Raw genomic sequence first — 57,671 nt, 5'->3', positions numbered from 1 at the left:
GGCGCCGGGCCCGCTCGATCCGGATGCAGGGATCATCTATTTCGGGCCGAACCTGCCTGGCTGGCGCAATGTGCCACTCCGGGCGATGCTCGCCGAGCGGCTAGGCCGGCGCATCGTGATCGGGAACGACGGCAACGGCGCAGCTCTGGGCAAGGTGATGTTCGGCGCGGCGCGCGGCTGCCGTCATCTCATCCACGTGATGATCGGCACCGGGTTCGGGAGCGGCATCATCTCCCACGGCCAGCTCATCGAGGGGTACCGGGGGCTGGGAGCCGAGGTCGGGCACCTCTCAGTGAACCCCGATGGCCCACGGTGTCACTGCGGCGGGATCGGCTGCCTGGAAGCTTACGTCAGTGGCTGGGCTCTTGCCCGGGATGGCGAGGCCCTGGCCCACTCTGGGCGGTCAGAGGCACTTCGCCGGGCGGCTGCTGGAGGGCCCGTGACGGCTGAGCTGGTAACAGCGGTCGCCCAGGCCGGCGATGCGGCAGCGCGCAGTATCTTCGAGAATGCGGGGCGCGCTCTGGCGGTCGGCTTGGCCGGACTGGTCAACGTCTTCAACCCGGAGCTGATCGTCATCGGCGGGGGAGTGGCTCAGGCGGGTGACCTGCTCCTTGACCCGCTCAAGCGCTGGCTGCCACACTACGCCATCACGTACATCGTCGATCAGGTGCGCATTCTGCCGTCGGCGCTCGGAACCGATGCCGGGATCTACGGCGCGGCAGCTCGAGCCTTCCTCGTCACCGGCGAATCTCCCCCTGGGGTCGTGCGGCTCGACTGAACGTCGCGTGTCGGCCTCAGGAGGTGGCCGCGGCAGCCGGGAGATGCGAAAGGGGGCGCGGGTGAGGCCACCGCCGATGCCTGACCGCCCACCGACAGTGCCAGGCCACCGGCTGACCCGGCGCCGGCTGCTCGGCTGGATCGGAGCGTTCGCTGCCGTCTCTGGCAGCGCTCTCCTCGTCTACCGGGAACGGCAACGGGTTTCTTCCCCAGCGCCCACTGCAGAGCAGCCCGTCGTGTCGCCGTCCCCGAGGGTCACCACGCCGGCTGCTCCACCCCCATCTCCCACGGCAACCCCCTCGCCGTCTCCTACTCTTTCCCCACCTGTTGTGTTCTACCAGGGTGGATTTCTCGAAGACCCGCTGAGCCACGACTTCAACGCAAACGCCGGCTGTGGCGGCGACCCCGAGTTGTTCGGCGGCCTCGTTGCCCTCACCCCGGACTATGAACCCGTGCCGGACTGGGCAGAGTCCTGGCAATCGAGCGGCGATAGCCGGCGCTGGGTGTTCACCCTGCGCCGTAATCGCTCAGGCTGGTCGAACGGCGACCCGGTACGAGCCCAGGACTTCGTCTGGTCGTGGCAGCGGATGCTAGCGCCGGAGACCGGGGCTCCACAGGCCTCGCTGCTCTTCGACGTCGTCAATGCGCGGGCCGTCAACCAGCAGGGGGCTGACCCGGCCTCGCTCGGCGTGCGCGCGCTGGACGACTGGACGCTCGAGATCGAGCTCGAGCACCCGAGGAGCTACTTCCCGATCCTGCTCGGTCTACCTGGCCTGCTTCCAGCGCACCGCCCGTCCGTCGAGACGTGGGGCGATCGCTGGACCGAAGCCGGACACTGCGTGTCCAACGGACCCTTCCAGCTCGCGAGCTGGGAGCATGGCCGCGCCTTCACGCTCAGCAGGAACCCGAACTACTGGAATCGCGACCTGCGGATCGATCGCTGCGTCACGCCGATCTTGCCTGCCCAGGAGGGATTGGTTGCCTACTTTCGCGGCGATCTCGACCTGGTCTCCGTCGCTGCCGGTTCGCTGAGCTCGGTCGCGCTCGACCCGGTGCTCGGCCCGCAGCTTGTCCGGCCGACCGAGCCGGCCATCTGGATCCTCGTACCGAATACGCAGCGGCCGCCGTTCGACCAGCTCGCAGTGCGCCGCGCGCTCGGACGGGCGATCGACCGGCAGCGCCTGTGGCAACTGGTCTACGGCGCAGTGACACCAGCCTTCTCCCTGATCCCGCCCGGGATCGCCGGCCACCTGGACGAGAGCGACGAGATCCTGGCCGGCCAGCGGTTCGACCCTGACGCGGCGCGACGGCTGCTGGGTTCGACACCGTACACAGACCCCGCAGCCTGGCCGCCCGTGACACTGTCGGCTCGTGAGGGGATGGGCACGCCGGAGCGGACACTGGTCGAGGACATCGTCGGCCAGCTCGCTGGAAACCTCGGCATGCCGCTGACGCTTCGCGAGGTGCCCAGCCAAGAGTGGGAGACAGTGCTGGAACGAGGTGACTTCCAGCTTCTCTGGCTCCGCTGGGACTTCCCCTACCCTGATCCCAGCGCAGCCTATGCCGTCTTGTTCGCCAGCGAGCGCCGGCAGATCCAGGGGCTGGGCTGGGCAGATCCGAACTTCGATGCCTTGATCCGCCTCGGCGATCGGGAGACCGATCGCCTGCGTCGATTGGCGATCTACCGCCAGTGCGAGCGCATCCTGCAGGAGCAGGGGATCTACGTACCGGTCGGCTATCCAGCGGCAGCCCTTCTCGTCAAGCCCTGGGTTCGCGCTATACCGCGCAACCGCCAGGGCGACCCAGTGGGCCCGAACCGACTCTTCAGCCGGTTCAAGTGGTACGTGTGGCTCGGCGATCGCCAGGGCGGATAGCGGGGCAGCTCGATCGCCCGCGGACCCGTTGTTTTCAAGCCATGCACGGGGTGATACGATGGGGAGGCAACGGCACCAGGGCGGTGCGCGAAGAGCTGGCGAAGCCGCCGCAGTGGAACGGTAGTGCATCGAGGAGGGTCACGTGAGCAGCGGGCACCCGACATACCTGTGGTGGAACGGCCGGCAAGTCCGGTGGGAAGAGGCGACCGTCCACGTCACCGAGCTCGGCTGGTCGACGGTCGGCGCAGTCTTCGAGGGGATCCGGGCCTACTGGAACGAGGAGGCCGGCGAGGCCTACGTGTTCCGGCTGCGCGAGCATCTCGAGCGGCTCTCGCGCTCGATGAAGCTGGTGCGACTGGAGCAGAAGCACTCGATCGACGAGCTGACTGCGGCGATCCTGCAACTCCTGCGCGACAACGACTGCCGGGAAGATACCTACATCAACCCAGTGGCGTATCGCGGCGCGGGGCCGCGGAGCTTCAGCGGTTTCAGCTCCGATTCACAGATGTTCATCGCCACCCGCCCGATGCCGTCGCACCTGCTAACGGGCAAGACCGTCAAAGCCCGGGTGAGTTCCTGGCGACGCATCTCCGACGATGTGATGCCGCCGCGCGTCAAGAACATCTCGAACTACCGCAACAGCCAGCTCGCCTCGATGGAAGCGGCGCTGGACGGATACGACGTGGCCATCCTGCTCAACACGCAGGGAAAGGTCGCCGAGGGGCCGGGAGCTTGCCTGATGCTGGTGCGTGACGGCAAGCTGATCACGCCCGACCTGACGAGCAGCATCCTCGAAAGCATCACCCGGGACGCGCTGATCCAGCTCGCGCGCGACGAGCTCGGGCTAGTAGTAGAAGAACGGACGGTCGACCGCACCGAGCTCTACATTGCTGACGAGGTCTTCCTCTGCGGCACTGCTGCCGAGATCACACCGATCGTCGAGATCGACCACTACCAGGTCGGCGAGGGAACGATCGGCCCGATCACGCGGCGGCTCGAGCAGCTCTTCCATGACGTGCTGCGTGGGAAGGATCCGCGCCGGGCCGAATGGCGAACCCCGGTTGGACTAGCCCAACTGGCACGCGCCTGACCTCGCCGCAGGGACGCAATCGAGCCGGGCCCGGTCTGGTTGCGCGCTACGACCGGGCCTGATGTTCTGTGTTCGGCGCTCTCGACGCCGCAGCCGCTCACCCGGCGGACGAACCGCTCAGTATTGCCTCCACCGCAGCCAGCGTGGTCACCGGATCCGACAGGTCTGGCAGCACCGCGTCAGCCCCCTCTGCCTCGAGCTCGCGGACGCTGTAGCGACCGGTCGCCACGGCAAGCACTCTGGCCCCAGCAGCACGCGCGGCAGCGATGTCGCGCGGCGTGTCGCCGATGAGGACGACGCGGTGGACGAGAAAGCGCACGCCGTAGTGACGCTCGGCCTCAGCGCACGCCAGCCATACCAGCTCGCCGCGCGTGTGCGCCTGGTCTCCATAGGCCCCGACTGGGAACAGCCCGTCCACGCCGGCAGCCGCCAGCTTCGCCCGCGCCACGGTCCGGGCGTTGCCGGTCAACACGCCCAGCGCGTAGCCCGCATCGGCGAGCGCGAGGGCCGACTCGACTGCTCCTGCGAGCACCCAAGTCACCCGATCGCCCGCCAGTACGCGCCCAGAGTAGTGCTCCCCCATCCGGCGCATCACCAGGGGGAGCTTCGCCTCGACCTCGACAGGGGTAATGCCCTCTCGCTCCAGGGCCAGCCGGGCGATCTCGCTGTCGAGCATCCCGGCCAGCGGCACCCCGTCCAGGTCGATCGGCCGTCCGAAGACTTCGGTCATTGCCTCGACGAAGGCCCGGGCATGCTCGCGATCGCCAGCGCGCAGCAGAGTACCGTCGATGTCGAAGAGGACGAGGCCACGCATCATCCCGCCGCCACCCTGTCGGCGCTCCTGGCATGGCAGAAGCGGGTCACGATCTCGAACAGCGCCCGAACCGCGAACTCGAGCGTCGAGATCGAGATGCGCTCGTCGTGCGCGTGTGCCAAATCGAACTCCTCAGGGTGGTCGCGCATCGGCATGAACCCGTAGACCTTGATCCCCGGGAGACTCTTGGCATCGGTGCCTCCCGGCACCAGGTACGGCACCACCTCGCTCCCTGGGTCCAGTTCCTGCATAACCGTTCGGATCGTGTCGAACAGCGGCGAAGCAGGATCCGCCTCCAGCGCGATGCTCCGGCTGGTAAGCTCGACTTCGACGAGATCGCCGAGGAGAGCCTGAACTTCGGCGACGAACGACTCCGGGCTCTGACCGGGAAGGATCCGGCCGTCGACGTCGACCGTGACCTCCGAGGGGATCACGTTGATCCGATGCCCGCCCTGGATGATCGTCGGTACCGCGGTGTTGCGGGTCATCGCGTAGAGCATCCGCCGCTCGGGCTCGTTGAGCGGCAGCCTCGCCAAGTTATCCCAGGTCGGTTCACGCATGACTGACTCGACCTGCCGCTCGAGCTCACCACCGACCTTCTGCCCGATCGCCCGCAGCATCCGCTCGACCGTTCGGGTCATCACCGTGGGGAAGGTGTGGCCGGTCAGCGCCACCACCGCCTGGGCAGCACGGCGCATCGCCGTATCGGGCAACGGCATCGAGGCGTGTCCGGGTTCCCCGCGAGCGGTCAGTCGCATGCGGGCGCCGCCCTTCTCGCCGGTCTGGCAGAGGTAGAAGCGGTGGCCGGCTACCTCGAGCGCTGCGCCACCCCCCTCGTTGATCGCGTACTCGGCGTCGATCAGCTCGCGCCGGTTCTGCCACATCCAGCCGGCGCCGTAGCGGCCACCCGCCTCCTCGTCAGCGAAGGTCGCCATGATCAGGTCGCGGTCGAGGGTCAGCCCTAGCCGCTTCACCAGCAGCATGACCATCAGCTCGCAGGCGACGAGGCATTTCGTGTCGACCGCGCCGCGTCCCCACACCTTCCCGTCGACGATCTCGCCCCCGAAGGGATCGTGTGTCCACTTCTCCGGCTCGACGCTCACGACATCGCTGTGCGCCATCAAGAGCAAGGGGCGCGCCCGGCCCTCGCCACGGATCCTTGCCACCAGGTTGCCCCGGCCCGGCGCGCTCTCGACGACCTGAGCCTCGATGCCTTCCTGCTGGAGCGCGGACGCCAGGTAGGCCGCCGCTTGCGTCTCGTTCCCCGGCGGGTTCACCGTGTTGAAGCGGATGAGCGCCTGCAGGTGGTGCGTCACCTCGTCGCGGATCTGCTGCCAGGAGATCGACATAGCTCCCCACCTTCTCGAAAGCGAACGTACCCGCTCGTATCCTACCGCGTTCCAGGATCGGGGCGAGAGCGCCCCAGAGATCCGGGGATTGCCCTGTCCTACGACGTCCCGCTACGCCACCGAGCCAGGTTAGCCAGCGGGCTCGGTGGCAGGCGGAGCAGCAGTACGGCCAAGACAATCAAGCCGCCGCCGATCGCTTGGGGCCAGCCCAGCCGCTCGCCAAGGACCAGCGCTGCGAACAGCACGGCAAAGACCGGCTCCATCGTGCCCAGGATCGAGGCCAGCGTCGGCCCGACCCTCAGGGTACCGGCCAGGAAGAGCTGCACCGGCATCACAGTCGAGACCGTGACGATCAGGAGCAACAGAAGCCAGCCCGCAGGCGCGAAGGAGACATCGAGCGACCCGGTCGCCACCCCGAAGCTGGCAAACGCCACCGCCATGAACGTCATGATCCAGGCACTGGCGACCGCGACGGCCGCGCCGCGCAGCAGCCGGCTGCTCAGCACGATGTACGCGGCGTAGACCACGCCTGACGCCAGCGCGAAGACCATCCCCCGGGCATCGACGACGTCGATGGAGAGCCCGAGGACGACCGCGCAGCCGAGCACAGCCAGCGCCAGCGCCAGCGCTCGTTGGAGCGTCAGCGGCTCTCTCAGGAAGATGAACGCGAGGAGCGCCACCACCACCGGGTAGGTGTAGAACAGCACAGCGGCCGCCGTGGCCGGCGCGTAGCGCAGGCTGGAGAAGAAGAGCGCGGTATTGCCGATAAAGCACGCTGCCAGCAGCAGGAAAGCGAAGACGTGCCGGCCCGGCCCTCTCGCTTGCCGTCGGATGGCCAGCGTGCCCCAGATGGCCAGCGCCGCCAAGCCGAAGCGGAAACTGAGCAGGGTGGGCACGTTCAACCCGGCCGCGTAGGCCAGCTTGGTCAGGGTCGGCAGCGCGCCGAAGCCGACCGTCGAGAGCAGCACGGCCAGGCTGCCCCAGAGCTGTTCCCCGTGCGCGCTGCTCGCCTCATCCGCGTGCCGGCGCGCACCGGAGAGCGGGCGGGTGCCCACGCCTTTCTCTCTCCTCAGTCACGAACCCTTCCACAGGTACCGCTGTAGCACGGCAGATCCATGCATGTTCCTCGTCATCGGCCACGAGCAGGAAGCTCGGCTACCGCCACGGGTACTGAGGTGGAGGAGTGCATCAAGTGGCCGAACCTTCCCCTTTCCCTTTTACCCTGCCGCGCCGGCCTCGTCGACGTCCAGAGCGAACGGCGCGACATCGGCCACATTGCCCGCGGCGCAGGCCGCGGGATGGCCGCGGGCCTGAAGGAATCGTATCCGCTCGGCGGCAGGCTAGCGACGCCCGGAGAGCGTCATGCCCCGGTCCGCCGAGATTTCGATACAATAGCAGAAGTTGAGACCGAGAGGACGATCCGTGACACTGAGCACCGATGACCTGCACGAGCTGATTCGCCTGCTGGAGGAGCACCCGGAGTGGCGCGCCGAGCTGCGGCGCATTGTGCTGACCGAGGAGCTGCTCGCCTTGCCCGGCCTGACGCGGGAGCTGGCCGGCATCGTTCGCGAGATGGCACGGCTGCAGCAGCAGGCGTTGGAGCGCCTGGAGCGTGTGGAGATAACCCAGGCGCGCCTCGCCGAGGCCCTGACGACGCTCGCCGAAGCCCAGCGCCGCACCGAGGAGCGGCTCGACGCGTTGACAGTCCGCGTCGACGCGCTGGCCGCGCGGCTCGACGCGCTGGCAGTCCGGATGGACGAGCTCGCCGAAGCCCAACGGCACACCGAGGAGCGGCTGCAGCAGCTCACCGCGCGCGTGGATGCGCTGGCCGCCCGGGTCGACGAGCTCGCCGAAGCCCAGCGCCGCACAGAGGAACGGCTCGACTCACTGGCAGCCCGGGTGGACGCTCTGGCCGAAGCCCAGCGCCGCACCGAGGAGCGACTGGAACAACTAGCCGCGCAGGTCAGCGTGCTGGCGGATGCGGTGCAGCGGATGGCCGACGACCTCGGCAGGCTCAAGGGCTGGAGCCTGGAGGAGCGCGCGAGGCGGAAGGCGCACGCCCTCTTCCGAAGGCTTATCCGTCGTCCGCGCCTCGTCTCCGAGGAGCAATTCGCGCAGTTGGTCGACGACGCGCAGGATCAGGGCACCTTGTCTCCGGAGGAGGCGGATCGACTGATCGAGGCCGACGTCGTCGTCAGAGGGCAGCAGCCCGACGACCGGAGCGAGGTATACCTGATCGCCGAGGTCTCTTGGGGCATCGGCGTGAGAGACGTGCAGCGGGCTCGGGACCGGGCGGCGCTGGCGCGGCGTATCGGCCTGACTGCCCAGCCGGTAGTCGTCGGCACCTGGGTGACGCCTGAAGCCGAGCGGCTCATTCAGCACGATGGGACGCTCGTGCTCCTGATCCGGCCAGACGACTGGGCTGCCTAGAGTTCCGCGGACTCGAAAACGGGGAGTGACGAGGTAAGTACGGACGAGCGAGGGGTACTCTAGCCTGGAGCAGGAAGATCCCTTGGAAAGTCTGCCCGGTGGTGGGATGCACCGGCCACAGGATCACTTCCGGCCAAACGGCTGGCATCAGTGGTGAACGGATATCGCGGCGTTGCCTTCAGATCTTACCTCCACAGTCGATGCCGAAGTTCGGCGATGCGCTGTGCGTCCGGTTTGAATCGCGCCATCTCCATACCGCTCACCACCACGTCGAACAGCCCGCGCGTAGGGCTGACTCGGCTGACCCATTGGTCCAGCACGTCGTAGAGCGTAAGGTGGGGAAAGCCGAGCCGCTGCGAGACGCTGCAGGCTTGCTTATCCGAGGAGAGGAAAACTGCATCCGGGTGGTAGCGCTCTACCAGGGTCAGCGCTGCCGCTTCCCCGCGGCCGATCCCATAGAGATTCCTCAGATCTTCACGGCGGGGCAGTTCCTCTAGTAGAAGCGGATCGATAATGAGGCTTCCCTGGTTCAAATGCTGAACGATCTGGGTCGCATTGCAGAGCCATGTACGGTAGCGGTTGAGCGCGTGTGCCTGCTCCTGGAGCTGCCGGCGGGCATAGCGCAAGCCGCGTGCCAGTTCGCTGAGAGAGTCGTCCGGGTCCCCGAGCGGTACAGCGTCCTCATCCCGGTTATAGACCTCGGCCGGGCACCGCATAACCTGGATCCCTAGGGCCTGAAGTAGTATGTCCAAGCCATCGCGGTGAGCGAAGGACATCACGCGCAGCACCACCGTATCGAGAATGAACTCAGGCATAAATCTCCAACGCCTCGGTTGCAGGAGCGGCCTGAGCCTCCGCGAGCTGTTCGAGCCGCTCCTCCAGCTCGATATCGCTCACCCCGAGGAGCTCCGCGGCTCGGCTCACCGAAATCTGCCCCTCCAGAGCTCCACGGTAGGCCAGATCCAGGTAGATGCGAGGCACACGCTCCTCGAGCGGGAGCGGTTGGTCACCGAACTCGTACGGTGCAACCGGATATCCCAGGCTCTTTGCTAGCGCCACCGGCTTGACCGAGCGAAGCCGCTCTTCCGGCACGCCGAGGCCCCGTACCTCTCTCAGGCGACGGAGCATCATCAGGTAGCTGACACCGAAATAGCGTGCGAGGTGGACAACCTCCTCGGGACGCTCGACCTTCTGAATTCGCCGGTCACGCAGCCACTCGTGCAGCGCCTCGGTCGGCACCAAGAAGTGAGAGGCGAAGCGATCAGCGAATCGTTCAAGCGGGTCCTGATCCGAACTCCGGCAGAGGATAGCAGGGCGATCATAGTGAAAGAGTCCGTGGGCAAGCTCGTGCGCCAGGGTGAACGGGCGGCGAGCGATGTGGTGATCCTCGTTCACCGCCACAATCGGACCGAGTTGTGGGTGTATGAAGAAAAGTCCCGAGAGATCGTCTGGCTGCTGACCAAGCGGAACCATGAACACATGGTATCCCTGTCGCTCCAGAAAGCTGCGCACATCGGGTAACGGTGCGTGGCCCACATCGAAGTATCGACGTGCCTTCTCAGCCCAATCAACGACATCGTGCTCACTGAAACCCTCATGGTGGAGCGGCTCAAACGGCGAATGGAATGTGCTCGGGGACAACGTTCCGGTAATGCGGTACAGGTACTCCAGATCTCGGACGCGCTCGATCAGCCTGCCGATTCCTGCCTTACCCTGGATGGAAAGGGTAGGTGTCTTCGCGCGCAGGGACTCTTCCCAATCGTGCCGAATGGTCTTTCCATGGAAGAAGAATGCTAGCGGCACACCATAGAGCCGGGACAGCCGCTCGAGCGTGAGCGCATCGATCCGACGCTTGCCGGATTCGTACTGGCTCAACGCCGCTCCCGTGATGCCGAGTTGAGTCGCTGCTTCCAGTTGCGTCATCCGCGCATACTCGCGAGCACGGCGCAACTGCAGTCCCAGCCGCCCGTAATCCATTACGCGATCTCCATTAACGTAGCGTTACTGCATGTCACCTCACTTGCGAATCTTAACGAGACCAGGATATCATGTCAAGGCAAGAGCGACCAGCCGAAACCGCAGAAGGTACGGAGGCTAATCCGGTGGCGAGGAATACGGGCAAGAACTTCCGCCGTGGCTCGGTACGAAAGCGAAGCCAGGTCTTCAATCCGGCGACGGGGACCTGGACAAAGCGGGACACTCAGACTGGGGAATTCCTCGGCCAAAAGTCCGACGGGAAGCCCTTCAAGGGGATCCGCAAGGAGCGCGGAAAGTAGCCACCTCACTGCAAGGCGCGTCTTCATTGTCGCCACGCTGTCTCGCTCTGGGCCAATCCGAGAGCGGCGATTCTTCGCCCGTACAATGCTCCGGCTAGGGCATTTCCGGCCACAGCCTGCCTCAGCAGGCAAGCCCGCGATCAACCCTCGTGCCGATGATTGAGGCTCCGTCACGATCTAAGCCTCTTCCACAACTGACCCTGGCAGGCACCGCCGGCGACCCCATCCTGTGGTCACCCAAAGGTACCGCCTCACGAGTCCCCCATCGTCGCATCTGGGATCAGGCCAGATAGCCCATCGTAGCGAGAGGCTCGCCCCTCAATACTCGCAGTAGCTGCAGGGGCAAACCCGTCGCGAGGCGGGGGCGCAAAGCCATGGGTCTCTCGGACGATGGGAGATCGCCAGGTTGCCAGCTCTACGAGGACTGAGCCTCCGGTGGCCCAGCCTCCCGGGTATGCCACCGCAGCGAGCGAAGGTGGCAGTAACCGGTGAGGTGAGTGAAGTGACGATCTACCGCCGTTGGCTCGTCCTCTTCGTCGGGATCATCGTGGCGACCCTGCTCGTGCCAGGCCCCGCGAGCGCGGCGTCTCCCACTGGCTACGAGGTCGCTCCGGTCTTCCAGCGCTTCTACGCAGGCTACGGCGGCCTTTCGACCTTCGGGCACGCCATCAGCCCCCCCGTGATCGAGGACGGGCGCCTCGTCCAGTATTTCGAGCGCCAGCGCTTCGAATATCACCCGGAATATGCGGGTACTGAGCACGAGGTGCTGCTCGGCTTGCTCGGCCGGGAGGTCGCCGAGCAGGAGGGGCACTCGTTCTCAGCCGTCGCTCCACTGGATGGCCAGCACTACATCCCGGAGACTGGCCACAACATCGCCCCGCAGTTCCTCAGTTACTGGGAGTCGCGAGGCGGGGTTCGCATCTTCGGCTACCCGATCACCGAGGCCGTCTGGGAGGGCGGCGTGCTGATCCAGTACTTCGAGCGTGCTCGCTTCGAGTACCACCCAGAGTTCGCCGGCACTGCGAACGAGGTGCTGCTCGGCCTGCTCGGCCAGGTGGTCTGGCAGCAGCGCGCGCGAGACGTGCAGTACAGCGCAGTCTCGCTGTCCCAGCAGCTCGCGATCCTACTGAATGAGGCGCGCCAGCAGGCAGGCCTCGCCCCGCTCCAGTACGACCCGATGCTTACCCAGATCGCTCAGCTCCGCAGCGATGATATGGCGAAGCGGAGCTACTTCTCCCACACATCGCCCGAGGGCACCACGGTGTTCGACCTGCTGGGACAGTGGGGCGTCCCCTGGAGCTACGCCGGCGAGACGATCCAGCGCAACAACTATCCGCTCGAGGAGACAGCGGCGGAGGCTGCCCGGTCCTTGCTGGCCAGCCCGGCTCACCACGCGGTGATTCTCGATGGGCGGTTCAGCCGCTTCGGCGTGGCCGAGCAGGTGAGCGCCGACGGGATCCACTACTACACCGTGGTCCTCGTGCAGCCGTGACGAGGGACAGGACCTATGCTGGCAAGTGGCGCCGGGGCCACTTGATTGCGACGGTTTGCCTGCGCGGCTCTACTGGACCATAATCTGAGAGATGTGACTATTCTCGGTCACCGCACGGTGGGGCACGAGCGCGCTCGCTGCTGATCAGCATCGTGACGCCGGACCGGCATCGAAGACGGAGCAGCGATCGTCGCCGCACCGGCGCCAAGCACTGCTGGCCGTGACGACATCCCCTCCCAACCCCCGGAGTTAGAGGAGTGAACCATGCTCTCCGAAACTGAGGCCGTTCTCCGCCTCGTGCTCGCTACCCTCCTCGGTGGCGCGCTGGGGTTCGAGCGCGAGCTCAGCGACAAGCCGGCGGGACTTCGCACGCATATGCTGGTGGCCGAGGGCGCCGCGCTGTTTATGGTTGGCTCGATGCTGCTGGCTCAGGACTTCAGCCAGCCCACCGCTGGCGGGTTGATCGACCCCTCGCGCATCGGCTCGACCATCGTGACCGGGGTGGGCTTCCTCGGCGGTGGCATGATCCTGCGCGCTCGCGATCGTGTCTACGGGCTCACCACGGCTGCCGGTATCTGGGTCGCCGCTGCGATCGGCATGCTGGTGGGAGCCGGCTACTACCTGATCGCAATCGTCGGCACGCTGATCGGCATCGTCACGGTTGTCCTCTTCCGTCGACTCGAGGAGCGGCTCAGCGTGGCGAAGGAATCGGGCCAGCAGGCGATGGGCCGGGCCAGCGACGACGATTGAGCCTGCATCAGCGTTGCCTCAGCCACATCATCAGCTCCGGCTCGCGCGCCACGAGGTCTCCTCCGCACTCGGAGGGTTGACCTGGTTTCGTGCTGCGACAAGTAGTTCGCTCTGGCCGCTCGGCCAGGGGAAGCTCACTGTGCGAACTCATAGCCAGGCAGGGGAGCAGGTAAGATCATGCAGGGGAGATGATAACCGCCGGGAGGCGACTGTGATTCGGATCAAGCGCGTCTACGAGCCACCTGCGGCCGAAGACGGGCAGCGTTTCCTCGTCGAGCGGCTCTGGCCGCGTGGCCTGCGCAAGGACGCAATGCTGCTCGACGGCTGGCTGCGCGAGGTCGCGCCGAGCGATGGGCTCCGCCGCTGGTTCGACCACGACCCGGCGAAATGGGATGAGTTCCGGCGGCGCTACGCGGCGGAGCTGGACGAGCGGCCGGAGTCGTGGCGCCCGTTACTGGAAGCGGCCCGGCAGGGACCGATCACCCTGCTCTTCAGCGCGCGGGATACCGAGCACAACAACGCTGTGGCGCTGAAGGCATACCTCGAATCGAAGCTCGCGTCGGATCAGTCTGGGAGAGGTTGAATCGTAAAGGTTATTCGAGCAGCTCCTCGGGGAGGGCGCGGCCCTCGCGCTCCAGCCAGCGGCGCAGCCGGGCCCGCCGCTCGGCCTCGCTCAGCTTGGGGCGGCAGTACTGCCCTGCCAGTCGCCGCTGGCGCACCGCCTCGTAGAGCGAGACGGCGCAGGCCACCGAGATGTTCAGGCTCCGTACCATCCCCATCATCGGGACCACGACGTTGCCGTCGGCAGCCGCCAGCGCCTCCTCCGAGACCCCCCGCTGCTCGTTTCCGAAGACGAACGCGGTCGGCCGGGTCAGATCGAGCTCGTAGAGGTCATGGCTGTTCGCCGGATCCCCCAGGTACGTAGCGTAGACCGTCATGCCCTGGCTCCGTAGCGCCCGGTAGCACGCCTCGATGCTCGGGTGCACGACGATATCGAGCCACCGCAGCGCGCTGCCAGAGACGTTCTCGCTCAGCTCCGGAAACTCCTCGACGGTGTACACCAGATGAACGGCCAGCACCCCGGCGGCATCGCAGGAGCGGAGTACGGCACTGACGTTGTGCGGGTCGTGCACGTTCTCCAGCACCACAGCCAGGTCAGGCTGACGCCGAGCCAGCACCTCCCGCATGCGCTGGAGTCGCCGCTCAGTGATCGGTCGTCCTGGCTTCCGTTCAGTCATCGCGCCTCCCTGTCCTCCTGGCCTTCTCCGCAGAGCGCCGCCGGCCCCTTAGAGGGTACTCCAGGGTCGACGCTACACTTCATGCAGCGAGAGGTAGGGGCCATGCCCGCAGCACGGACAGGCGGCAACCCCGAACTGGTCGAGCTGATCCGCGCCGAGATCGAGCAGCGCGGGCCGATGACCTTCGCCCGCTTCATGGAGCTGGCCCTCTACCACCCGGAGCACGGCTACTACCGCACGGCCCTCCGGGCTGGGCGGGGCGGCGACTTTCTCACCGCGCCGGAGGCTCACCCGCTCTTCGGCTGGACGCTCGCCCGGCAGCTCGACGAGCTCTGGCGCCTGCTCGACCGCCCTGTGCCGTTTACCCTGCGCGAGTACGGCCCCGGCGCTGGCACGCTCGCCCTCACCCTCCTGGAGGGCCTGGCACGCGTCCGCTCGCCGCTGGTCGATGCGCTCCGCTACCAGCCGGAAGAGCGCAGCCCTGCCGCCCTAGCTGCCCTCTCCGATCGCCTTGCGGCCGCCGGCTTCCAGCACCTCCTGGAAGAGCCGGAGGCTGGGACTCCTTTCACTGGAGCGGTGCTGGCGAACGAATTCCTCGACGCTTTGCCGTTTCACCGGGTCGCCCGGCGAGGCAACCAGCTCTTGGAGCTCTACGTGGGCTGGGGCGAAGAAGGCTTCGTCGAGATCCCAGGCCCACTCTCAACGCCGGCCCTCGCCGCCTCCCTCGAAGCGAGCGGCGCGCGGCTCGCTGAGGGTCAGGTCACTGAGGTCAACCTGGAGATGGAGCGCTGGGCCGCGGAGGTGGCCCGTGCCCTCGAGCGCGGCTACGTCCTGGTCTTCGACTATGGCTATCCGGCCGCCGAGCGCTATGACCCGGATCGCTTTCCGCGCGGCACGCTCAAGACCTATCAGAGCCACACCGCCGGCGACGACCCGTTCCGGGCAGTCGGCGAGCAGGACATCACCGCCCACGTCGACTTTACCGCGCTGGAGCGCGCAGCTCGCCAGCACGGCCTAGCAGTGCTCGGCCTGACGACGCAAGCGGAGTTCCTGGCCAACGCGGGTATCGGCGAGCTCCTGGTCGAGCTCCAGAGCCGGCCGGAGACGACGCTGGAGGGTTACCTCGCCGCCCGCGCTGCGGCGATGCACCTCATCGACCCTGGCGGCATGGGACGCTTCCGCGTGATGGTCATCGGCAAGCGCGTCCCCAGCGCGCCGCTCCCGCGTGGACTGCGCCCACAGCGCCTGCTCGGCGTGCCAGCCTCGCGCTCGCCATCGCAGCCGGGTGGCAGCTAGCAGTGCGAGCCTCCCGCGTCTTGCCCAGCTCGTGCGACTGCCGACGCGGGAGCTTGCAGTTCGAGACAAACGAGCATTACGCGAGCCCGAGCAGGGCCAGGCTATCGCGCTGGGCAATCCGCTCGAGTTCTCGGATCGGCACCGGAGGGAGCTTCGTCCCCTCGATCACGTCATTGACCCGATAGAGCGCATCCAGCGTCTCGCGAGGCGTCGCGAACGGGTAATCCGAGCCGAAGAGGAGCTTGTCCAGGACACCCCACTCGGTCGCGAGCCGCAGCGCGTTGTAGTACGACCAGGGGCGATAGAACTGGGCCGAGATGTCGGCGTAGACGTTCGGGTGCTTGCGGATAACCATACAGCAATCGGCCTGCCAGGGGTGCCCCATGTGCGCCAGGATGATCTTCAACGACGGGAACGCCATCGCTACCCGGTCGATGTGCCGGGGATGGGCGTAGTCGAGGTCGGCGAATTGAACCGGAGAGGTTCCCTGGTGGAGCAGGATCGGCAGGCCCAGCTCCTCCGCTCGCCGGTAGACCCGGAATGCCTCGGGGCCCAGAGGGTCGAAGTTCTGGTAGTTGGGGCCGAGCTTGATCCCGCGCAGTCCCAGATCCTGCGTCGCCCGCTCGATCTCTTCCAGTACCCCTGGATCGTGCGGGTGCACGGAGAGGAAGCCGATCAGCTTGTGCGGGTAAGCCCGGACGAAGGCAGCCGTGTCGTCGTTGACCTGCCGCGCCTCGTACATGAGCTGCTCGATGCCCGATCCGTCGATCCGGCCGCCGCGGGGATCGGCGGCGATATTGAACACGATCGCTCGATCGGCCGGCTCCAGAGCTTCGAGATAGTCGGCCCAGGTGAAGTCGGTGGGGATCCGCTGACCCGGCCGCCAGATCGCGCTGAGCGAGCTGCCGGGCTCCTCCCGGGGCCGCTCGCGGTGACGAGGCGTGTGGGTGTGCACGTCGATCAACATCGGGCCGTATCCCTTCCGACACGTAGACCAACGAGGTAGAGCGTATCGAACTCTGGCTGCGCTGCGAGCCCGAGCGCTGTCTCTCGCGATCCAGCGTCCTCTACCGATAGCCGCCGATGATATAGGCACGCAGCCGCCGGCGATCAAGTCTCCACACAAGCGACCTGGCGACATCTCAGAGCGCGGTGTGCCCAGCCACGGGCTGTCCCACGTTTGGTAGAAGTGCATCGTGATAGAAGCGGCGCACGGCTCGACACTGCGCCCATGGCACGGAGCTAGTGATTCCGCACACGAGCCGAAAGCGCCGCCCGCGCGGCGATCGATCGTCGAGACGGAGTGCCCAGATGGGGCCCCGGCGCGCTGGTGCTGAAGCCGCGCGGCATCCCCCACGCTTTTTGGAACGAAGGCCCGCAGCCGGCCAGGCTGCTAGAGATCATCTCGCCGGCTGGCTTTGAACGGTACTTCGAGGATCTGGCGGAGCGAATCCCAGCCGACGGCCCGCCGGACGTCGCCCAGCTCGCCGCGCTCTGGGAGAAGTACAGCCTGGAAATGGACATGGATAGTGTCGCCCAGATCGCCGAGCGGTACCATGTGCGGCTGATGTAGCTGCCCCGCTGCAGAGCGCCAGCCGCGGCGATCTGCGTCACGCTTCATCCGAGCCAGTCGCCCGGAGGCCCTCGGCATGGGCGGCGAAAGCACCTAGGCCGGCCCGCATCGGCACACGCAGCGAGCGCAACGGTCAGCGCTGAGCTGCGTGGGCAAGCTTGGCCGGGGTGTTCATGTCCGGAAGCCTGGCAAGTCGCTCGGCGGCCGCCTGGATTGTCTCTAGCCGCTTGGCGAAGCAGAACCGGGCCAGCACCGGTGCCCGCGCCGGGTCGGCATAGAAGGCCGAAGGCGGGATCGCCGCGACGCCGACCTCGGTCACCAGGTAACGGCAGAGGCTGACGTCATCAGGGAAGCCGAGACCGCTCGCGTCCGCCAGCAGGAAGTAGCTGCCCAAGCAGGGAAGCACCGGCAGGCCGGCCAGCTCCAGTGCCCGGCGCAGCGCCTCCCGCCGCTCGCTGTACGCCGCTGCCAGCTCGGCGTAGTATCCGGACTCCGCGGCGTGCTCCAGCGCCACTGCCATCGCCTCCTGGAACGGCGTAGCGGTGGCGAAGGTGATGAACTGGTGCGCGGTGCGGATCGCCTGGGTGAGCGGTGGCGGCGCGATGGCCCAGCCGATCTTCCAGCCCGTCATCGAGAAGGTCTTCCCGGTACTGTTCAGGGTAATCGTCCGCTCCCACATCCCCGGCAGGGTCGCCAGCGGGATATGGACGGCGCCGTCGTAGAGAATCCGGTCGTAGACCTCGTCGGTGATCGCCAGCACATCGTGCTCCTGGCACAGCGCGGCGATCAGCGCGAGCTCGTCACGGGTGAAGGCTTTCCCGGTCGGGTTGTGCGGCGTGTTGACGATGACGGCGCGGGTGCGCGGGCCGAAGGCCCCCGCGAGCTCGTCCGGGTCGAAGCGCCAGTCCGGCGGCCAGAGCGTCACCGGCCGGGGCACGCCCCCAGCGAAGCGGATCTGCGCCAGGTAGGCGTCGTAGAAGGGCTCGAAGACGATCACCTCGTCGCCGGGGTCGACCAGCGCCAGCAGCGCCGCGTGCAGTCCTTCGGTCGCCCCGGTGGTAACCGTCACCTCGCCCTCGGGATCGACCGGGTGCCCGTACGACTGCTCGAACGACCTCGCGATCACCTGCCGCAGTCTGGGCAGACCATGGCTGGGCGCGTACTGGTTGAGGTCGGCCCGGATGGCCGCCACCGCGGCCTCCTTGACGAAGTCCGGCCCTGGGAAGTCGGGAAAGCCCTGCCCCAGGTTGATCGCCCCGTGGGCGATCGCCAGGCGGGTCATCTCGCTGAAGATGGTGACGCCCAGCCCTTCGAGCCGCCGAGCTCCCGGCACCATGGCCATCGCTCCCCGCTCACCCGACCCTGGCCAGGTAGCGCTCGCGCATCCGGCGTGCCGCCTCGACCATGTTTTCCAGCGAGGGCCAGGCCTCCTCCGGGCGGCGCGTCTTCAAGCCACAGTCCGGGTTGACCCAGAGCTGCTCTGGATCGAGGATCTCGGCTGCCTTGAGCAGCAGCGACTCGATCTCCTCCACGCTCGGGACACGGGCCGAGTGGACATCGTAGACGCCCGGCCCGATCTGCCGCGGGTAGCGGCGATCGAGGAAGGCGCGCAGCAGCTCGCCCTGGCTCCGGCTGTTCTCGATCGAGATCACGTCGGCGTCGAGCGCGTCGATCGCCTCGATGATGTCGTTGAACTCGCTGTAGCACATATGCGAGTGGATCTGCGTCTCGTCGGCTACGCCGGAGGAGGCCAGGCGGAAGGCTCTCACCGCCCAGTCCAGGTACTCGTCCCACTCCTGGCGCCGCAGCGGCAGTCCCTCGCGCAGCGCCGGCTCGTCGATCTGGATCATGGCGATCCCGGCAGCTTCCAAATCGCGCACCTCGTCGCGCAGCGCCAGCGCGATCTGGTACGCGACGTCGCGGCGCGACAGGTCTTCCCGGACGAACGACCAGTTCAGCATCGTGACCGGGCCAGTCAGCATGCCCTTGACCGGGCGATCGGTCAGCGATTGGGCATAGCGGCTCACCTCGACCGTCATCGGCTTCGGCCGGTGGACGTCGCCGAAGATGATCGGCGGCCGCGCGGCGCGGCTACCGTAGGACTGTACCCAGCCGTGCTCGGTGACGATGAACCCTTCGAGCTGCTCGGCGAAGTACTCGACCATGTCCGAGCGCTCGAACTCCCCGTGGACGAGGACATCGATCCCGATCTCCTCCTGGCGCCGGATGAGCGCCGCGATCTGCTCGCGGATGAAGCCCCAGTACTCTTCGTCGCCGAGCTTGCCAGCGCGCCAGCGTGCCCGCGCCGAGCGCACCTCGGGCGTTTGGGGGAAGCTGCCGATGGTGGTAGTCGGGAACAGCGGCAGCGCGAAGCGCCGTCGCTGGAGCGCCGCCCGTACCTCGTACGGCGAGCTGCGCCGGAAATCGTCCTCGGTGAGCGCGGCGAGCCGCTCCTGCGTCGGCCGGTGATGGATCCGCGTCGAATCGAGCGCGACGCGGAATATCTCGGCGTTCCGCTCCAGCTCGTCGATGATGGCCGACCGTCCCTCGTTGAGCCCGCGGGTGAGCGTGACGACCTCCTCTAGCCGCTGCTCAGCGAAGGCCAGCAGCGCTGCGATCTCGGGTGGTAGGTGTGTCTCCAGGCGCGCATCGTGTGGCAGATGGAGGAGCGAGCACGACGGCTGCACCCAGATCCGATCGACCTCGACGTGCTCCGCGATCTCCTCGAGCAGCTCGAGCGCCTCTACGAGATTGGCGCGCCAGACGTTCCGCCCATTGACCACCCCTGCGCCGAGCACCTTGTTCGCGGGGAAGCCATGCCGGTTCAGCAGCTCTCGGTTGACCGGCGTGCGGACGAAGTCGAGGCCGACGCCGTCGACCGGCAGCGCCATGACCCGGCTCCAGCTCAGCTCGTCGAGGCTACCGTAGTAGGTCTGGAGCATGATCCTGGGCCGCTGGTCGACGCGCGCAAGCTCCTCGTACGCCGCGCGGAGGAGGGCGAGCTCGTCCTCCGTTCGGTCGGCGACGAGCACCGGCTCGTCGATCTGCACCCACTCGGCGCCGGTTTGGCCCAACCGGCGCAGGGCTTCGACGTAGGCCGGGAGGAGGCCGCGCAGGTGTTCAGCCAGGGGTCTGGTGTGGTGCTTGCCGAGCAAGAGAAGCGAGACCGGGCCGAGCAGCACCGGCTTCGCCGGCCGGCCGAGCTGCGCGGTCGCCTCGGCGAACTCCTCGAACGGCTTGCTGCTGGCGATCCCCGCGACCGGCGCATCGAACTCCGGCACCAGGTAGTGGTAATTGGTGTCGAACCACTTCGTCAGCTCGAGAGCTGGAACGCCGGGGGCCCCGCGGGCCATCGCGAAGTAGGCGGGCAGGCTCACGGTCGACCCAGCCGGGCCGAAGCGCTCCGGGATCAGCCCGACGAGGCAGATCGCGTCGAGCACCTGGTCGTAGAAGCTGAAGTCGTTGCAGGGGATCAGGTCGATGCCGGCGGCCTGCTGCACGGCCCAGGCGGCCTGGCGAATCTCCCGTCCAGCCTGCTGGAGCGCGGCCTCGTCGATCTTCCCTGCCCAGTAGGCCTCGACGGCGCGCTTCAGCTCGCGGTGCTTTCCGATACGGGGGTGTCCCAGAGTCGAGCTCCTGGCCATGTCGGTACCCTCCATCCCTGTCGCTGTGCCTGAGGGATCAAAAAACCTCCACCCAGGGTGGAGGGTTCCCTCATGACCGCGCTCATCGTGCGGAGATGCACTCCGCCGGCGTTGGCACCTGGCGCGTGCGCGCTGGTTGCCGGGCTTCCTCGGGCCGTCCCCTCCACCACTCTGGATGAGCGCGGCATCTCATCGCGTTGTTGGCGAGACCATAGCACGCCGCCGCCCCGCCGTCAAGCGGGCGCGCAACACCTTCCTCATCCTCCCGGAAGGGAGGATGTGACAGCACGACCGTCGATATCTACTACGGCAGCACGATCCAGTTTCAATCCTCATCCTCCCGGAAGGGAGGATGTGACGATCTGGAGGCCCTTCCCGGCCGCAAACGTAGCCAGGTTTCAATCCTCATCCTCCCCGAAGGGAGGATGTGACCCAAGCGCCGGACGTACGGCGACTTCCTGGTAGAGCTGTTTCAATCCTCATCCTCCCCGAAGGGAGGATGTGACACTAGCAGGCCCAGCCCGCATTCGGCCGCCACCTGGTGTTTCAATCCTCATCCTCCCCGAAGGGAGGATGTGACCGTACGGATCGATCCGGAGACTCTGCCCCTCGACGTTTCAATCCTCATCCTCCCCGAAGGGAGGATGTGACATCGATCCACCGACGAGCTCGTTGTAGAGCGTCCGGTTTCAATCCTCATCCTCCCCGAAGGGAGGATGTGACTCTACTGGTACCGCGAGGGCATCGGCACGGGCAAGCCGTTTCAATCCTCATCCTCCCCGAAGGGAGGATGTGACAAGTACCGAGTGATCGAGTACTAATTTCTCAAGCAGTTTCAATCCTCATCCTCCCCGAAGGGAGGATGTGACCGCTCAGCCACCGCGCCCATCACCTCGAGGGTGTCGTTTCAATCCTCATCCTCCCCGAAGGGAGGATGTGACCCGGTCGCGATCCAGATCCAGCTCGCCACCGAAGTTTCAATCCTCATCCTCCCCGAAGGGAGGATGTGACCCTGTTTAGCGCGCACCCAGGTCGTAAGCCGTCGCTGTTTCAATCCTCATCCTCCCCGAAGGGAGGATGTGACCGGCCAGCCGCTGTGGCAGCCGGGCATGGCGCAGGGAGTTTCAATCCTCATCCTCCCCGAAGGGAGGATGTGACGGCTTTTGACCTGGTCAAGGGCTCGATCGTCGGCATGTTTCAATCCTCATCCTCCCCGAAGGGAGGATGTGACCTCTGACCTCGATGCCGAGTGGCACCTGGCTCGCTATCGTTTCAATCCTCATCCTCCCCGAAGGGAGGATGTGACGCGACCCCGAGGTTGTTACCGCCGTTGTCGAGCAGTTGTTTCAATCCTCATCCTCCCCGAAGGGAGGATGTGACCGCCGGTGCACTAAGCTCTCCCTGGAGCATCCCATAGTTTCAATCCTCATCCTCCCCGAAGGGAGGATGTGACACCGCCGAGCGGGCGATCTACGACAACGTGATGCGGTTTCAATCCTCATCCTCCCCGAAGGGAGGATGTGACTTTCGATCGACTCAGCTTGCTCCTCGACAGCAACGGCGTTTCAATCCTCATCCTCCCCGAAGGGAGGATGTGACCGGGCGGTTCACGACGACGTCGCTCGTCGAGACGAAGTTTCAATCCTCATCCTCCCCGAAGGGAGGATGTGACTTCTGCAGCACGCCGCCCGTCCGGAACCAGGCGTTGTTTCAATCCTCATCCTCCCCGAAGGGAGGATGTGACACGCAGCGCCCAGCGGGTAATGTCCCGTTGGAACGGTTTCAATCCTCATCCTCCCCGAAGGGAGGATGTGACGACCGTGTCCGCGTCGGTCTCCTCGACCCAGCGGACGTTTCAATCCTCATCCTCCCCGAAGGGAGGATGTGACGTTCCGTCGGGTCTTACAGCGAGGTCGCACAGAGCGGTTTCAATCCTCATCCTCCCCGAAGGGAGGATGTGACGCCGCTCGTACTGGAGTCTGATCCGTACCGGCAAGTTTCAATCCTCATCCTCCCCGAAGGGAGGATGTGACGACCACCGCGAGGATCGACGGCTCGGGCTTCGAATTGTTTCAATCCTCATCCTCCCCGAAGGGAGGATGGGACGACCACCGCGAGGATCGACGGCTCGGGCTTCGAATTGTTTCACTCCTCATCCTCCCCGAAGGGAGGATGGGACGACCACCGCGAGGATCGACGGCTCGGGCTTCGAATTGTTTCAATCCTCCTCCTCCCCGCAGGGAGGATGTGACACCTGCTGGGCGAAGCGCTGGGCGCGGTCCCGCAGGTTTCAATCCTCATCCTCCCCGAAGGGAGGATGTGACGGCTATTGCCGTATTCGCTGTGTTGACGAGGAAATCTGCTGCCCTCTGCGCGGATCCGGTCTCGAGCCCGCGTTGCTCTCCGGCCTGCTCCCTGCTGCTATCCCACGATTTCTTTCCAGGAAGGCCAAAATCGAGCGGCGCGAATGCCCCAGGCTCGGGCCACCCGCTTCCCATCCGCGCTTACAGAACCATCGGCTCATCGAAGTCCACATACCGATCCAGCCCGTGCGCGCGTAGCGACCGGTTCCGCCCTCCGTACAGCACATAGATCCTCAGGCTGTCGTTCTTCGGGTCGATGATGGACAGTAGCTCGGACTCGAGCTGCTCGAGCTGCGCCAGCGTCACGCGGCACTCGAACACCGAGAGTTGAACACGCTGTCCATAGTTCTGGCAGACGGTCGCAACTTTGCGGAGCCGCCGTAGTCCTGCCTTCGTCGTGATCGCAACGTCGTAGGTCACCAGAATGTCAAACCGCTGCATCGGACAGCCCCCGCGTGCCTACTACTTCGGCAGGAATGGCGGGTAGAGAGGGAGATCGTCCCGCAGGTACCGGGCTAGGAGCCGCGCTTGCACGTGCGGGACGAGCCCGATCGGGATCGGGCTCTTGAACAGCGGATGACTGATTGTCTCCTGCTTGCGCCGCTGGTATGCGGTGATGACTTCGCGACGCCCCTCTTCGGTCAGATGCACCGCCCCGCCTGGTCGGCTCTCGAAGTTGCGTGGGGTCAACTGTCGACGGTTGATTAGCGTCAGGCAAAGGCGATCGGCCAGCCAGGGGCGAAGCTCCTCCACCAAGTCGAGCGCCAGGGCCGGTCGGCCGGGCCGCAGCGCGTGCAGATAGCCGATCTGCGGATCGAGCCCCACGCCTTCCAGGGCTGCGATGCTGTCACGAGTTACCAGCGAATAGGCGAACGAGAGCACCGCGTTGACCGGATCGCGCGGAGGGCGACGCGTCCGGCCGCTGAACGGCAGGTCTCCCGCTCGCACCAGCTCTGAAAAGGCCGCGAAGTAGCTCGTCGCTGCTACTCCCTCGATGCCGCGGATCTCGTCGAGCGTCTGCACGGAGGGGAGTAGCCGGAGCGCGTTGCGGTGTTCACGAATGGCGGCTTCGAGCAGGGGCCCACCGCCGTACTCACGATTGGCGCGCTGGAGCACGGAGAGCGCGTTCCTCAGCTTGCCATGGACGAACTGGGACGCGAGCGCGCGCGTGCGCTCGGGGTCATCGAGCGCTGAGTGCTGGGCTCGGCGCAGCAGCACGTTGCCGGAGATCGGTCCGTTGAGCCGGGCACGGAATTGTCCGTGAGTGTCGAACCAGGTGACGCTGCGCCCATCTTCGGCACAACGGTGCAGCAGCGCAGTCGAGATCAGTACGTTACCGAACACGGAGATCCCGTCCAGATGGTGCAGTGGGATCTGCCTGACCGGCTGCCCGTCGATCTCGATCCGCACAGTATCATGATCCAGCCGCAGGTACGCGCCCTGTGATTGCACGAAGAGCGTGTTGAGGAGTGTTGTCACCGATGGGCGACCCATCGCGCTGCTCGACGGCTGTTTCGGGGCAGATGATCTCAACTCAGACCCTCCTCTCGGAGCGAAGCCACAAGCTCGCCCAAGGCTGCTTGGGCATATGGCTGGCAGATCTCGATCAGCGAGCAGTCGGGGCAGCGCTCGTCCGCCACCGGCGGGGGCAAGCTAGTCTGAGAAAGGAGCGTACGAACAGCCTCGATCACCTCGTAGACGCGTTGCCTCAGCTCCGGGGTGAACTGGACTTCCCGGCGGCGCCGGGAAGCGCGATAGAAGAGCGCTCCGCGTGGTACCGCGACGCCCAGCATCTCTTCGAGACACAGCGCCTGGGCGCAAAGCTGCACCTCGTCGGCCCGGCTCGCCCGGCGTGACCCGACTTTATGCTCCACGGGGTAGGGCACGCCGTCGGGAAACTCGACCACGTCGGCCCGCCCACTCAGCCCGAGAGTATCGGACCAGAGGGGTACGGCATACTCGACCCGGACGCCCTCGCGGATCAAGCCGTCTGGAATATCCAGGCCCTGGTGGGCGCGTCGTCCTCGCAAGGTAAAGGCATTCTCTTCCCAGGCCTGCTCCAGGTGGATGAGCGCGCACTGGCGTGGGCAGTAGACGAAGTGCTGGAGGGCGCTAATCGGGATCCGGTCATCGTCGTCCCATTCCATGGCGTGCCTCGCTCACAATCCTCCCCCTGTACCTTCCTCGCTTGGGCAAGTGCAGCGCAGGTCAGACCAGGCGAGTGAGGGTGATACCCGGAAAGCCATGCGCTTGGAGTGGGCCGGCCGGTGGCGCGACGATCTCGTACTCGCCAAATGAGCGTGGCGGCCGCCCATCGTCGAGCCGGCGCACCTGGACCAACTCGAAGAGCTTGTGGGCAGGAGCGTTGCCTTTCGGGTTGTCATGAGTGAAAACGAAGAGCCCGCGCACGGCCATCTCGCCCCGCGCCGCCGAGCGGTCGAACTCGAACAGGTTCTGCATCGATTCCCAGAAGAGCTTGAGGTCGCGCTCGCTCACTCCTGTCTGCTCGGCCAGGTAAGGATTGAAAAACCCGTGAGCCCGATAGAGGCCGTACGGGACGATGGGTTTGCGGCCCATCTCTGTCTCGCCCGTCTGCATCCGCTCCTCGGTCGTACGAGCCTTACGCGTGATCGACAGGTCGAGCGGGGCGACCGGATGCAGAGAACGCGCGAAGGTGATCTGGATGGGTCCACGAACCTGACCGGCGTTTAAGTCGCCAGTCGAGAGCACAGCGCCGAACAGGCGGATATCGTAATACCGTCGACAGAGCTCGACGCGAACCGCATCCTGGGGAACCTTGCTCTTCTGCTTGATGCCCACGGCATCGCCGGCCTGCTCGATCAGCATGTTCAACGCGACCCGGCTCTGAATGAAGATACCGTAACCTTCTGCCGGGTTCCCTACCTCGTCGCGCTGGAGGTTCTGCACGTAGTCACGGACCTTGCGCTTCAGGGCTACGTCGGTAACCAGGCCGTGCATCGTCTCGGGATCGACCCGGGGCAAGTTGCCCGCGTCAGGATCGCCGTTCGGGTTGCCGTTGACGACATCGAAGAGCAGCACGAACTCGTGCCGGGTCTTCGGATTGGTGATGCTCATCCTGTGACCTCCTCTTCTCCAGAATCCGCCACCTGGTTACCTGGGCCACCGCCTATCGCCTCGTCTGCTGCACGCCGTCCACGCCGGGAGCGGAAGTCCGCCCGCTGGTGGTAGAAGCCAAGAGCGAACTCGGCTTGTTCAGGCAGCGTCAGCACTCGCGGAAATCCGCCGGCCTCGTCGAGCATCGAGAGCACATCCTCCAGCAGGATTCGAACGTCCCGGCCCACCTCGGGCAGGTGGGCCACGGTAGCCAGCCTGATGAGCCCACCGAAGGTCGCCGCTGGCGCGGTCGAGGCGGCTCCATAGAACCGATCGACGATCGTCCGGTTGAGATTGAAGTTGGCGGCGCGGAGCTGGGCCTCCTCGAGGATTGCCAGCAGGCGGCCACAGAGGTAGGCACTGCGATTGTGCTGTGCTGATAACCTGTCCATCGTGCGTGCTTCCTCCTTCCCATAGAAGACAACGAGCTTGAGCGCGCTTGCCAGTGCCTGGACACGCCAACCTTCGCGAGGATCCTGGAGGACAGACGGGATCCGAAAGCGGAGGACTGCCGCGTCACGCAGCCCTGGCGGTGGACTCTCACCGAGATAGGCACAGCGCAAGAGACCCCGCGTCAGGTTCGGATTCGTGGCCTGAGCCGCTTGCAGGAGCCGGGCGATGGACTGGGGGCTCACCCTCTCGCCCCACGGCGAGACGATGGATGTGGCTGAAAGGAAACGGCGCAGGTTCTCGCGAAGCTGGGCGAGCGAGACCGTGATCCAGTCACGAACGGCGATCCGGCCGACGTTCGGCGAGAGGATGGCCAGGTAAAAGCCGCACTCGTCCAGGTTCAGGCCGGCCTCCTCGGGCCGCCAGGGGAGATCGAGCAGCCGGGCGAGTTGCGGTAGCGAGGCAGTAGGGGCCTGATCGGCGCGCTGTTCCGGCGCGAGCACGCTACTGACCAAGTTGAGGAGCGATGCAGGATCAAAGATCTCCTCACCGGCCTGAACCCTGGCCCGAGCCTTGAGCCAGAAGAGCGCGATCTGGTTGGTAAGAGCATCGCGGCTGTTGCTGTCGTAGAGGAGGACACGCCGGTGCTGATCACTGTCCGCGAGGTGGGTGAATGCCCGCGCTGCGGTATCCGCGCAGACAAAACAGATACCGAGGTGCGCGTGCTCGGCGATGCCCGCCCCCGCGTGGAAGGAGACGAAGGCATCGGCGTTCAGCGAGTGCAAGGGAGCTGTGCTGACCAGCTTGACCTTTGGCATCCGCCTCACCAGTGGAAGGTTCGCTCCGCAGACGGCGCATGCTCCAGAGGAGTTACCAGCACGCTCTGAGGAGGCTGTACGATCCTCGAGCTCGGCCAGCCAGAACGCCTTGACCTCGGGATGTTCGAAGAGGTGCTGGCCCGCGTATGGCCCCTGGCCGGGGACGAACGAAACCCAGTCCTTGGACTCGACCTCGTCGTAGCGCGGGTCCTGCTGCACGAGTCCGGTCTCTAGGGCATGCAGGACCCAGCCTATGGCCTCTCGCAGCGCCGGGTCACTGACCTGGGGTGAAGCGAGCAGCTTCTCCAGCAGGGCGCGAAAGGCTCGGTGCTTGTCGCCAGCTCGCTTGTCCACACCCTTCTGTTGCCTGGCGACGCCGAGCGCGTAGCCCGCCTCGTCAGTCAGGGGATGGGCACGGATCGCCGACGTTCGACCATCGAAGGGGCGTGGGCGGTTGAGGTCAGTCTTCTCCAGGTAGACGCGGTTGGGCCAGACGTGGACGATCCAGCGGATAGGCTGACCGTACGCATAGAAGCCGGCCGGGACGAGCGTGCCCCGAGATTCGAGCTCCTGGCCGAGATCGACGAGTTCCTTAAACATCTGCTCGCTCCTCCAGGCGGGCGAGTTCGCGATATTTCTCCGGCGGTACCGTGAGCCAGCCGCTCTCGATCTTAGCGGGGAAGAAGAGTGCCTGGGCATATCCGGAGGTCCGCTCTGGCCCTTGTGGGGTGTGGCGGATGAACTCGAGTTCGCGGCGCTCTCGACTAGGGACGTAGGCAATATCGAATAGCATGAGACCGAGATCGAGGTTCAGCGCAGGGTCGGGGGTTTCCTCGTCGGGAGGCTCGAAGGCGCAGGAGAACTCGCGCGTGCCCAGGTAGGGTGTGTGGTGGTACTGGCCCCGAAGCAGCCGCCTGGTGAACTGGTCGAGATATTTAACAACCGGTTCCTTCTCCCACGGCTGCGGGACGATCTCCGCGTGGATGAGGTAGGCAACGTCCTTGAGGACGAGGCTGGCGCGCTGTTGCCGGACATCCTCAACGAAGATCGGCCTCGTCCCCTGTCGCTGCTCGATCTCGTTGCGCAGGATCGTAGTGAAGGTTCCCAGGCGGAGCACACCGATGCGGCGGATCTCGTAGCGGATCTGAGGTTTCCAGAAGATTGCCTCCAACAGGCCGCGCGCGGCTGAGGGAGTGATGACCTGGTAGCTGACGCGCTCGGACTTGAACTCAGGCCGGGTGAAGAGGGCGTACTCCCCCCAGACCTTCACCCCGACTTCAGCGTGGTTCACGGGCAGCGTGCTCCCTTCTTGGGTGTCATGGAGAGACCGAATCAATGATAGCCGTCGGCAGGGCTGCTGTCAAGTTGCGTTTAGCCGTAGGTTCAGTCTTCACAGCATGGATGATATCCTTGTAACGCGGCCAGCAGGCCGGGGATCGAAACGGTTTCGCCGTCGGTTCAGATCGGGCTGATGCCCGATCTCTTCTCTTTGGCGGCTCAGACGATCAAGTCGCTCGGGTCGTGAACTGCTGCAACGATCCCCCGTCGCTCGTGGTATTGCCCGCACCAGCGGTACATGGCCTCGGTTATCGGCTCCACCCAGCCCTCCCTGCGCAAGCGCTCCAGGTCGTTCCGCCGCAGGCTGATCAGATACGGCTGCAGGCGGCGCCAGGCGGCACGGCTGGGCTTGGCCCGCCACTCCGCAAGCCGCCGCTCGGCGGCGCCCCAGGAAACGAGAACCGGCAGCGTGTCGTCGGCGATCAACCGGTACTTCTCGGCCACCTCTGGATAGTTCAGCTCCGACCGCAGCGCCTGGATACGTTGTTTATCGGGATTTACCGCGTCGAACAGCAGGCGGTAATAGAGACGGTACAGATCAGGCCGGTTCAGCGATTCCGCCGGATGCTCTCTGAGCAGGAACCGTGCCTTCTCGAGGCCGATGAGGTACGGGCCGCGCGGTGTCCCGCCCTCAGCGGGCTCGAAAATGACGACCTGCCCGCGCTCGCGCTTGCCCTCCCGGTTGCAGCGGCCGGCCGCCTGGACGATCCGATCGAGCGGGCCGATGGCCCGCCACACCTCCGGGAAGTCGAGATCCACGCCGGCCTCCACGACCTGGGTGCTTACCAGGCGAACCGGTTCACCCCCTTTCAGCCTCTCCTCGATGTCCTGCAGGAGCTCCCGTCGATGCGCGCCGCAGAGCAGCGTCGAGAGATGGAAAACATCCTCGTCTTCATCCAACTGATCGAGCACCGCCAGCGCGTCGCGGCGGGTGTTGAGGATCACCATGACCTGGTGACGCCAGCGAATCTCGTCCGCCAGCTCCTGCCAGGAGACAGGCTCATGCAGCACGCGGTACTCTACGCGCTCCAGCAACCGGAAATGCTCGGCGTAGCCCTCGACGATCTCGCGGATCTCATAGCCGTCGAGCTCGCGGAGAAGACGGCTCTCCTCGAACGTCGGCTGTGTCGCCGTGGAGAGCACAATCGTAACGCCGTATCCCTCGACCAGGCAGCGGAGGACGTCTAGGGTCGGAGAGAGGAGTTCGGGCGGCAGCGTCTGAACCTCGTCGAGGATGATCACGCTGCGAGCCAAGTTGTGCAGCTTGCGCACGGGGGACGCCCGGTTGCCGAGCAGGCTCTCGAAGAGCTGCACAGTGGTGGTGACGATGAGCGGCGCATCCCAGTTCTCGGTCGCGAGCTGCCAGCGCAGGTAGGCCTCGTCCTGAGCCTCGTTTCGCTCCTCATCACGGCTCTCGCGCGCTTTAAGCTCGAAATCGCTGTGATGTTCCAGGACCGAGTCCTCGCCGAGGATTTGCCGGTAGACCGTCGCTGTCTGGTCGATGATGCTCGTGTACGGCAGGGCAACGACGATCCGGCGCAAGCCGTGGCGCAGCGCATGCCGCAGCCCGAAGGCTAGCCCGCTCCGGGTCTTGCCACCACCCGTCGGCACCGTCAGGCGGTAGATGCCCGGAGGGCCTTCGGCCGCGCGCAGGCAGGCTTCGTACACCTCGCGCCGCACGCGGTTGACGACGGAATCCTTCGCTTCGGCCAGTAGCCGCTTCTGAGCAGCCTCCAACCGCTCCCAGAGCGTCTCGAGTTCGGGCCAGGTACGGCGGAGCGTGACTCGAGCGGCGTCGAAGTGCGCCTCGGTGTCCAACCGGTCAGCGTCGACCAGGACCGAGAGCAGCATGCGGATGAACAGTTCTCGGGAGGTTGTGTTTGGCTTCGGAAGTTTGGCGAGATCGAGTTTCGGAAGCTGCCACCAGCCGCGGGCGCCCGCTACGCGAAGGTAGCCGTAGATAGCCTCGAGTACGGCCGTATCTTTATCCAAGCACTGGCCGAGATCCTGAGCGTAAGTGCCGCCACACGCGAGCTCAGAGTGGTGTGCGCCGACCGGAAGGGCAAGCTCTTTCCAGCGCTCAGGTTCCCGGCCATGATGGAACAGCGCACTATAGGCTAGCGTCGCCCCGTACTTGGCGTGTGGGACAGAGTTTCTCTGGCGTCCCGCTGCCGCCTCGCGCAGGTACTCCTGAAAGGCCGGGTTAGCCTTTCCCAGGTCGTGAAAAATCCCGAGAAGATACGCGATTGCCTCTCCCCCGAAGGGCCGAGCGAACTCGGCGGCGCGCTCGGCCACCCGCCGCAGGTGTTCGTGGAGCAGATCCCAGTGCCCCGCCGCGTTGGGCGTGTGCGCATAGAGAACAGGGATATCACCGACCCTCAAATTCCTGCTTAACAAACGAGAATCCCCCGAATTGGAGGCCAGTACCCGCTTCCCCTAGAGCGCCTATATGACTCAAGATTACAGAAACAGGGTGAGCCTGACAAGTGCTCGTTCGGTAAAGTCCAAGAGCCGTCACTGGCCATGTTGCCTCATGCGGCAATTGTGGCCTGTAGGGTTCACCGCTCGAGCTTGCGCCACCAGGCAGGGACGGCGTAGGGATCCTCCTCGCCGTAGGCGAAGCCGGCCCACTCGACCAGCCCGCTCTCGCGCAGGAGCTGCGGGATCACCTGCCCGTGCACCACCATCTTGGCCAGCTCGCGGTCTGCCTCCGGCCAGCGGCGCAGCGCCTCTTCGTACGCCTGGCGCGTCGGCTCGTCGAGCTGCATCGCCTCGATGAACTGCACCGTCGTGAACTCTTCGGCATCGATCCGACGGATCAGCGGCACGACGTACGGCCACAGGAGGTCGGCTACCTCTTCGATCGGATCGCCGATCGGATGGCGCATCGCTCAGCGTCCCTCCACGCTCTGCCCTGCTGGCGTAGAGTTCCCCACCCGCTCATGGGAGGCGAGCGTGCGCGCCCCAGCACGCGCGGCGGAGAGGCCAGCAGGCGACGGCCCACCGCTCGCGGCTAGTCGGAGGAGCCAGCCGGCGCCCCGGTGCGAGTCACCGCCCGCCGGTCCTCCATGAACGCCGACAAGAGCTCGATCGGCACCGGGAAGATGACCGTGCTGTTGCGCTCGCTCGCGATCTCGGTCAGCGTCTGCAGGTAGCGGAGCTGCAGCGCTCCCGGCACGATCGTCAGCACTCGAGCAGCCTCGGCCAACTGGTTGGCCGCTGCGAACTCTCCCTCGGCATGGATGATCTTGGCCCGCTTCTCGCGCTCCGCCTCAGCCTGGCGCGCCATCGCCCGCTGCATGGTGTCGGGCAGCTCAACGTCTTTGACCTCGACGATGCTTACCTTGACGCCCCACGGCTCGGTCTGCTCGTCGATGATCTCCTGGAGCTTCTGGTTGATCTTCTCCCGCTCGGCCAGCAGCTCGTCCAGCTCGACCTGCCCCAGCACGCTCCGCAGCGTGGTCTGGGCGATCTGCGAGGTTGCCCGGATGTAGTCGGCCACGTTCACCACCGAAGCGTTGGGATCGACCACCCGGAAGTACGCGACCGCGTTGACCCGGATCGTCACGTTGTCGCGGGTGATCACCTCCTGCACCGGGATGTCCATGGTGAGCGTGCGCAGGTCGACCTTCACCATGCGCTCGACGAAGGGAATCAGCAGGATGATGCCCGGCCCCCGCGGGCCCACCAGCCGGCCGAGCCGGAAGACGACCCCCCGCTCGTACTCCTGCACGATCTTGATCGCCGAGGTCAGCACCATGAGAATGAACAGGGCAATGACCGCGAATACGATAAGACTCGGGCTCATCAGCGCACTCCTTTCGCTCAGGCACCTTCTACCGGGCCACGCGCGATCAGCTTCGTGGCCCCTTTCGATTCCGCTTCACCATGTTCACTGCGCTGGGTTGCCACGCCGGGTGATCGAAGCCAGCGGCCGCAGCACTCCCCCGGCCGGCTGTGGCTGCTCGGCGACGGTCTCGACTTCCTCCGGCGCGACCGGCGCCACCGTCAGCCGCAGGCCCTCGACGCCGACGACCCGGACAAGCTGCCCCTCTGAGATCCGCCCTGCGTTGCTGCGCGCCCGCCAGAGCTCGCCCTCGACGAACACCATCCCTTCTGGATCCAGGGCTCGCCGGACGACACCGACAGTGCCGATCAATCCCTCCCTGCCCGTCGCCGGCCGCCGTGCATGCGCCCGGGCCACCAGCGTGATGACGGCGAGGAACGAGATGGCGACCAGCGCCGTGACCGTGAGGATCACCGCGCGCGAGATCTGGAAGACCGGGCTGATCGGCGATTGCATCAGCAGGAACGAGCCCAGAGCAAACGAGATGATTCCGCCCACGGTGAGCACACCGTGGGTCGGGAGATAGAGGTCGGCGATGAAGAGGATGAAGCCGAAGGCCATGAGCAGCACGCCGGCCCAGTTCACGTCGAGGTTCCCCAGCGCGAATAGCCCGAGCAGCAGGAAGATGCCGCCGACCACGCCAGGCAGGACGGCCCCGGGGTTGGCCAGCTCCAGGAAGATGCCGAGCAAGCCCAGGCTCAGCAGGATATATGCTACGTTCGGGTCACTCAGGATCTGGAAGAACTGCTCGACCAGGTTCATATCTACGGGGACGATCTCGGCATCCCGCGTCTGCAGCGTGACCTCGCCAGCCATGGTGGTAACGGGACGCCCGTCGACCGTGTCGAGCAAGGCGTCCAGGCTGGGCGCCACGACATCGATCACGCCCATCTGAAGCGCCTGGTCAGCGGTGATGTTGACCGCCTCGCGAACGGCCTGCTCCGCCCAGTCGGCGTTGCGCCCGCGCAGCTCGGCTAACCCCCTGATCTTGGCCACCGCATCGTTGACGACCTTCTGCTGCATCGTCTCATCAGTCTGTGCCGGCTGCCCATCCTGCCCGAGCAGGACGGGGCTGGCCGACCCGATGTTGGTAGCCGGGGCCATAGCCGCGACGTGAGCCGCATAGGTGATGTAAACCCCAGCCGAGGCAGCCCGCGCGCCCGAGGGGGCGACGTAGACGATGACGGGCACTTCGCTGGCCAGGATGTCCTGGATGATATCGTCCATGGCCGAGCTGAGGCCGCCGGGGGTGTTGAGCCGAATCACGACGGCGTGGTCGCCGGCGCGCTCTGCCTCCCGGATGCCACGGTGCACGTAGTTCGCCATCACCGGCGTGATGGCGCCGTCGACTTCGATGAGGCGCACGCGGGGCGTGCTACCCAGCGCCGTGCCCGCAAGCAGCCAGGCCAGCCCGCTCATGACGAGGAAGATGGCAAGCGCGCGCCTGAGGGGGGTGGCGGCTGTCGCAACGCGTCGGTTCATCTCAACCCGCCGTTCGCTCGCAGGACAAGTATATACCCGGCGGGCATCTGCCGTGACCGCGCGGCCTAGGTGACGAAGACCTGCGACCCCTGTGGCGTCTTGACCACGTTGATCCGGGTCGGGAACTGGTCTTTCAGCTCGTCGATATGGGTAATGACCAGGATCATCGCGAACTCGTCCTCGATGGCCCGGATCGCCTGTACGAGCCCCTCCCGCCCCTTGGCGTCCTGAGTGCCGAAGCCCTCGTCGATGACCAGGAGCTCCAGCCGGGTACCGGCGCGGTGGGCCAGCAGCATGCTGAGCGCGACCCGGATAGCGAAGTTGATGCGGAACATCTCCCCGCCGCTGTAGAGCTCGTACGGGCGACGGCCAGCCTCGTCGCTGATCACGATGTCGAGGGTCTCGATCAACCCGTCATCGCTCCGGCGCTGGCGCTGGGTGCGGAACTCCAGGCGCATCGCGTTGCCCGGCATCCGGTCGAGGATCGCGTTCGCCCGCTCCTCCAGCTCGGGGATCATGTTCTCGATGATCATCGCCTGGATACCCCCCTTGCCGAAGGCCCTGACGAGATCCTCGTAGATGCCCTTCTCGGTGACGAGCTGCTGGCGCTGCGCCGTCAACTCGGCAGCGCGCTCACGCTCCTCGTAGGCATCTTCCAGCCGCTGCTGAGCCCGGCCGAGCGCCTCCTGCTCCTCGTGGAGCGCCCGTTCGGCCTCCAGAATCCGTTGCTGGAGCTGATCGCGCTGCTCGCGCAGGGGCGCCGCGCGCTCGATCTGGCACCGCAACTCCTCGATCTCTCGATGTAGACGCTCGAGCTCCGCGCGGTCGGCTGCGATCTGCTCCTCCAGCGACACGAGCTGGCGGCGCTCGAGCTCTGCAGCCAGCGAGGCTCGCTCGAGCGCCTGGTACTCCTGCTCCGCGCCGGCCACCTCCTGGAGCTGCTGGGCCAGCTCCTGCCCCTCACGCTCGTCGTACGGGATGGCGGCCAGCTTCTGGCGCACGGCCTCGAGCTCGCTGCGCAGCTCAGCCCCGGGCAGGCCGCGCTCGAGCGCCTGCATCAGCTCCTGGCGCTTCGCCAGGTGACGCTCGAGCTCCGCCCGCCGTTCGGTCAGGCCCGCAAGCTGCGTCTCGACCCTCGCCAGCTCCTGGCGCAGCCGGTCCCGCTGAGCGCGCGCGTGCTGGAGACGCTCCATCTCCGTCTGACGCTCCGCCTGCTCGGCGTCGATCTGGTCAATCTCCGCCCGCCTCAACCGGAACTCGTCGCCCAGGGCCCGCCCCTGCGACGCGATCTCGGTCTTCAACCGGTCGCGCTCGTGCTCCGCGAGCGGCCGGAGGCAGACCGGGCAGGCGGCATCGATCGCGTCGAGCTGGTCGATCTTCCCCTTGAGTTCCTGCATCTGCTCCTTGAGCCGCCGGCATTCGGCTTGGAGCTCGCCACGGCGACTCTGGAGCTCCTGAAGGTGCTCCTGGAGCCTCTGCATCTGGTCGTCGAGATCGCCCAGCGACGCCAGCTCCCGATCCAGCCGGCTACGCTCTCCCTCTAGCCCCGGGAGCCGCGCGAGCTCCCGCTCGCAGTGCGCGATCTGCTGCTCGCAGGCGTGGAGTTCGCGCTCGACGCAGTGCACCTCCCGCTGGATGCCGTCTTCCAGCCGTCGCTCGGCCGCCAGGAGGGCCTGGCGCTCGTGCAGTCGCCGGTTCAGCTCGTCCATCGCCTGGCGAAGCTGCTGCCAGCGCTCGAAGCGGGCAGTAATCTCGCCCGCCCGCGCAAGCACGGCCTCATGCGCGCGGACACGCTCACACAGCTCCGCCCGCTGGCGCTCTCGCTCCTGAACCTGCGACGCCAGTTGCTCCGCGCGCTGGGCCTGCTGCGCCGAGACGCGTTCGGCCGTCTCCAGCACCTGGAGCGTCTTCACGACCTCGTCCCGCCGCTGGCGGAGATCGTCGAGCTGGGCGCGGAGCCCATCGACCGCGCGTCGCCGTCCAGCGACCTCGGCCTCGAGCTGGGGCAGGATCTGGAGGTAGCTCTCGATCGCCTCGAGATCCTGCTCGATGGAGCGGATCTCCTGCTCGCGCCGCCGCAGCTCCTCGCGGGCCAGTCGCTCGTACTGGTCGTACTCGCCCAGGTTGAGGATCTCGCCGAGCACCCGCTTGCGCTCGGCCGGCGTCTTGGTGGTAAACTCGTCGGCCCGGTTCTGGAGGACAAACGCGGAGTTGATGAAGGTGTCGTAGTCGATGCCCAGTATCTTGTCGATGATGCTCTGGGTATGGCGCAGGTTGTTCCCGCTGAGCACGCGCCAGCGCTCGCCATCGCGGGCATGCAGCTCGAGCATCGCCCGCCCCGAGCTTCCCGGCGTCGCGATCGCGCGCCGGCGGATGACCTGGTACTCCTGCCCGTTCAGGACAAACGAGAACTCGACACACATCTCCCGGGCACCCAGGGAGAGCAGATCCTGATCCGAATTGCTGCGCGCCTTTCCCCACAGTGCCCAGGTGATGGCATCGAGCAGGGCCGACTTGCCAGCGCCGTTCTCGCCGGATAGACAGGCGAGCTTGATACCCTGGAAATCGACCTCGACCGGCTCGCGATAACAGAGAAAGTGGCTCAGTCGCAAGCGGGTAGGAATCATTGCGGCCCTCGTGCTCCGCGGTCTTTCAATCCTCATCCTCCCCAAGCGGAGGATGCGACGGCTCTTGAAGCCCGACCGGCTGCGCTCAACACAGTATACTCAGAGGCATGGAGAGATCGGGCGAAGTATCGAAGTGCAAGGCAGGGAGGAGCGGCGCGTCAGCGTGCCGCGACCCGAGAGCGGGGAATCTCGTCCACTCGATCCAACAGGACGCCTGACCTACCCGTGCTGGAGGATGCGGAGGATGAGCCGAAACCGACGGCGAGATCCGCAACGCCCGCACCGCAGCCGCCGTGACGACTCGCCTGGAGAGGACACAGCGCCCGCTGATACGTCGCCGGTGGAAGACGAGCTGGAATCCCTCGAGGCGGAGCCGGCGCTGCCGGAGCCAGTAGACGCGGAGGTCGTCGAGGCCGAGCCAGTCCTGCTCGAGGAGGACCTCGACGAGCTGCTGCGCGAAGACCCATCAGTCGTCAGCGACCCGCTGCGGCTTTACCTGCGCGAGATCGCCGAAGCGCCGCTGCTGACGCCCGAGGAAGAGGTCGAGCTGGCGAAGCGGATCAAAGCCGGCGACATGGAGGCGCTGCAACGCTTCGTGCGCGCTAACCTCCGCCTGGTGGTGAGCATCGCCAAGCGCTACGTTGGCCGGGGCCTGTCGCTCCTGGACCTCATCCAGGAGGGGAACATCGGGCTGATGCGCGCTGTGGAGAAGTTCGACTGGCAACGCGGCTATCGCTTCAGCACGTACGCCACCTGGTGGATCCGGCAGGCGATTACCCGAGCTATCGCCGACCAGGGCCGGACGATCCGGCTACCGGTCCACATGACCGACAGCATCACGCGCTACCACCGCGTGGTGACCCAGCTCGCCCAGGAACTCGGGCGCCAGCCCCGGCCGGAAGAGATCGCCGAGGCTCTGAGCGTGCAGCCGGAGAAGATCGCGCAGATCGTCCGGGCCGCCCAGCGCACGGTGTCGCTCGACCGCCCGCTGAGCGAGGAGGACGAGACGAGCCTAGGCGATCTGATCGCCGACGAGGTGTCGCAGTCGCCGGAGGAGATCGCCGAGGAGTCGCTGATGCGACGCGATATCCTCGAAGCGCTCGAGGCGCTGAGCCCGCGCGAGCGGCTGGTCTTGCAACTCCGGTTCGGCCTGACCGACGGCCAGCCGAGAACGCTGGCCGAAGTCGGTGACCTGCTCAATATTAGTCGCGAGCGGGTGCGCCAGATCGAGAACGAGGCGCTGCGCAAGCTCCGGCGGATCGCGCGTGAACGACTCGCCGAGTACTATGCGAGCATTTGATGCAATCGATGTGCAATCCGGTAGCCGCCCCCCGATCCCGGCCGACAGCGCGCGCGGGCACGGCGATGGAACGCGCCAGGTTATCCGGCGGGCAGGCGAGGGGCCGCGCCGGACCTCGATCATGGTGAGGTCGATTAAGAACCGATGCCACAAGCACTGCTGATCGCTGCGATCGTCGTTCTGATCCTCGCGAACGCCCTCTTCGTCGCGGCGGAGTTCGCTCTCGTCACCGCGCGACGAACCCGGATGGAACAGCTCGCGTTGCAGGGCAACCGGCTCGCCAGGCACGTCCTTCGATTTATGGACGATCCGAACCTGTTCATCTCGGCGGCCCAGGTGGGCATTACGATGGCTAGCCTGGGGCTCGGCTGGCTCGGCGAGCCCGCCCTCGCCGCGCTGTTTCGCGGACTGTTCAGCGAGCTGCCGGAGCCGTGGCACCGGCTGGCGTCGCATACAGCCGCGTTCGTTCTGGCCTTCGGCCTGATCACGCTGCTGCACATCGTCTTCGGGGAACAGGTCCCGAAGATGATCGCCATCCAGCGGGCCGAAGGGACCGTGCTGCTGACCGCCGAGCTGATGCGCTTGATCTCCTGGATCTTTCGACCGGCCATCTTCGTCATCTACTGGATGACCGAGCTGACGCTGCGCCCGTTCGGCCTGCGCTACGAGAGCGAGCGGCATCTCGTCTATACGGTCGAAGAGCTGGAGATGCTGGTGGAGACAAGCGCCGAGCGGGGCGAACTGGAGTCGAGCGAGCGAGAGCTGATTCACCGGGTCCTGCTGTTCAGCGACCTCACGGTCTACCAGATCATGGTCCCGCGGACCGAGATGGTGGCGATCCCGGTCACGATTGCCCTGCCCGAGTTGGTCCGCATCATTGCCCGCGAAGGGCGCTCGCGCTACCCGGTCTACGAGGACACCCTAGATCAGATCATCGGTATCCTCCATGTGAAAGATCTCTTCGCGGCGATGCGCGATGGTTGCCTGCCCGACCGGATCGACTTGCGGCACCTGTTGCGCCAGCCGCTGACCGTCCCGGACAGCCTGCCGGTCGGCGAGCTGCTCCGTTCCATGCAATCGCGCAGAATTCACGTCGCCATCGTGATCGACGAGTTCGGTGGCACGGCCGGGCTGGTCACGCTGGAGGACATCATCGAACGCCTGATCGGCGAGATCCAGGACGAGTTCGAGCGCCCAGAGCCCGACGTCGAGGTCCTGCCGAACGGGGACGTGCTGATCAATGGGCTGATGCTGATCGACGAGGTAAACGAGCGCTTCGGCCTCGACATCGACGACCCGAACTTCGACACGGTCGGTGGCTACGTCTTCGGCCGTCTCGGCCGCAAGCCGGAGATCGGCGATACGGTCGCGGTCGACGGCTACGCTTTCCGGGTAGAGGCGCTCGATGGGCTACGAATATCCCGCGTCCGGCTGACGCGCCTTCACGAGGCGGAATCGCCACCGGCCGGAGCCGCCGTACCGGACGAGTAGGCAGTGACGACCACAGGCTGCTCGCCCAGGACCCAGTCGAGCAGGGCCATGCGCAGGTAGAGCCCGTGCCGAGCCTGGCGAAAATACGCCGCCCGCGGGTCGTCGTCGACCGATGGGTGGATCTCGTCGACTCGCGGGAGCGGGTGCAGCACGATCCCCTGGGGGTTGAAACGACGCATCAACGACTGGTCGATGATGTACCGGCCTCTCGCCGCCTCGTAGTCGGCCAGGTCAGTGAATCGTTCCCGCTGGATGCGCGTCTGGTAGATCACGTCGAGCGAGGGAGCCAGCCCCTCCAGATCGTCCAGCTCGGTCACCCGCACGCCCGCTCCACTGAGCGCGAGCCGCAGTTCCTGGCTCATCCGCGCCGTCGGCGGCGCGACCAGGAACAGCTCGGTGTCGCGCGTCTGGGTCAAGAGCATGGCCAGCGAGCGCGCGGCCCGGCCATAGCGCAGATCACCGACCAGCGCGATGCGCAGCCCGTCGATTCGGCCGAGCTCTTTCCAAATGGTGTACAGGTCCAGGAGGGCCTGGGTCGGGTGCTCGTTGGGGCCATCTCCGGCGTTGATGACCGGGACATCGACGACAGCCGCCGCGCGGGCCGCGGCGCCCGCCTCGGGATGGCGGATGACGAGGAGGTCGGCGTAGCCGGCGACGATACGCGCCGTGTCCTCGATCGTCTCCCCTTTGACAGCCGAGGAGGTCGCGCCGGCGTACTCAGCCGAGATCACCCCGCCCCCCAACCGGGTCATGGCCGCCTCGAAGCTGAGCCGCGTGCGCGTGCTCGGCTCGAAGAACAGCGTGGCCATCAGCTTCCCCTGAAGCCGGGCGCTGAACCCCGGGCCAGCGAGCGAGCGCATCGACTCGGCACGCTCGAACAGTTCGAGCACGAACGACCGGTCGAACTGTCGAACTTCCAGGATGTGCCTGGGAACCGGCATCGACGTCACCTCCTCGAGAACCGCTCTCGACCAGCACAGCAGGCAGGATCGCGGTCGCAACGCTTCCGCCACCACGCACGCTCTGTCCCGCCAGGGAGTACCCGATGAGGAACCCAGCGCTGATGATAGCGCAACCTCGCCCGCGATGCCAAACGGAGAGAGCGCGTTCGTACAGGGAGTTTCCTGAGACCAGTGCCAGATCTGCCAGGAGCGGATGAGCGAAGTGGAGGTTGTGCGCGGTTGAGCGACGGTGGCGCGGCGGGGCGCCACGACCGCCGGCGCCTCAGACCACGATTTGCCACCGTATACGGCCATCTCGGCGGATCCTGGTATGCTAGAGGCGGTGCGCGGCTGCCCCGCACCGGTGACAGGAGTTCATTCGTTCTATACATTAAGTACAGCTATCGGCGCTGCCCATCGGCGCCGATATTCTGAGCAGGTCATTCGGGACGAGCAAGAGTGGTCGGGTGGAATGGGGCGCGGGTTTCGCATCGGCAAGATCGGCGGGGTCGAGGTACGGGTTCACCCGACCGTCGTGATCGCCCTGCTCTGGGTCTTCTGGCACTGGGGGCGGTCAGCGCATGATCCACTGGTCGGAGCGCTGTTCGGTGGGTTCCTGCTGCTGGCGGTTTTCGTCAGCGTGGCCGGGCACGAGCTGGCCCACTCGTTTTTGGCCCAGCGCTACGGGTTGGAAGTGCAGGACATCACGCTGCTGCCGATCGGTGGCGTAGCCCGCATCGAGCAGACGCCGCTGTCGCCGCGGAGCGAAGCCATGGTGGCACTGGCCGGCCCACTGCTCAACCTCGTGGTCGCGGCTGGCCTCACGCCCGCGCTCGTCGGCATGCTACTGTGGCGGGGCGTGCGCGAGCCGCTCGACGTTCTCCTCATCGCGCAGGAGACCAGCCCCAGCAGCCTTCTGCTTCTCGTCTGGCTAGCGAACATGCTGCTGGCGCTCTTCAATCTGTTGCCGGCGTTCCCGATGGACGGCGGCCGCATCCTGCGCGCCTGGCTGAGCTGGATGAGCGACCGGTTGATGGCTACCCGCATTGCGGTTTCACTCGGCTACTTGCTCGCGCTCGGGCTGCTGATCGCGGGCATTCTCCTCCGCGATCTGATGCTCCCGCTGCTGGCACTCTTCCTGCTGGCCGCCGCAACCGTCGAGGCGCGGCTTATCGAGGTAGAGCAAGCGATGCAGCGGCTGCCGGTTGGCCAGTTCGCCGTCTGGGACATGGGCGGAGTCGGGCCGGATCAGGAGCTGCGCTACGCGCTGCGGGGAGGGCCACGCGATGTGGCAGTGGTGAGTGGGGGCAAAGTCGTCGGCATGCTCTGGCGAGAGGACATCCTCCGCAACGTCCAGGTGGGCAGTCGCCTGCTGGTGCGGGAGGTGATGGACCCCAGTGTAGTTACGGTCAACGTCGACACCTCGGTCTACGACGCGCACCAGCGCATGCTGGCGAGCGGTCACCCCTCGATACCGGTGGTCGAGCACGGGCGCTACCGCGGCATCTTCACCGCTGATCGGCTTGTCCACGTCTATCGTTACTTGCAGGAGGGGCGACGTCCCCGCGACCGCTATCTGGTCATCGCCGAGGCGCTCGGGTTGATCGCCCGGTGACCGGGCATGCTCCTCCCGCCACCGGCGCGAGTAGCCGGACGGGAAGAACAGCGGTCGCCGCGCGGTACGCAGAAGCTCGACAGGGATACGTAGCGAACGGCTCAAGCTGGGAAGAGAGGTGCAACATGTCCACAGGTCGCTGGGATCCATGGAACGAGCTGCTCCCACTACGAGAGATGATGGACCAGCTCTTCCGCGAGAGCATGATCCGACCGAGGGCCGCCGGGATGGTGAGCGGCATCGGCGTACCGGTCGACATCGCCGAGACTGATGAAGCGTACGTGGTGATGGCTGTGATCCCGGGGGCGCGCCCAGAGGACGTCCAGATCCAGGTCTCCGGCGATACGCTCCAGCTCAGCGGGGAGGTCAAGGAGCCGGAGGTGGAAGGAACCTGGCTGGTGCGCGAGCGGCGCTACGGGACCTTCCGGCGCGTCCTCACTATGCCGGGCCCGGTGCGGGCCGACGATGCCGAGGCGGAGTTCGTGAACGGCGTGCTCGTGGTGCGGCTGCCCAAGGCGACGGTGAGCCGGAGTCGCCAGATCCCGATCCGCTCGGTAAGCTGACCGGGAGGGAACTTGAACCGCGGAGCGGGCTACGACGCTCCGGGATGCTCCTGCTCGCCACAGAGCCCACTCACAGCCTCCTCGCGCCAGAGGCCGATCCGCCGGTACTTGTCGTACCGGGCATCGAGCAGGCGTTGGGCCCCCTCGGAGACCAGTCGATCGAGCAACTCCTGAAGGTGTCGCTCGATCGCATCACCGGCCCGCTGGATCGCTTGAACCGGCTCCTCGTGGGCCGGCACCGGTTCAGGCACGATCTCGTCCACGATACCGAAGGACTGCAGGTCGGCCGCGGTAATGCGCATCGTCTCGGCGGCCTCCGGCGCGCGGGCTGCGTCGCGCCAGAGAATGGAGGCACAGGCTTCCGGCGAGGCGACGGCGTAGATCGCGTTCTCGAGCATGAGAATTCGGTCGGCAACTCCCAGCGCGAGGGCCCCGCCACTGCCTCCCTCGCCGATCACGACGCTGACGATCGGCACTTCCAGCGTCGCCATCGCCGCGAGGTTCTCGGCGATGGCGAGCGCTTGGCCACGCTCCTCCGACCCGATGCCTGGGTCGGCGGCCGGCGTGTCGATGAAGGTCAAGACGGGAAGCAGGAAGCGCTCGGCCAGGCGCATCAGCCGGAGGGCTTTGCGGTACCCCTCGGGGCGAGGCATACCGAAGTTCCGGCGGAGGTTGTCGCGGGTGGAGCTTCCCTTCTGGTGGCCGATGGCGACCACGGGTCGTCCCCGGAAGCGGCCGATGCCGCCGACGATCGCCGGGTCGTCGGCGAAGTGACGGTCGCCGTGCAGCTCGACGAAGTCGTCCAGCAGATCGGTCAGGTAATCGAGCGTATGGGGGCGCGCCGGATGGCGCGCGAGCTCGACGCGCTCCCAGGCAGTCCGCTGGACGTTCACCCTACGACTCCTTCACGGGTCGTCTCGCGCTCGCGAGCGGCGGCAGCGAGCGGCGAACCTTGGAGCAGCACGAGCACCTGCGCCACCCGATCAGGAAGCTCACGGCGCGGCACGATCGCATCGATCATGCCATGCTCGAGCAGGAACTCGGCACTCTGGAACCCATCCGGCAGCTTCTGGCGGGTGATCTGCTCGATGACGCGAGGCCCGGCGAAGCCGATCATCGCGCCAGGCTCGGCCAGGATGACATCGGCCGTGGTGGCGTAGCTCGCCGTGACGCCACCGTAGCAGGGATCGACCAGGATCGCGACATGCGGCAGGCGTTCCTTCGCCAGGCGAGCGAAGGCTGCCGTCGTCTTCGCCATCTGCATCAGTGACAGGACACCTTCGTGCATCCGCGCGCCACCGGAGCACGACACGGTGACGACCGGCAACGAGAGCTCGATGGCACGCTCCACCAGCCGTGCTAGCTTCTCCCCGAAGACGGATCCCATACTGGCGCCGAGGAAGCCGAACTCGGCCACCGCCAACGCGACCGGGATGCCCCGGATGCTGGCGCGGCCGCTGATCAACGCCTCCCGCTCGCCGACGGTCGCGCTGGTACGCTCCGCCTTGGCCGCGTACGACTCTCCCATCGCGACGAAGCCCAGTGGGTCTGCCGCTGCCAGGTGGGCGTCCCACTCGGCGAAGGAGCCGGGGTCGGCCAGCGCCGCGATGCGCTGGCGGGCAGTCAGGCGAGTATGATGGCCACAGTGTGGACAGACCCGGAGCAATCGTTCGAACTCACGGGTATAGATCATCTCGCGGCAGCGCGGGCATTTCACCCACAGCCCGTCGGGGACGACAGGCCCTTCTGTGGGCAACAGGTCACCAGGTGATCTCCGGCGAAAATGCTGGCGCATCGTCACCATCCTCGCCGCTCATACCGGCTCGCCAGGCGCTATCATACATGTATGGTCAAGCGGCAGGCTGGCACCCGCGAACACGCGGCCACATCGCTCAGCCGGAGCCGAAGGAGGGAGCGGAGAGGGGACCCGGCATGAACGACGTCGCGGTCATGATCCTCGCGGGTGGCCAAGGCGAACGTCTCAGCATCCTCTCGCGGCAGCGGGCCAAGCCGGCGGTACCGTTCGCTGGGAAGTACCGGATCATCGACTTCGCCCTGAGCAACTGCGTCAACTCCGGGCTCTACGACGTGGCCGTCTTGACCCAGTATCGTCCTCATTCGCTCAACGAGCACATCGGACACGGTCGTCCCTGGGATCTGGATCGAGAGCGCAACGGTGGCGTGCTGATCCTCCAGCCGTACCTCGGTCGCGGTCACTCCGGCTGGTACCGGGGCACGGCCGACGCAGTGTACCACAACCTCTTCTACATCACGCGCCGCAACTACTCCGATGTGCTCATCCTGGCAGGCGATCACGTGTACGCGATGGACTATCGCCCGATGATCGAGCTGCATCGACGGATGCGCGCCGGCGTCACCGTCGCCGTGCAGCCGGTTCGCTGGGAAGAAGCCAGCCGCTTCGGCGTGCTGTTCGTGAACGACGACGGCTGGGTCATCGACTTCGAAGAGAAACCAGCCCAACCGCGAAGCAACCTAGCCTCGATGGGGATCTACCTGTTCCGGCGGGATACGCTGCTCGATCTGTTTTCGGCACGATCACCGGATGCGCCCGAGATGATCGACTTCGGCAAGGATGTCATCCCGTTCCTGATCCCGACCGGCAGCGTTCTGGCCTATCGATTCGACGGCTACTGGCAGGATGTCGGCACGATCCAGTCGTACTGGGAAGCCAACATGGCCTTGCTGGAGGACGTGCCAGCGCTCAACCTCTACGATCCCAACTGGCGCATCCACACGCGCAGCGAAGAGCGGCCGCCCGCCAAGATCATGGAAGGCTCGGTCGTCGCCCGCAGCCTCATCTCCAACGGCTGCATCATCATCCGGGCGCACGTCGAGCACTCCGTGCTCTCCCCGGGCGTCATCGTGCACGAGGGCGCCGTCGTACGCGACTCTATCATCATGACCGACAGCGAGATCGGGCCAGGCGCGGTCGTCGACCGCTGCATCATCGACAAGCACGTGAGGATCGGCGCCGGGAGCCGGGTCGGCTGTGGTGACGACATGACGCCGAACTGGCTGGAGCCGACCCGGCTCAACAGTGGCATCACGATCGTCGGGCGCAACGCGGTCGTGCCAGCCGGGGTGACGATCGGCCGTAACGTCCTGATCGGCACCGACGTGACCGAGGCCGACTTCACCTCGACCGTCATCCCCAGCGGTGAGACGGTCAACCCGATGGTGGCGGTGCTCTGGTCTTGACGGGCATACACGCCGGGCCGGATGAGACATCCCATGCAGACAGACCGGTGGCGGCAACGCCACGAGCGTCCGACGAGTCCACTCGTCCTCTTCGCTTCGGTCGAGGTAGCCCCGTTCTCCAAGGTCGGTGGCCTCGGCGACGTGGCTGGGTCGTTGCCCGTGGCACTCGCCAGCGCTGGCATCAGAGCGGTCGTCGTGGCGCCCTGGCATGGAGAGCCAGACACGGCTGCCGGCTCGCTCGAGCGAACTGGTCTCAGCGTGACCGTCCCGGGATTGGCCGGGCCCGAGACATTCCAGGTCTGGCGTGCCGAGCTGGGGCATGGCGTGCCTGTGCTGTTTCTGGCCAATCCGAACCTCTTCGGCGTGCCGATCGTTTACATAGAAGAGCGTGACCGCGAGCGGTTCGCAGCCTTCTCTCGAGCGGTGGTCGAATTGATGCGCGTGCTCTCGGCGGACATCCTGCATGCGAACGACTGGCATACCTGCCCGGCTTTAATCTGGCACAGAGCGTTACGCTACCGCTCTCGCGCGCTGTATCGCCAGCGAAGCGTGCTGACGATCCACAACCTGGCACACCAGGGAATCACCGACGTGGACTACGCCACGGCGCTAGGGTTGGAGACGGCTGAGCCCCTCGAAGAGGAAGCGCGTTATCCGAGGACGATCAACCTGCTGGCACGAGGCCTTCTGGCAAGCGATGCCGTGACCACCGTCAGCCCGCGCTATGCCGAGGAGATTCAGACAGCGGCCTTCGGCGAGGGGCTCGATCGGCTCCTGCGCCAGCGATCCGACCATCTCTTCGGCATCCTGAACGGTATCGATACCACGTGGTACAATCCGGCGACCGACCCGGCGCTGCCGGGTCATTATTCGGCGGATGAGCCGGGCGGGAAGACGCTCTGCAAGGCGCTGCTGCAGCGCGAACTCGGCCTCGCTGAGGATGTTGAGCGCCCGCTCATCGGCGTGATCTCCCGACTCGACCGGCAGAAGGGCATCGATGTGATGCTCGCCGCTGTTGAGGGGTTGGTCGACCTGGGAGTGCAATTGGCCGTGCTCGGAACCGGCGACATGGGCCTGGAAAAGCAGGTCGCGGAGGTGAGCCGCCGGTTTCCGCGGGCGGTAGCGGGGGTGCTACGCTTCGATCCCCTGCTCGCCCGACGGATCTATGCCGGGAGCGACATGTTCTTGATGCCGTCCCGGTTCGAGCCATGTGGGATCGGCCAGCTCATCGCCCTTCGCTACGGCTCGGTGCCGATCGTGCACCAGACCGGTGGGCTAGCCGATACCGTTCAGGAATGGGACCCATCGACCGAAACCGGTAATGGGTTCCTGTTCACCGTGCATGCGGCCGAGGCACTTCTCGCCACCGTGCGGCGCGCCGTCGATACCTTCCGGAAGCCGGCCCAGTGGAAGCGATTGATGATCAACGCGATGCGGTCGGATGTCTCGTGGGTGCGGCCGGCACTCGAGTATGTGCGGGTCTATGAGGTGATCCTAGGGACAACGACGGGAGAGCGTGCTCCCTCGTCACCCGCGGGGCACTGAGAGGGATCAGGACTGAATCGATGAAAAAGATGGATGGTCGAACCGGTCAGGTAGCGCAGCGCTCGGTGCTCTCTCTGCCTGACCTGGTGGCAGAGCTGGAGGCTGAGGAGCAGGACTGTTTCAGGCGACTCTTCACCGTCGACACGACGGTCGGCGAGCTCATCCTCCCGATCCATATGGCGAGCTGGGTCGAGCGCTACTTCGGGTCTGCCGAGGCGGTGGTCCGGCAGAAGGTGGTCAAGGTAACTGATCGCTGGACGCTCGACGCCACGCTGTTCAACGAGCTGCGCGCCAGAAGGCCGCTCGAAGCCCGAATCCCGGTCGAGCTGGCTGACGAGCTGGCCAAGACGGCTCCAGACCCCTTCTGCGAGCCAGAACTGAACACCCCGGAGGACACATTCGGGCGCATTCGCGGGCGGCGAACGCTCACCGCGAGCAACATCGCGAAATACGACGGGCTGCATGGAGTCATCATCTTCGAAGAGCACGACCCGCTCGCCTTCGACGAGGAGCTCGTCCTCGACGCGCTCGAGGTCGCTGGGGCATGGTTCGAACGCGCGCACGCCTGCGACCCGGACGCGATCTATCCGCTGTTCATGTGGAACTGCCTGTGGCGAAGCGGGGCTTCGATCCCCCACGGCCATGCGCAGGTCAGCCTTACCCGGGGGCTGCACTACGGAAAGGTCGAGCGGCAGCGACGGGCGGCCGAGGCCTACCGACGCGAGCACGAGCGAAGCTACTTCGATGACTGGTACCGCGTCCACCAGGCACTGGGGCTGGGCCGGCAGACAGGCGACGTGCGCATCGTAGCCAGCCTGGTGCCGCTCAAAGAGAAGGAAATCGTGCTGCTCGCTCCGTCATCCGGCCCGGAGCTGGGGCGCGCGATCCACCAGGTGTTGCGGTGCCTGGTCGATGACCTGAATGTGGTGTCCTTCAACCTCGTGATCTGGATGCCGCCCCTCGCCCCGACGACCGAAGACTGGAGCGACATGCCGACGATCGTGCGAGTCGTCGATCGCGGGGACCCCTTGGCGCGCACCTCCGACTTCGGCGCTATGGAGCTCTATGCCGCCAGCGTGGTGGCCAGCGACCCGTTCCGCGTGGCTGAGACGCTCTGGCGGTGCCTCGACCATGAGGACGCGCTGTAGCCGCTCGGTGAGCAACGTGGCTCATGGTGTGATCTGGCCTATCGACCACGGCCGGCCGGTGAGCGTGACTTACCGGCTGGCCGTGCTGTCGTGTGCTGCTGCCGGCTCGAAGCGGCTGCCGAGCGCGGAGCATGCTCGAGCGCTGAGCGCAGGGCAGTACGGCAGCCGGCTGAGTCGTTCAATCAGCAAGCGAGAGCCGAATTCGGCGTAAAACGCGTATACTTGACAGGTACAGCTGCGACACCTAGAATGGCGCCGATTGGACCCGCGGGTGTCGACGGGCGCCGATTCCGGCTGGGTGGTGTGGGGAGTATCGAGGAGGAGAGCACGGCGGATTGTCTGGAGATACGCATTCACCGGTCGGTCAGTCATGGCAGGGAGACAAACCGTCGAGGAGGAGAGGCACGATGGATCGCTTCGAAGAGCTTCAGCAGGCAGTTCTGAGCGGTTCCCTCAGCAGGCGTGACGTGCTCAAACGAGCGGCGGCTCTGGGCTTGAGCGCGCCCGCGATCGCCGCGCTGCTGGCCGCGTGCGCTCGCGAGGAAGCAACCCCGACGCAGGCGCCGGCCGCGGCCACCCCAGCACCGGGTGCCTCGCCCGCCGCGACGCCGACCGGAGCGGCAGAGGCGACTCCGACCGAAGCCGCTGCCGGGCAGCGTGGACAGGGCGGGTTGCTCCGGCTCCTCTGGTGGCAGGCGCCGACCATCCTCAACGGGCACCTGGCTCAGGGTACCAAGGACTTCGACGCGTCCCGCCCGGTGCTGGAACCGCTGGCCGACATCGACAAGGACGGCAACCTGGTACCGATCCTGGCGGAGGAGATCCCGAGCCTGGAAAACGGCGGGTTGGCCGAAGATGGCAGCAGCGTGACCTGGAAGCTCAAGCAAGGCGTGGTCTGGTCGGACGGCACGCCGTTCACGGCCAAGGATGTGGTCTTCACTTGGCAGTACGTTGTCGACGAGGGCACGACGGCGACCACAGCCGGCAACTACTTGAACATCCAGTCAGTCGAGGCCGTGGATGACTACACGGTCAAGGTCACCTTCAAGGAGCCGACGGCTGCCTGGATGGGGGCGTTCGTCGGCCCCTACGGCTACATCGTGCCGGAGCACGTGCTTAAGGACTACGTGGGTGAGCAGGCCCGCAACGCGCCCTTCAACCTCAACCCGATCGGTACCGGCCCGTTCAAGGTGCGCGAGTTCCGGCCCGGCGACGTGGTGATCTACGAGATGAACGAGAACTACCGGGAGCCGGACAAGCCGTTCTTCTCCGAAGTGGAATTGAAGGGGGGCGGTGACGCCACCAGCGCGGCCCGCGCGGCCATCCAGACCGGTGAGGTCGATTTCGCCTGGAACTTGCAGGTCGAGGCGCAGGTGCTCAAGCAGCTCGAGGAGACTGGTGTCGGGCAGTTGGGCATCACGCCCGGCGTCAACGTCGAGCGGATCCTGGTCAACATGACGGATCCGCGCACCGAGGTCGACGGGGAACGCTCGAAGCTGGGCGTGCCGCACCCCTGGCAGTCGGATCTCAAAGTGCGCCAGGCGTACGCGTTGCTCTGCCGGCGCGACCAGATCGCCGATCAGCTCTACGGGCCAGCAGGTAAGGCGACCAGCAACATCCTGGTGGCGCCCGAGCGGTTCGTCTCCCCGAACACGAAGTGGGAGTTCAACCCGGATCGGGCTGCGCAGCTCCTGGACGAGGCCGGCTGGACGCTCGGGCCGGACGGCGTGCGCCAGAAGGACGGCGTGCAGATGTCGATCGTCTACTCGACGACGATCAACCCGGTGCGGCAGAAGACCCAGGAGATCGTCAAGGCCGAGTTCGAGAAGGTCGGCATCAAAGTCGAGCTCAAGTCGGTCGAAGCTAGCGTGTTCTTCTCCTCGGATGCCGGAAACCCCGACACGGCCGCGCACTTCTACGTCGATATCGAGATGTTCACCAACGGGCCAACGCTCACCTATCCGATCGACTACATGATCTCCTGGTGGGGCGACGAGTCGAACATCGCGCAGAAGGCCAACAACTGGGGCGGCAGCAACTACGAGCGGTGGCAGAACGAGGAGTACGACCAGCTCTTCGAGCAGGCGCGCACCGAGCTCGACCCGGACAAGCAGGTGGAGCTCTTCGTGCGGATGAACGACCTGGTGATCGAGAACGTGGTCGTCATCCCGCTGGTGCACCGCAACGACGTGCAGGGGTACGCGAAAAACCTCGAAGGGTTGGAGCTGTCCGGTTGGACGTCGAACCTCTGGAACATCGCGAACTGGAGGAGGACCGGATAGCCTGCCGGCGAACGTGAGCGGGGCGGCCCTCAGCGGGGGCCGCCCTCTGCGTTGCAGCAAAGCCGAACCGGCCGAATCCGTTCGACACGTCTGGCCGGTGCAGCCGTGATCGTGTAGCGTTAGAATACGACTATCCCTAAACCGGCGGACGCCGGGCGGCGTGAATCGTTCAGATGCACGGGGGTAGGAGCGGAACTCGATGACACGGTACATCATCAGGCGGTTGCTGACCGCTATTCCGACGCTGGTCGCCATCAGCATGGTCATCTTCACCATCCTCGCTCTGGCGCCCGGCGACCCGCTGTCCGAGTTCGCGGTGAACCCGTCGGTGCCGCCAGAAGTGCGACAGCGCATCCGCCAGAGCATGGGGCTGGATGATCCTATTCCTGTGCGCTACACGAAGTGGTTCACCTCCATCCTGCGTGGTGACTTCGGCTACTCGTTCCGCAGCCGCTCGCCGGTGAGCGACCTGATGCTCCAGCGCTTGCCAACGACCCTCTACGTCATCGGGACCGCCTATCTGATCTCCGTGCTCCTGGCTATCCCGATCGGCGTCATCTCGGCCATCCGGCAGTACTCGATTTTCGACAATATCGCGACGACGTTAGCCTTTATCGGATTCTCGCTACCGACCTTCTTTACCGGCCTGCTGTTCATCCTGATCTTCAGCGTCAAGCTCGGCTGGTTCCCGATGATCTATCGAGCCACCATCGATGAGCCGGGACTCCGGGGACTGTGGCTGAAGGTCGAGCAGGCGATCATGCCGATCACCGTGCTCGCCCTCTTCCAGACCGCGGCGCTCACGCGCTACACGCGCGCCTCCATGCTGGAGACGATCCACCAGGACTACGTGCGAACGGCACGTGCCAAGGGTCTGAGCGAGCTCACCGTCATCAGCCGCCACGCGCTCCGCAACGCGCTGATTCCGGTCGTGACGATCATCGCGCTGAGCATCCCCGGGATCTTCACCGGCGCGGTGATCACCGAGCAGATCTTCCGGGTACCGGGGATGGGATCGCTCCTGATCTCCGCGATCAACGACAACGATACGCCGGTGATCATGGCGATCACGATTATCTTCTCGGCGTTGGTTGTTCTCTTCAACCTGATCGCCGACGTGCTCTACGGGGTCCTGGACCCGCGGATCAAATACGAGTAGGGTACGGCGTCGCCAGGCCAGAGGGAGGAACAGCAGATGTCGGAAGCAACAGGACGGCGCGTACAACCGGCAGCGGCCCCCGCGCTCAGCGTTGAGGCGCTGGCCGGCCTGAGAACGAAGAAGCCACGCTCCCTCTGGAGTGACGCCTGGCGACAATTTCGTCATCACCGGCTGGCGATGGCCGGCAGCGTGGTCATCATCATCATCGCGCTGGCAACGCTGATCGGGCCATTTCTCTGGCCGATCCGCTGGAACGAGTTCGATATGGCCCAGTCGATGCTGCCCCCATCGCTCGACCACCCGTTCGGCACGACTGACCTGGGCCATGATATCTTCGCGCGTGTCCTCTGGGGTGGTAGAATCTCGATCGCGGTAGGCGTGGTCGCGATGCTGGTGGCGATCACCCTGGGAACGCTCATCGGAGCCGTCGCTGGCTACTTCGGTGGCTTTCTCGACTCGGCCCTCATGCGCCTGACCGATCTCTTCATTTCCCTGCCCAGCCTTCCCCTCCTCCTCCTGGTGACATACTTGTTCCGGGATCGCATGTCGGCGACCTTCGGCGTCGAGCTCGGCATGTTCATCCTGATCGTCGTAGTGATCGGCGGGCTGAACTGGATGCCGGTCGCGCGGCTGGTGCGCGCATCCTTCCTCTCGATCAAAGAGAAGGAGTTCATCGAGGCCGCGCATGCGATCGGCGTCGGCACTGGATCGATCATCATCAAGCATATCCTGCCCAATACCCTCAGCCCGGTCATCGTGGCCGCCACGCTCGGCGTCGCGCAGGCGATCATTACCGAGTCGTCGCTCTCGTTCCTCGGCCTGGGATTCCCGCCGGATATCCCGACCTGGGGGCGCATGCTGTTCGACGCCAAGGACTGGATGAGCTTCGCTCCCTGGATGGTGCTCTTCCCAGGATTGGCGATCTTCCTCACCGTGTTGAGCATCAACTACGTTGGTGATGGGCTGCGCGACGCGCTGGACCCGCGGCGCATGTACACGTAGGAACGCGGGCTCGTGCGCGGAGCCGGTGCCGATCGCTTCGGAGAGGACGTCGTGGATCCAGACATGGCCAGTAGCGGGTCCATGCATCTGGTCTGCGACGCCTGCGGTCGAGTATTGCCAGCAGATCGGTCACCAGGACGCTGCTCGTGCGGTGGATTGCCCGAGCTCGTCTTCGCTCTCCCCGAGTCGATCGACCCCGCCGTCTACGATCGCCGGCGCGGTGGCCTCGATCCCCTCGACCGGAGTGGCGTCTGGCGCTACCGGGAGTTTCTCCCACCTCTGCCGCCAGATCAGATCGTCACCCGGCCGGAAGGGAATACCAACCTCTACTCGGCGGCGGCCCTCTCAACGTGGACAGGCTGCCCGCATCTCCTCCTGAAGCACGAGGGTGAGAACCCCACAGGCTCCTTCAAAGACCGCGGGATGACCGTGGCCACCAGCCACGCGCGGGCCGTCGGCGCGCGCGTGGTGGCCTGCGCCTCGACTGGCAACACCTCGGCCTCGGTGGCCGCCTACGCGGCGATGGCTGGTCTCCCGGCCGTGGTCTTCCTGCCGGAGGGCAAGATCTCGGCCGCGAAACTGGGCCAGGCGATCGCCTACGGGGCCAGGATCGTGCAGGTGCGGGGCGACTTCGACTCGGCCATGCGGCTGGTGCAGGAGGCGAGCCAGGAACTGGGGCTCTATCTCCTGAACTCGATCAACCCCTTCCGGCTGGCCGGCCAGAAAACGATCGTCATCGAACTGCTTCACCAGCTCTGCTGGGAGCCACCGGACTGGATCGTGCTTCCAGGAGGGAATTTGGGCAATACGGCTGCTTTCGGCACGGCGATCGTCGAACTCGAGGCTGCTGGACTCATCCGGCGGCGACCTCGCCTGGCGGTGATCCAGGCGGAGGGAGCTTCCCCGTTCTACCGTGCCTATCGAAACGGTTTCGCATCGTTCTCGCCGGAGCCCGCGGAGACCGTCGCGAGCGCGATCCGGATCGGCAACCCGGTGAGCTATGACCGGGCGCGCCGGTCGATCCTGGAGACCGACGGCGTCGTCGAGATCGTCACCGACGATGAGATCCTGGAAGCGAAGGCGCGCGTGGATCGCTCAGGGATCGGCTGCGAGCCGGCCTCAGCGGCCTCGGTGGCCGGGGTGCGCAAGCTGGTGCGGTCTGGCGTGATCATGCCTGGACAGCGCGTCGTTGCGTTGCTGACCGGTCACCTCCTGAAGGACCCCGACACGGTGATGGCCTACCACCTGGGTCCCGAGGCAGAGCACCGGCCCATGACGAATCGCCCGGTAACGATCGAGCCGACCGTGGCCGCCCTGCGAGGAGTGCTCAGCGATGTGGCTTAGCGTTCGTGTCCCGGCGTCGAGCGCCAACCTAGGGCCCGGCTTCGACGCGCTGGCGATCGCGTTGAGCCGCTACCTCGTGGTGACGGTCGAGACGACCGGCCACCAACAGATCGAGGCGCTGCCCGCTCGCGAGCTCGGCGACGGACGTGACTTGGTTCTCGAGGCGATGCAGGCGCTGGCGCGCTTGGTGGGGAAGCGGCTGCCGGGGTGCCGCATCGAGGTCGAGTCGGCGATCCCAGTGGCCCGGGGATTGGGTAGCTCCGCCGCCGCCATCGTCGGTGGCTTGCTGGCGGCGAACGTGCTGCTGGGAACCCCACTGACGAAGGAGGGGATCTGGCGTCTAGCCTGGCAGCTCGAAGGGCATGGGGATAACGTCACGGCGGCGCTCTACGGTGGGGCCGTGCTGGCACTCGAGGGCCAGGCTGGGCCACTGGCCCGGCAGGTGCCGATCGCTGCCCCGCTACGGGCAGTCCTCCTGATTCCCGATCAGCCAGGCTACACCAGCGAGGCGCGCGCCGTACTGCCGGATCAGGTTACCCGCCAGGTAGCCATCGCGACGGCTGCGCGGTGCGCTCTCCTGGTGCTGGCGCTCAGCACTGGCCAGTTCGCGCTGCTCGGCGAGGCCATGGCAGACGATCTGCACCAGCCGTACCGGGCGACTCTCTACCCGTACCTGGTCGACGCGATCGCAGCGGCGCGGAGCGGTGGGGCCTACGGGGCCTGTCTCAGCGGGTCAGGCCCCTCAGTACTGGCGCTGGCGGCGCCAGACTCGGCAGAAGCCGTGCGCCGCCAGCTTGCGCGGGTCGTCGAGCGGCATCATATGTCCGCCGAGGTCACGATTCTGGACATCGCAAACGAAGGGGCTACCGTGAACGTGGCCCCGCAGACGAGCCCAGGCGCGCAGTCGACTCGTCGAGGCATCGATCGCTCAGCCAGCACGCCTGTCAAGGCGTAGCCTCCTGGGCACTGAGCCACCAGCCCTCGGGATTCCACCAGATCCCAGTCATCGGGCCAGGCGCGAGCCCCTTCACATGCGCGCGCCCGGCGACGATGTCGACGTGGATGTAGATCGGAAGAACCGGAAGATCCTGGTCGATCTGTTGCTGGATCATCGAGAGGATCTCCCTCCTCGCCGCATGATCGACGGCTACGTCCAGCCGCGACAAGAGCTGATCGACAACCGCGTTGCGATATCCCATGACGTTCTCTCCACCGGGATTCTCGCTCGAAGGGATGCGTTCGCTGCTGAACCAGGCGTACAGATCGCTCGGAGCGAGACGTCGATCGCACCAGCAGAGGAGCAGATCGAACTGCCGTTCCACAGCCTGGCTGGTGAGAGGCACAATGCGGATGTCGACACCGATAGCTCGCATATCGTCAGCGAACGCTGTCGCGATCTGCCGCTTGAGCGCAAGCTCGCGCGCTGGGTTTGCATCGACAGCGAGGGTGAGCTGGAGTGCCTGGCCATCGCGCACCCGGATGCCGTCCGGGCCGGGATGCCAGCCTGCCTCGTCGAGCAAGCGACGAGCGCGCTGGGGGTCGAACGCCGCCGGGGACTCCGGCCCGGCCTGCCACAGCGAGTGATCGAGCAACGATGCCGCAACCGGGACCGAGCCCAGCAACAGATCTTCAACGAGCCGAGCGCGATCGAATCCGAGCAGGAGCGCCTGGCGCACTCTGACATCGCTGAGGATCGGATGGGCATGGCTGGGCGACGCCGGGTCGTTGAGATTGATCGCCACCGACGCGACGGCTCCACCGCGCGGCGTGACGAGCGTGGCCAGCTCCGGTTGCGCATGCAGCTCGGCGAGCGACCATTCCGGCAAGCCGGCCGCGAGATCGATCTCGCCTGACACAAGCTGTGTCAACAGCTCGCGCTCGTCGGGCAGAAAGCGAAACACGATCCGGTCGAGGTAAACCTCGTCCGCCTCGTACACTGGGTTCCGCTCGAGCGTGAGCTGTTTGCCCTGCTGCCACTCCGCGACCACAAAAGGACCACTGCTGACATGGCCGAGGCCGGCATAGTCCGACTCTGGAATCGCTGCTGGAGGCAAAGCGCCGAGCGCGTGCGCTGGGAGTATGAAGCCCCCAGGCCGTTCGCCGATGCCGATGAGCACGTCCTCCAGGAACGACGCTGCCGGGCGCTCGATGTACACGGTCACCGTCAGGTAGTCGTCGCTGAGCTCCACCGACTGGATGAGCTCCCATCCGGCACGGCTGCTGGCCGGGTAGCTGGGGTTCGTGAGAAGCTGCCAGGTAAAGAGAAAGTCACGGCCATCCAATGGCTCGCCGTCCGACCACTTCAGGCCGGGACGAAACCGGAGCGTGTACGTGCGCCCGTCCTGCGAGATGCCGCCGTTCTCCACCGACGGCACCTCAGTGAGGAGCTGCGGCTCGAGCGTGTTGTCGTCGCGCACCCGGATCAAGCGGGCGTCGAGGCAGCTCAGGATCCAGTAGCTGACCGGCTGGCGCGTCAGGGAGAAGTTCAGGGCATCAGGCTCCGCTGGCACCCCGATGACCAGCGTGCCGCCGCGCGCCGGGCTCTCCTCGGTCGGAGTCACCGTGGGCATGTCAGGTTCTGCGGTGGGAGTCACCGGAGGGGACGGTACCGTCGCAGACGGGCTCGCTGCGGGGGTCACCGGTACGCCGCGGCAGCCCATGGCGATCAGCACGAAGGCGAGGGCCAGCCGCAGAACCCCTACTGCCGGAAAGCGGATCCGCACCGCCGTTCACTCCTTCGCTGGACATCCTCGCCTGGCCGGATCCTCGGCGGTCAGTATAGGAAGCTCGGCGAGAGGCTGGCAACGCCGCGTGATCGAGGGAGTCCCTACCAGAGGCCGCTCCCAGCGCCGGAGAACCCAGTATGCCGGGTGGCGCATCTCCTGGGCCGCCCGTAGCTGGGTGACGCGGGGTTGCCTCGGGCTTACTCGCCATAAGACAAGTGAGTCGATTTGTGGTATACTTTTTGTATCGGAAGGCAATAGACGATGGCCGAAGGGGCGAGGGCGCCATGAGCGGAGGAAGGAGGTCGGGCCATGGAATTCGGAACCTTTCTCCTGATGCTGGCACTGGCCTACAGCTTCGGCGTTCTCTGGTACGACCTTCTGCCGGGCCGCTTGCCCGAGCGAGTCTGGCGGGTCGCCGCGTATCCGTTCCTCGGGATCTGGGCTGGTGAGCTGCTCCTGACCCGCGTGCTCACCTTCGATCCCGAGTTCGGCGGCCTGCACCTGATCAGCGCGACCATCGGTTCGCTCGTTGCCGTCATCGTCGATTGGATCATCAGCCAAGCGCGCCATCCGTCGCTGGTGCCACAGTTCGAGACCCAGCCGGAGGCGCGCACCGCGTAGCCCCTGGGGAGTGCGCCTTCGCCCCTTCCTCGGCACTCCGCACCCTTCGCAGGGGTAAACCGTTTTCCATCTCTCAGGCCGGGATGACACCTGATCAGCGCATGAGAGCGGC

Annotated in this window: 46 protein-coding genes, 1 CRISPR repeat array and 2 riboswitches (1 of these 49 only partly in view); of the genes, 22 read left to right on the top strand and 24 right to left on the bottom strand. The window is 66.0% G+C overall.

The window, feature by feature from the left end:
• From NET02_RS05940 to NET02_RS05930, 3 genes are all read left to right on the top strand, one after another.
• Positions 1–778 carry the 3' portion of an ROK family protein gene (locus NET02_RS05940; protein ID WP_284056464.1) on the top strand. It extends 209 nt beyond the left edge of the window, so only the last 778 of its 987 coding nucleotides appear in the window; its start codon lies beyond the left edge, outside the window; it ends in the stop codon at positions 776–778.
• Positions 779–839: 61 nt separating this feature from the next.
• Complete coding sequence (locus tag NET02_RS05935; protein ID WP_284056463.1) at positions 840–2,651, top strand: peptide ABC transporter substrate-binding protein; 1,812 nt, start codon at positions 840–842, stop codon at positions 2,649–2,651.
• A gap of 142 nt (positions 2,652–2,793) precedes the next feature.
• On the top strand, positions 2,794–3,741 hold the full coding sequence (locus NET02_RS05930; RefSeq protein WP_284056462.1) for a branched-chain amino acid transaminase: 948 nt from the start codon (positions 2,794–2,796) through the stop codon (positions 3,739–3,741).
• A 97-nt stretch (positions 3,742–3,838) separates the two neighbouring features.
• Here NET02_RS05930 and NET02_RS05925 read toward each other — a convergent pair whose 3' ends face one another.
• From NET02_RS05925 to NET02_RS05915, 3 genes are all read right to left on the bottom strand, one after another.
• Positions 3,839–4,555, bottom strand: a complete 717-nt coding sequence (locus NET02_RS05925; RefSeq protein ID WP_284056461.1) for an HAD family hydrolase — start codon at positions 4,553–4,555, stop codon at positions 3,839–3,841.
• Positions 4,555–5,904, bottom strand: a complete 1,350-nt coding sequence (locus tag NET02_RS05920) for a M20/M25/M40 family metallo-hydrolase (protein WP_284056460.1) — start codon at positions 5,902–5,904, stop codon at positions 4,555–4,557. The genes NET02_RS05925 and NET02_RS05920 overlap by 1 nt, the downstream gene beginning before the upstream one ends.
• A gap of 98 nt (positions 5,905–6,002) precedes the next feature.
• Positions 6,003–6,959, bottom strand: coding sequence for an EamA family transporter (locus NET02_RS05915; RefSeq protein ID WP_284056459.1), 957 nt, complete (start codon positions 6,957–6,959; stop codon positions 6,003–6,005).
• Between the two features lie 367 nt (positions 6,960–7,326).
• Between NET02_RS05915 and NET02_RS05910 the strand changes: the two genes are divergently transcribed.
• Positions 7,327–8,334 (top strand): coiled-coil domain-containing protein, encoded by a 1,008-nt coding sequence (locus NET02_RS05910; RefSeq protein ID WP_284056458.1) that lies wholly within the window; start codon positions 7,327–7,329, stop codon positions 8,332–8,334.
• Between the two features lie 185 nt (positions 8,335–8,519).
• On the opposite strand, the gene NET02_RS05905 is transcribed toward NET02_RS05910, so the two are convergent.
• Both NET02_RS05905 and NET02_RS05900 read right to left on the bottom strand, forming a co-directional pair.
• A complete protein-coding gene (locus NET02_RS05905; protein WP_284056457.1) occupies positions 8,520–9,149 on the bottom strand; it encodes a hypothetical protein in 630 nt (209 codons plus the stop codon).
• Positions 9,142–10,311, bottom strand: coding sequence for a helix-turn-helix domain-containing protein (locus NET02_RS05900; protein WP_284056456.1), 1,170 nt, complete (start codon positions 10,309–10,311; stop codon positions 9,142–9,144). The genes NET02_RS05905 and NET02_RS05900 overlap by 8 nt, the downstream gene beginning before the upstream one ends.
• Before the next feature lie 630 nt (positions 10,312–10,941).
• Positions 10,942–11,024: riboswitch (cyclic di-GMP riboswitch) on the top strand.
• A gap of 61 nt (positions 11,025–11,085) precedes the next feature.
• Between NET02_RS05900 and NET02_RS05895 the strand changes: the two genes are divergently transcribed.
• The 3 genes from NET02_RS05895 to NET02_RS05885 all read left to right on the top strand — a co-directional run bounded on the left by NET02_RS05895 (position 11,086) and on the right by NET02_RS05885 (position 13,435).
• Positions 11,086–12,102 (top strand): CAP domain-containing protein, encoded by a 1,017-nt coding sequence (locus tag NET02_RS05895; protein ID WP_284056455.1) that lies wholly within the window; start codon positions 11,086–11,088, stop codon positions 12,100–12,102.
• 264 nt (positions 12,103–12,366) lie between these two features.
• The gene (locus NET02_RS05890; protein WP_284056454.1) at positions 12,367–12,852 is read left to right on the top strand and encodes an MgtC/SapB family protein; all 486 of its coding nucleotides are present in this window, start codon (positions 12,367–12,369) and stop codon (positions 12,850–12,852) included.
• A gap of 211 nt (positions 12,853–13,063) precedes the next feature.
• Positions 13,064–13,435: a DUF488 domain-containing protein gene (locus NET02_RS05885; protein ID WP_284056453.1), complete on the top strand. Its 372-nt coding sequence runs from the start codon at positions 13,064–13,066 to the stop codon at positions 13,433–13,435.
• Between the two features lie 10 nt (positions 13,436–13,445).
• On the opposite strand, the gene NET02_RS05880 is transcribed toward NET02_RS05885, so the two are convergent.
• Entirely contained in the window at positions 13,446–14,090 is a 645-nt protein-coding gene (locus NET02_RS05880; protein WP_284056452.1) for a TrmH family RNA methyltransferase, read from the bottom strand.
• A 102-nt stretch (positions 14,091–14,192) separates the two neighbouring features.
• Here NET02_RS05880 and NET02_RS05875 point away from each other — a divergent pair, with 102 nt between their 5' ends.
• Positions 14,193–15,386 (top strand): class I SAM-dependent methyltransferase, encoded by a 1,194-nt coding sequence (locus NET02_RS05875; RefSeq protein ID WP_284056451.1) that lies wholly within the window; start codon positions 14,193–14,195, stop codon positions 15,384–15,386.
• Between the two features lie 76 nt (positions 15,387–15,462).
• Here the strand turns inward: NET02_RS05875 and NET02_RS05870 are convergent, their stop codons facing one another.
• Positions 15,463–16,353, bottom strand: coding sequence for an amidohydrolase family protein (locus tag NET02_RS05870; protein WP_284056450.1), 891 nt, complete (start codon positions 16,351–16,353; stop codon positions 15,463–15,465).
• Positions 16,354–16,689: 336 nt separating this feature from the next.
• Between NET02_RS05870 and NET02_RS05865 the strand changes: the two genes are divergently transcribed.
• Entirely contained in the window at positions 16,690–16,959 is a 270-nt protein-coding gene (locus tag NET02_RS05865) for a cupin domain-containing protein (protein WP_284056449.1), read from the top strand.
• Between the two features lie 133 nt (positions 16,960–17,092).
• Here the strand turns inward: NET02_RS05865 and NET02_RS05860 are convergent, their stop codons facing one another.
• The 13 genes from NET02_RS05860 to NET02_RS05800 form a co-directional block, all read right to left on the bottom strand.
• The gene (locus tag NET02_RS05860; RefSeq protein WP_430981071.1) at positions 17,093–18,301 is read right to left on the bottom strand and encodes a methionine aminotransferase; all 1,209 of its coding nucleotides are present in this window, start codon (positions 18,299–18,301) and stop codon (positions 17,093–17,095) included.
• A 10-nt stretch (positions 18,302–18,311) separates the two neighbouring features.
• A complete protein-coding gene (gene metE / locus NET02_RS05855; RefSeq protein WP_284056447.1) occupies positions 18,312–20,603 on the bottom strand; it encodes a 5-methyltetrahydropteroyltriglutamate--homocysteine S-methyltransferase in 2,292 nt (763 codons plus the stop codon).
• Positions 20,604–20,682: 79 nt separating this feature from the next.
• Positions 20,683–20,785, bottom strand: a riboswitch (SAM riboswitch).
• Between the two features lie 65 nt (positions 20,786–20,850).
• Positions 20,851–22,927: direct repeats of the CRISPR family, unit length 37 nt; unit sequence GTTTCAATCCTCATCCTCCCCGAAGGGAGGATGTGAC.
• A gap of 180 nt (positions 22,928–23,107) precedes the next feature.
• On the bottom strand, positions 23,108–23,407 hold the full coding sequence (gene cas2 / locus NET02_RS05850; RefSeq protein WP_284056446.1) for a CRISPR-associated endonuclease Cas2: 300 nt from the start codon (positions 23,405–23,407) through the stop codon (positions 23,108–23,110).
• Between the two features lie 21 nt (positions 23,408–23,428).
• Positions 23,429–24,460, bottom strand: coding sequence for a type I-C CRISPR-associated endonuclease Cas1c (gene cas1c / locus NET02_RS05845; protein WP_284056445.1), 1,032 nt, complete (start codon positions 24,458–24,460; stop codon positions 23,429–23,431).
• A gap of 35 nt (positions 24,461–24,495) precedes the next feature.
• Positions 24,496–25,113: a CRISPR-associated protein Cas4 gene (gene cas4, locus NET02_RS05840; RefSeq protein WP_284056444.1), complete on the bottom strand. Its 618-nt coding sequence runs from the start codon at positions 25,111–25,113 to the stop codon at positions 24,496–24,498.
• Positions 25,114–25,174: 61 nt separating this feature from the next.
• Positions 25,175–26,062 (bottom strand): type I-C CRISPR-associated protein Cas7/Csd2, encoded by an 888-nt coding sequence (gene cas7c / locus NET02_RS05835; RefSeq protein ID WP_284056443.1) that lies wholly within the window; start codon positions 26,060–26,062, stop codon positions 25,175–25,177.
• Positions 26,059–27,909: a type I-C CRISPR-associated protein Cas8c/Csd1 gene (gene cas8c, locus NET02_RS05830; RefSeq protein ID WP_284056442.1), complete on the bottom strand. Its 1,851-nt coding sequence runs from the start codon at positions 27,907–27,909 to the stop codon at positions 26,059–26,061. Before cas8c ends, cas7c begins: the two co-directional genes overlap by 4 nt.
• The gene (gene cas5c, locus NET02_RS05825) at positions 27,902–28,606 is read right to left on the bottom strand and encodes a type I-C CRISPR-associated protein Cas5c (protein ID WP_430981072.1); all 705 of its coding nucleotides are present in this window, start codon (positions 28,604–28,606) and stop codon (positions 27,902–27,904) included. Before cas5c ends, cas8c begins: the two co-directional genes overlap by 8 nt.
• A gap of 200 nt (positions 28,607–28,806) precedes the next feature.
• The gene (cas3, locus tag NET02_RS05820) at positions 28,807–31,029 is read right to left on the bottom strand and encodes a CRISPR-associated helicase Cas3' (protein ID WP_284056440.1); all 2,223 of its coding nucleotides are present in this window, start codon (positions 31,027–31,029) and stop codon (positions 28,807–28,809) included.
• A gap of 176 nt (positions 31,030–31,205) precedes the next feature.
• Positions 31,206–31,535 carry a hypothetical protein gene (locus tag NET02_RS05815; RefSeq protein ID WP_284056439.1) on the bottom strand — a complete coding sequence of 110 codons (330 nt, stop codon included), beginning with the start codon at positions 31,533–31,535 and terminating at the stop codon, positions 31,206–31,208.
• A 125-nt stretch (positions 31,536–31,660) separates the two neighbouring features.
• A complete protein-coding gene (locus NET02_RS05810; protein WP_284056438.1) occupies positions 31,661–32,455 on the bottom strand; it encodes a slipin family protein in 795 nt (264 codons plus the stop codon).
• 84 nt (positions 32,456–32,539) lie between these two features.
• Positions 32,540–33,976: an NfeD family protein gene (locus NET02_RS05805; RefSeq protein WP_284056437.1), complete on the bottom strand. Its 1,437-nt coding sequence runs from the start codon at positions 33,974–33,976 to the stop codon at positions 32,540–32,542.
• Between the two features lie 65 nt (positions 33,977–34,041).
• On the bottom strand, positions 34,042–36,603 hold the full coding sequence (locus NET02_RS05800; protein ID WP_284056436.1) for an SMC family ATPase: 2,562 nt from the start codon (positions 36,601–36,603) through the stop codon (positions 34,042–34,044).
• A gap of 244 nt (positions 36,604–36,847) precedes the next feature.
• Between NET02_RS05800 and NET02_RS05795 the strand changes: the two genes are divergently transcribed.
• Both NET02_RS05795 and NET02_RS05790 read left to right on the top strand, forming a co-directional pair.
• Positions 36,848–37,903, top strand: a complete 1,056-nt coding sequence (locus NET02_RS05795; RefSeq protein WP_284056435.1) for a sigma-70 family RNA polymerase sigma factor — start codon at positions 36,848–36,850, stop codon at positions 37,901–37,903.
• Between the two features lie 144 nt (positions 37,904–38,047).
• The gene (locus NET02_RS05790) at positions 38,048–39,394 is read left to right on the top strand and encodes a hemolysin family protein (RefSeq protein ID WP_284056434.1); all 1,347 of its coding nucleotides are present in this window, start codon (positions 38,048–38,050) and stop codon (positions 39,392–39,394) included.
• On the opposite strand, the gene pyrB is transcribed toward NET02_RS05790, so the two are convergent.
• Complete coding sequence (gene pyrB / locus NET02_RS05785; RefSeq protein WP_284056433.1) at positions 39,346–40,335, bottom strand: aspartate carbamoyltransferase; 990 nt, start codon at positions 40,333–40,335, stop codon at positions 39,346–39,348. The genes NET02_RS05790 and pyrB overlap by 49 nt on opposite strands.
• Positions 40,336–40,807: 472 nt before the next feature.
• On the opposite strand from pyrB, the gene NET02_RS05780 reads away from it, so the two are divergent.
• Together NET02_RS05780 and NET02_RS05775 are read left to right on the top strand one after the other, a co-directional pair.
• Positions 40,808–41,950, top strand: coding sequence for a site-2 protease family protein (locus NET02_RS05780; protein WP_284056432.1), 1,143 nt, complete (start codon positions 40,808–40,810; stop codon positions 41,948–41,950).
• Between the two features lie 125 nt (positions 41,951–42,075).
• The gene (locus NET02_RS05775) at positions 42,076–42,513 is read left to right on the top strand and encodes an Hsp20/alpha crystallin family protein (RefSeq protein WP_284056431.1); all 438 of its coding nucleotides are present in this window, start codon (positions 42,076–42,078) and stop codon (positions 42,511–42,513) included.
• Between the two features lie 29 nt (positions 42,514–42,542).
• On the opposite strand, the gene NET02_RS05770 is transcribed toward NET02_RS05775, so the two are convergent.
• Complete coding sequence (locus tag NET02_RS05770) at positions 42,543–43,406, bottom strand: acetyl-CoA carboxylase carboxyltransferase subunit alpha (protein ID WP_284056430.1); 864 nt, start codon at positions 43,404–43,406, stop codon at positions 42,543–42,545.
• The gene (accD, locus tag NET02_RS05765) at positions 43,403–44,308 is read right to left on the bottom strand and encodes an acetyl-CoA carboxylase, carboxyltransferase subunit beta (RefSeq protein ID WP_284056429.1); all 906 of its coding nucleotides are present in this window, start codon (positions 44,306–44,308) and stop codon (positions 43,403–43,405) included. Before accD ends, NET02_RS05770 begins: the two co-directional genes overlap by 4 nt.
• A gap of 137 nt (positions 44,309–44,445) precedes the next feature.
• Here accD and NET02_RS05760 point away from each other — a divergent pair, with 137 nt between their 5' ends.
• From NET02_RS05760 to thrB, 8 genes are all read left to right on the top strand, one after another.
• Complete coding sequence (locus tag NET02_RS05760; RefSeq protein ID WP_284056428.1) at positions 44,446–45,732, top strand: glucose-1-phosphate adenylyltransferase; 1,287 nt, start codon at positions 44,446–44,448, stop codon at positions 45,730–45,732.
• A 33-nt stretch (positions 45,733–45,765) separates the two neighbouring features.
• Complete coding sequence (locus NET02_RS05755; protein WP_284056427.1) at positions 45,766–47,277, top strand: glycogen synthase; 1,512 nt, start codon at positions 45,766–45,768, stop codon at positions 47,275–47,277.
• Between the two features lie 20 nt (positions 47,278–47,297).
• The gene (locus NET02_RS05750) at positions 47,298–48,425 is read left to right on the top strand and encodes a hypothetical protein (protein WP_284056426.1); all 1,128 of its coding nucleotides are present in this window, start codon (positions 47,298–47,300) and stop codon (positions 48,423–48,425) included.
• A gap of 407 nt (positions 48,426–48,832) precedes the next feature.
• Positions 48,833–50,707 (top strand): peptide ABC transporter substrate-binding protein, encoded by a 1,875-nt coding sequence (locus NET02_RS05745; protein ID WP_284056425.1) that lies wholly within the window; start codon positions 48,833–48,835, stop codon positions 50,705–50,707.
• 199 nt (positions 50,708–50,906) lie between these two features.
• On the top strand, positions 50,907–51,866 hold the full coding sequence (locus NET02_RS05740; protein WP_284056424.1) for an ABC transporter permease: 960 nt from the start codon (positions 50,907–50,909) through the stop codon (positions 51,864–51,866).
• Between the two features lie 36 nt (positions 51,867–51,902).
• Positions 51,903–52,868: an ABC transporter permease gene (locus NET02_RS05735; RefSeq protein WP_284056423.1), complete on the top strand. Its 966-nt coding sequence runs from the start codon at positions 51,903–51,905 to the stop codon at positions 52,866–52,868.
• 63 nt (positions 52,869–52,931) lie between these two features.
• On the top strand, positions 52,932–54,212 hold the full coding sequence (gene thrC / locus NET02_RS05730) for a threonine synthase (RefSeq protein WP_284056422.1): 1,281 nt from the start codon (positions 52,932–52,934) through the stop codon (positions 54,210–54,212).
• On the top strand, positions 54,202–55,167 hold the full coding sequence (gene thrB, locus NET02_RS05725) for a homoserine kinase (RefSeq protein ID WP_284056421.1): 966 nt from the start codon (positions 54,202–54,204) through the stop codon (positions 55,165–55,167). Before thrC ends, thrB begins: the two co-directional genes overlap by 11 nt.
• On the opposite strand, the gene NET02_RS05720 is transcribed toward thrB, so the two are convergent.
• A complete protein-coding gene (locus NET02_RS05720) occupies positions 55,157–56,935 on the bottom strand; it encodes a peptide ABC transporter substrate-binding protein (protein ID WP_284056420.1) in 1,779 nt (592 codons plus the stop codon). The genes thrB and NET02_RS05720 overlap by 11 nt on opposite strands.
• Before the next feature lie 312 nt (positions 56,936–57,247).
• Here NET02_RS05720 and NET02_RS05715 point away from each other — a divergent pair, with 312 nt between their 5' ends.
• A complete protein-coding gene (locus NET02_RS05715) occupies positions 57,248–57,559 on the top strand; it encodes a hypothetical protein (RefSeq protein WP_284056419.1) in 312 nt (103 codons plus the stop codon).
• Positions 57,560–57,671 lie beyond the last annotated feature (112 nt).

The sequence above is a fragment of the Thermalbibacter longus genome, assembly GCF_023806485.1.
GTDB lineage: Bacteria > Chloroflexota > Chloroflexia > Thermomicrobiales > Thermomicrobiaceae > Thermalbibacter > Thermalbibacter longus.
The sequence above is the reverse complement of the archived record's forward strand: the minus strand, read 5'-3'. Positions and strand labels throughout refer to the sequence as shown.

What these genes read in the sequence shown, in the direction of transcription:
- NET02_RS05875 (WP_284056451.1), top strand. Translation starts at nt 14,193, where the DNA reads ATGCCCGCAGCACGGACAGGCGGCAACCCCGAACTGGTCGAGCTGATC.
- NET02_RS05750 (WP_284056426.1), top strand. Translation starts at nt 47,298, where the DNA reads ATGAAAAAGATGGATGGTCGAACCGGTCAGGTAGCGCAGCGCTCGGTG.
- NET02_RS05890 (WP_284056454.1), top strand. Translation starts at nt 12,367, where the DNA reads ATGCTCTCCGAAACTGAGGCCGTTCTCCGCCTCGTGCTCGCTACCCTC.
- cas8c (WP_284056442.1), bottom strand. Translation starts at nt 27,909, where the DNA reads ATGTTTAAGGAACTCGTCGATCTCGGCCAGGAGCTCGAATCTCGGGGC.
- NET02_RS05860 (WP_430981071.1), bottom strand. Translation starts at nt 18,301, where the DNA reads ATGGCCATGGTGCCGGGAGCTCGGCGGCTCGAAGGGCTGGGCGTCACC.
- NET02_RS05805 (WP_284056437.1), bottom strand. Translation starts at nt 33,976, where the DNA reads ATGAACCGACGCGTTGCGACAGCCGCCACCCCCCTCAGGCGCGCGCTT.
- NET02_RS05780 (WP_284056432.1), top strand. Translation starts at nt 40,808, where the DNA reads ATGGGGCGCGGGTTTCGCATCGGCAAGATCGGCGGGGTCGAGGTACGG.
- NET02_RS05715 (WP_284056419.1), top strand. Translation starts at nt 57,248, where the DNA reads ATGGAATTCGGAACCTTTCTCCTGATGCTGGCACTGGCCTACAGCTTC.
- NET02_RS05905 (WP_284056457.1), bottom strand. Translation starts at nt 9,149, where the DNA reads ATGCCTGAGTTCATTCTCGATACGGTGGTGCTGCGCGTGATGTCCTTC.
- NET02_RS05795 (WP_284056435.1), top strand. Translation starts at nt 36,848, where the DNA reads ATGAGCCGAAACCGACGGCGAGATCCGCAACGCCCGCACCGCAGCCGC.
- NET02_RS05790 (WP_284056434.1), top strand. Translation starts at nt 38,048, where the DNA reads ATGCCACAAGCACTGCTGATCGCTGCGATCGTCGTTCTGATCCTCGCG.
- NET02_RS05925 (WP_284056461.1), bottom strand. Translation starts at nt 4,555, where the DNA reads ATGCGTGGCCTCGTCCTCTTCGACATCGACGGTACTCTGCTGCGCGCT.
- NET02_RS05880 (WP_284056452.1), bottom strand. Translation starts at nt 14,090, where the DNA reads ATGACTGAACGGAAGCCAGGACGACCGATCACTGAGCGGCGACTCCAG.
- pyrB (WP_284056433.1), bottom strand. Translation starts at nt 40,335, where the DNA reads ATGCCGGTTCCCAGGCACATCCTGGAAGTTCGACAGTTCGACCGGTCG.
- thrC (WP_284056422.1), top strand. Translation starts at nt 52,932, where the DNA reads ATGGCCAGTAGCGGGTCCATGCATCTGGTCTGCGACGCCTGCGGTCGA.
- cas4 (WP_284056444.1), bottom strand. Translation starts at nt 25,113, where the DNA reads ATGGAATGGGACGACGATGACCGGATCCCGATTAGCGCCCTCCAGCAC.
- NET02_RS05815 (WP_284056439.1), bottom strand. Translation starts at nt 31,535, where the DNA reads ATGCGCCATCCGATCGGCGATCCGATCGAAGAGGTAGCCGACCTCCTG.
- NET02_RS05760 (WP_284056428.1), top strand. Translation starts at nt 44,446, where the DNA reads ATGAACGACGTCGCGGTCATGATCCTCGCGGGTGGCCAAGGCGAACGT.
- NET02_RS05870 (WP_284056450.1), bottom strand. Translation starts at nt 16,353, where the DNA reads ATGTTGATCGACGTGCACACCCACACGCCTCGTCACCGCGAGCGGCCC.
- NET02_RS05775 (WP_284056431.1), top strand. Translation starts at nt 42,076, where the DNA reads ATGTCCACAGGTCGCTGGGATCCATGGAACGAGCTGCTCCCACTACGA.
- NET02_RS05735 (WP_284056423.1), top strand. Translation starts at nt 51,903, where the DNA reads ATGTCGGAAGCAACAGGACGGCGCGTACAACCGGCAGCGGCCCCCGCG.
- NET02_RS05755 (WP_284056427.1), top strand. Translation starts at nt 45,766, where the DNA reads ATGCAGACAGACCGGTGGCGGCAACGCCACGAGCGTCCGACGAGTCCA.
- NET02_RS05740 (WP_284056424.1), top strand. Translation starts at nt 50,907, where the DNA reads ATGACACGGTACATCATCAGGCGGTTGCTGACCGCTATTCCGACGCTG.
- NET02_RS05800 (WP_284056436.1), bottom strand. Translation starts at nt 36,603, where the DNA reads ATGATTCCTACCCGCTTGCGACTGAGCCACTTTCTCTGTTATCGCGAG.
- NET02_RS05920 (WP_284056460.1), bottom strand. Translation starts at nt 5,904, where the DNA reads ATGTCGATCTCCTGGCAGCAGATCCGCGACGAGGTGACGCACCACCTG.
- metE (WP_284056447.1), bottom strand. Translation starts at nt 20,603, where the DNA reads ATGGCCAGGAGCTCGACTCTGGGACACCCCCGTATCGGAAAGCACCGC.
- NET02_RS05810 (WP_284056438.1), bottom strand. Translation starts at nt 32,455, where the DNA reads ATGAGCCCGAGTCTTATCGTATTCGCGGTCATTGCCCTGTTCATTCTC.
- cas7c (WP_284056443.1), bottom strand. Translation starts at nt 26,062, where the DNA reads ATGAGCATCACCAATCCGAAGACCCGGCACGAGTTCGTGCTGCTCTTC.
- NET02_RS05745 (WP_284056425.1), top strand. Translation starts at nt 48,833, where the DNA reads ATGGATCGCTTCGAAGAGCTTCAGCAGGCAGTTCTGAGCGGTTCCCTC.
- NET02_RS05900 (WP_284056456.1), bottom strand. Translation starts at nt 10,311, where the DNA reads ATGGATTACGGGCGGCTGGGACTGCAGTTGCGCCGTGCTCGCGAGTAT.
- thrB (WP_284056421.1), top strand. Translation starts at nt 54,202, where the DNA reads ATGTGGCTTAGCGTTCGTGTCCCGGCGTCGAGCGCCAACCTAGGGCCC.
- cas2 (WP_284056446.1), bottom strand. Translation starts at nt 23,407, where the DNA reads ATGCAGCGGTTTGACATTCTGGTGACCTACGACGTTGCGATCACGACG.
- cas1c (WP_284056445.1), bottom strand. Translation starts at nt 24,460, where the DNA reads ATGGGTCGCCCATCGGTGACAACACTCCTCAACACGCTCTTCGTGCAA.
- accD (WP_284056429.1), bottom strand. Translation starts at nt 44,308, where the DNA reads ATGCGCCAGCATTTTCGCCGGAGATCACCTGGTGACCTGTTGCCCACA.